Raw genomic sequence first — 56688 nt, 5'->3', positions numbered from 1 at the left:
TTTTTTGCAGCCCCTCCCGATGCTTGGGTCCCGTCTCCGCCAACGCCGGGGCGCCTGGCGCATTGGTCTATAATCGCTGCCACCGTGCCCTGCACGCTCATGTGAGACTGCCTTGACTGCCAAACGAACCGGATTTCCCTGGCCTTCCCGCCGCGCCACCGTGCGCGGCTTCATCATCGCCGGCTGCGCCGCGCTGGCCGCCGCCGTGCTGCTGGCCGCCTACCTGTTCCTGTACGTGCGTCCGCGCCTGCCCGAGCTGGACGTCATCACCGATTACCAGCCGAAGATTCCCCTGCGCGTGTACACGGCCGACAATGTGCTGATCGGCGAATTCGGCGAGGAACACCGCGATTTTATCCCCATCGCGCAAGTGCCCGACATGATGAAAAAAGCCCTGCTGGCCATCGAGGACAGCCGCTTCTACGAACACCACGGCATCGACTTCGTGCGCGCCGGCGGCGCCGTGCTGTCGAACCTGCGCCACGGCTTCGGCCACGGCGGCGGCTCCACCATCACCATGCAGGTGGCGCGCAACTTCTTCCTGACGCGCGAAAAGGTCGCCTCGCGCAAGCTCAATGAAATCATGCTGGCCCTGAAGATCGAGGCGGCCCTGTCGAAAGAGCAGATCCTCGAGCTGTACATGAACCAGATGTACCTGGGCCAGCGCTCGTTCGGCTTCGGCAGCGCGGCGCAGACGTATTTCGGCAAGCCCCTGTCCGAACTGTCGATCGCGGAAATGGCCATGCTGGCCGGCCTGCCGCAGAATCCCTCGCGCCACAACCCGATCAGCAATCCGAAAAAGGCGCACGCGCGCCAGCAACTGGTCCTGAAGCGCATGCGCGAACTCGATTACATCAGCGAAGGCCAGTACCGGCAGGCGCTGGCGCAGCCGCTGCATATCAACAGCCGCGGCAAGCAGGGTTTCGACACGCACGCCGAATACGTGGCCGAACTGGCGCGCCAGGCCGTCTACGCCCAGTACAAGGAAGACAGCTACACCAAGGGCATCAGCGTCTACACGACGATCCTGAAAGCGGACCAGGATGCGGCCTACGCCTCGACGCGCCGCAACGTCATCGCCTACGACCAGCGCCACGGCTACCGCGGCCCGGAAACCTTCATCGACCTGCCGGCGGACCCCGAGCAGCGCGACGACGCCATCGATGCTGCACTGCAAAAACGCCCGGACAGCGACGGCCTGATCGCCGCCGTCGTCACGGAAGTGTCCAGCGGCAAGGTGCTGGCCGACACGGGCGACGGCGACGCCAAGGCCATCACGGGCGACGGCCTGCGCTTCGCCGCCCCCGCGCTGTCCGCCAAGGCAGGCGCCGGCATCAGGCTGCGCCCGGGCGCCGTCATCCGCATCAGCCAGGACGCGAAGGGCAGCTGGGCCATCACGCAAGTGCCGCTGGTGGCCGCCGCCTTCGTCTCGCTGGACGCGGACACGGGCGCCTACCATGCCATGGTGGGCGGCTTCGATTACAACCTGCAAAAGTTCAACCACGTCACGCAGGCCTGGCGCCAGCCCGGTTCGGCCATGAAGCCCTTCGTGTACTCGGCGGCGCTGGAAAAAGGCTTTTCGCCGGCCACCCTGATCAATGACGTGCCCCTGGAAATGCAGGCGGGCGGCAAGGTCTGGGCGCCGCAGAATGACGATTTCAAGTTCGACGGTCCCATCACCATGCGCTATGCGCTGGCGCAGTCGAAGAACGTGGCCTCGGTGCGCATCCTGCGCGCGCTGGGCATCTCGTACACGCACGACTTCCTGGAAAAATTCGGCTTCGATCCCGCGCGCCAGCCCAGCAACCTGACCATGGCGCTGGGCACGGGTTCCGTCACGCCCGTGCAGATGGCGGGCGCCTACGCCCTGTTCGCCAATGGCGGCCACCAGGTGGAACCCTACCTGATCGACCGTATCGTCGACGCCAGGGGCGCGGTGCTTATGCAGACCAAGCCGCCCGCGCCCAACGACGACAAGACCCTGGCGCTGGACCCGCGCAACGCCTTCGTCATGGACAGCATGCTGCGCGAAGTGGCGCGCACGGGCACGGGCGCGGCGGCGACGAAGAAACTGGGACGCAGCGACATCGCAGGCAAGACGGGCACCACCAGCGACGCCGTCGACGGCTGGTTCGCCGGCTACGGCGGCGGCATCGTCGCCGTGGCGTGGATGGGCTATGACGATCCCAAGTCCCTGGGCGGACGCGAATTCGGCGCCACCCTGGCCATGCCGATCTGGATCGACTACATGCGCACCGCGCTCTCCACGCGCCCGCAGGTGACGCGCGCCGTGCCGGCAGGCTTGAGCCAGGTCGACGGGGAATGGATGTACGACGAATTCATCGACATGAACGGCGTCAAGACGCTGGACATGGAAGCGGAGACGCCGACGGATCCGGCGGCAGTACCGGAGACGGTGCCGGTGGAAACCAACTAGTGAAAAAGCCAGGAGCGATCCTGGCTTTTTTTCGACGGCGTTTTTACGGCGCCTTGACCATGCTCAGGTATCCGCGCACCGTCTGCACCACGCTGTCGGCAAAATCGTCGACATGGACCTTCGCCGCGCGGTACTTCCAGCGCTTCACGTACCAGTCCTGGAACAGGGCCAGGCAGTGAGCCGACAGCAAGGTCGGGGCGCCCTGCGGCTTCGGTTCGATTTCGGCGATGGTGGCGGCGATCAGGGTCTGCACATACAATTCCGAATTTTTCGCCATGCTGCGCTGCTCCACCTGCAGCACGCGCGAATCCATGAAGACGAAATAAAACCACGGCTGCAGCACTTCGGACAGGTAGATCGACGAGCGTATCATCGCCTCGAGGCGGTCCAGCGGCGACTTCACGTCGGCAAACAGCAGCGGCAAGGCTTGCGTGGCGTGGCGCACCACGTCCTCGATCATCTCGGCCAACTGGTCCTTGCTGGTGATGTAGCCATACAGGCCACCCATCGACAGTCCCGTCTCGCGGCACAGGTCGCGCAAGCTCATGGCGCGGAAGCCCACGTCATTGGCGAGGCGGAAGGTGGCGACGAAGATGCGTTCGAGGTTTTCCAGTGCCGGCTTGCGGCGCTTGACGCCGATGCGCTCCGCGTGGCGGTCAAGAATATATTCCCAGATATTTTCGCCATTTAAAGGCGTCATCTGCTGAAACTGTTCAAAATTAAAATGGGTCGACAAGTGCATTCCCAAGTAACGGTTATGAGCGGTGTAATTACAGCGCCTGGACGGCGCCGCAAGACGGTGGGACGGCGGATTTCGGGGCGATTATAGCGCAGGAAAACCGCTATTTTACTTTTCAACTATGCAATGGGCGTATAAGCAACGACCCATGCGCAAAGTTATTGCGCTGCATCATGCAATTCCCATGCAATTTACCTCCAGCAGTGCTACATTTCAAAAACCGAGCGCTCGCTATATTTAATGCATCGATAGAATGTACGGCAGGCGCGCGGATCATCGCTACAGCATCGACATTTCCACTATATTAAAATAACGGAGACAAAATGAAGACTCGCTTCTGGCAACTGCTTTCCACCCTGCTGCTCGCCCTCGCCATCCTGCCCGGCAGCGCCGGCGCCGCCGGCTATACGCAAACGAAGTACCCGATCGTGCTCGTGCACGGCCTGTTCGGCTTCGACAAGCTCGGTCCCGTCGAATACTTCTACGGCATCCCCGACGCCCTGCGCAGCGGCGGCGCGCAAGTCTACGTGACCACCGTCTCGGCCGCCAACAGCACGGAAGTGCGCGGCGAGCAGCTGCTGTCGCAGGTGCGGCAAATCCTCGCCGCCACGGGCGCGGCCAAGGTCAACCTGATCGGCCATAGCCATGGCGGCCCCACGGCCCGCTATGTCGCTTCCGTGCGGCCCGACCTGGTGGCTTCCGTCACCAGCGTGGCCGGCGTCAACAAGGGTTCGAAGGTCGCCGACATCCTCGTCGGCGCCGCCCCCAGCACCAGCGGCGCGCTGGGCAATGCCCTCGCCTCCCTGATCGGCATTTTGTCCGGCAACAAGGGCTTGCCGCAAAACGCGGGCGCCTCGCTGGCGTCGCTGTCCACGGCCGGCTCACTGGCCTTCAACAGCCGCCACCCGCAAGGCGTGCCGGCCAGCGCCTGCGGCGAAGGCGCCTACCAGGAGCAAGGCGTGTACTATTTTTCCTGGAGCGGCGCGCAGCCGTACACGAACGTGCTCGACGTGGGCGACCCGCTGCTGGCCACCATCAGCCTGGCCTTCGGCGGCGCGAAGAACGATGGCCTGGTGAGCAGCTGCTCCAGCCACCTGGGCAAGGTGATCCGCGACGACTACGCCATGAACCACCTCGATGAAGTCAACCAGTTCGTCGGCATCGTCAACCTGTTCGAGACGAACCCCGTCACCGTCTTCCGCCAGCAGGCCAACCGCCTGCAAGGCCTGGGACTGTAAGGAGTAGTGCATGCACGCGAAATGGAAGATGGCGGGCGGCGCGGCCGTGGCGGCGCTGGCCCTGTACCTGGCGCTGCGCCCGGGCGAGCCGCCGGCCCCGCCGCCGGAAAAGGCGGAACCTGACCTGTTCGCGTTCGTGCGCTCGATGGAAGGCACGCGGCCGGACGGCAACGTGACGGTGGCCGCCGGCGACAAGCTGGTGGTCGACGCGGAACTGGGCCACCTGTTCGACTACTACCTGGCGGGCCTGGGCGAAAAGCCGCTGGCCGCCATCCGCAGCCAGATCGAGGCGGAACTGGACAGGCGCCTGGCGCCCGCGCCAGCGCGCGAAGCGAAGCGCCTGCTGGGGGCGTATCTGGCCTACAAGCAGGCGCTGGCCGGCGCGGAACAGGCCCTGCCCCCGCAGGCCGATGCCGCCGCAGCGGCGCGCGCCCGGCTGCAAGCCATGCGCGCACTGCGCGGCAATTACTTTACGGCGGAAGAAAGCGCGGGCCTGTTCGGCGCCAGCGACGCCTACGACGACGATGCCGTGGCGCGCATGGCGATATTGGGCGACACCGCGCTCGACGAGGCGCAGCGCCAGGCCAGGCTGGCGGCGCTGGACCAGCAGCTGTCGCCGGCCCAGCGCGCCGCGCGCGACGCGCCGGTGAAAGTGGCACAGCTCGATGCCTCGGTGCGGGCGCTGCGCGCGCAGGGCGGCGGCGAGAATGAAGTCTACCGCCTGCGCGCCAGCACCTTCACGCCCGAAGCGGCGGCGCGCCTGGCGGAACTGGACCGCGAGGAATCGCGATGGCAGCAGCGCATCATCGCGTACCAGACGCAGAAAGCCGGCCTGCCCGGCGGCGCGCAGGATGCGGCGGCCCTGCGGCAGCTGCGCGACGCCAGCTTCACGCCCGAGGAGCAGCGCCGCCTGGGCGCCTACGAGTAAGGCCTACGCCAGCTGCGCCAGCAGCGCCGCCGCCGCCAGCACGTCGGCGCTGCCCTGCCCCTGTGCAAAGCCCGCATGCACGGGCGCCAGCAAGGCCCGCGCCTCGCCGCTGCGCTCCTGCGCGTGCAGCAAGGCCGCCAGGCTGGTGGCGCAGCGCAGCTCCCAGCCCGGCGCCTGCTGCGCGCGCGCCAGCGCCAGCGCTTCCTCCAGCTGCGCCTCGACTTCCCGCAGGCCCGCGCCGTCATCCACGGCCAAGGCGCGCCAGCGGCGGTGCGCGGCGCGGCGCAGCACTTCGGGCATGCTCCACGGCGCCAGGCCCGTGCGCGCGCGCTGCACCGCCTGCGTATCGGCGGCGGCGTCGTGCAGGGTCGCCATGACATCGATCTGCAGCGGCCAGTTGCGCACCGTCGGCCAGGAAAAATCGGCCATCGACTCCCCCGCGTCGAGCAGGTGCTGGTAACCGGCGCCCCAGGCGCTCCAGTACAGCAGGCCGTAGCGGGCCGCATGCTCGCGCAGCAGGCAGTTCCAGGCACTCGCCAGGCTGCGCTGGCCGCACCACAGGGCCACGGGAATGGCGCTGAAGGCCAGTGCCACGCACAGCGAGGCGCCATTGTGCTCGAAGCCCAGCATCACCGCTTCGCGCGCGATGTGCAGCGCATCGTCGGGACGTCCCAGCAGCCACAGGCAGCGTGACAGGTTGCCGCGCAAGCACACCTGGTGATCGGCCAGCAAGGCATTGTTGAAGGTCAGCTGGACCGCGCCGTCGGGATGCGCGAGCACCATGCGCGCCAGCGCCGCCGATTCCGCATGGCGCCCCTGCAGGTGCTCGCCGGCCGAGCGCATGCGCGCCTGCACCAGTTGCATCGCCGTGCTGCCGCTGGCCAGGCACAACTCGCCAAGCTGGGCCACATAGGTGCCGGCGCCGGTGAAATCGGCCAGCGCCATGCTGCAGATCCACATGCCGCAGATGGCTTCGGCGCGCCGCGCCGTATCGTCCGAGCGCATGGCCAGCCCATAGCCGTGCCGGAACGACAGCAGCATGGCGCCGCTCACGCCCTGCGTGTGCATCAGCAGGTGCGCCAGCGAGGCGTGCAGCTGCATTTCGCTGTCCGCGTCGACGATGGCATGCAGCGCCATCTGCTCCAGCGCCCGTTCCACGCGCACGCGGTACTCGTCCATCAGCGACAGCTGGTAGAACAGGGTCTGCGCCGCCAGTGTCAGGGCGATGCCCAGCGCCGCGTCGGCCGCCTCGCCAAAGGCCCAGTCGATGGCAGCGCGCAGGTCGTCCACGTGACGGCCGTAGCAGGCGCTCCAGCTGGCGAACGACATGCGCTCCCAGTCCGCGGCGATGCGTTCGGCCAGCGCCTGGCAATGGCGCGCATGGCGCAGGAACACGGCGTCGCCCTGCCCGCTGGCCTGCAGCTGCGTGGCCGCGTAGGCGCGCGTCGTTTCCAGCAGCCGGTAATACACGTGCTCGCAGCAAAACTCGATGCTGACGAGGGACTTGGCGGCCAGGTCGGCCACCGTGTCGAACACGTCATGGCCGGCGACGGCGGCGGCGGACTCCATGCGAAAGCGGCTCCTGAACACGCTCAGCACCTGCAGCACCGCGCGCTCGTCCGCGTCGAGCAGGCCGTAGCTCCAGTCCAGCGTGGCGCGCAGGGTCTGGTGGCGCAGCGGCACGTTGCGCGGGCCGCGCGTGAGCAGGCGAAAACGGTCGTCCAGCTGGCGCCGCAGTTCATGGATGCCGAAATGGCCGATGCGCCCGGCCGCCAGTTCCAGCGCCAGCGGGATGCCATCGAGACGGCGGCAGATTTCCGCCACCACGGGCACGTCGGCGTCGGCGAGCGCGAAAGCGTCGTCCACGGCCGCGCAGCGCTCGCAGAACAGCTGCACGGCGGCGAAATGGCGGGCCGCCTGCGCGTCGGGCACGACGTCGGCCGGCGGCAGGCCCAGCGCGGGCAGGCGCTGCAGGTGCTCGCTGGTGATGCGCAGCGGCTCGCGGCTGGTGGCCAGCAGGTGCAGCAGCGGCGCGCCCCTGAGCAGCGCGTCGGCCAGCGCGGCGGCCGCGCCGATCACGTGCTCGCAGTTATCCAGGACGATCAGCATGTGGCGCTGGCGCAGGTACGCCAGCAGGCCGGGCATGGAGTCGCCGGCCGGCACGGCCACGCCCAGCGCCGTGGCCAGCGCCAGCGGCACCAGGTGGCCCTCGCTCAGCGGCGCCAGGTCGACGAAGCAGACGCCGTCCGCATAGCGGCGCAGCACGCGCGTGGCCAGGGCCACGGCCACGGTGGTCTTGCCGATGCCGCCGGGGCCGACGACGCACAGCAGGCGCAATTGCAGCAGCTGGTTGGCCATCGCCTGCACCGTTTCGGCGCGGCCGATCATGCGCGTCAGCAGGACCGGCAGGTTGTGCTGCGGCTCGGGGCCGGGCGGGCCGGCGGCCGCCGCCTGGCCCGTGTACGACAGGGGCGCCAGGAAGCCATAGCCGCGCCCCGGGATGGTGGTGATGTAGCGCTGGCCGTCGCGGCCATCGCCGAGCACCTTGCGCAGCGCGGCCAGGTGCACGCGCAAGGTCGCATCGTCGACGACGGCGTTGGGCCAGACGATGGCCAGCAGCTCATTCTTGTCGACGATCTCGCCGGCCCGCTCCAGCAACGCCAGCAGCAGGTCCATGGCGCGGCTCCCCAGGCGCAGCGCGCGCTCGCCATCGAACAGCAGGCGCTCGAGCGGCAATAGGCGAAACGGGCCGAAGACAAAGGCCGGAATGGGGCTGTTCATAGTTGTTGCATGGGGAAAGTGTGAAAGCAAACGGCGTGCAGTGGCAGTATTCTACTGAGCATCGGCGCCAGCCCGCATGGCCTCATGTATGCATCCTGTTACAAAGCCCGCTCACATGGCGGGCGCCAGCGCGGGACGGGCGCCGGCCAGCAGCGCGGCGATGGCGGGCGCCGGCGCCGGGCGGTGCAGGTAAAAACCCTGCACCTGCTGGCAGCCCAGGCGGCGCAGCCGCTCCAGCTGCTCGCCGCTCTCCACGCCTTCGGCCACCACCAGCAGGCCCAGTCCGCGCGCCAGCTCGATGGTCGAGGCGACGATCATGGCGTCATTCCGGTCGATGGCGATGTCGCGGATGAAGGAGCGGTCGATCTTCAAGGTGTGGATCGGCAGCATCTTGATATGGCTCAAGCCCGAATAGCCGGTGCCGTAGTCATCGAGCGAAATGGCCACGCCCAGCGCGCGCAGGCGCATCAGCACCTCCTTGGCTTGCGATATGTCGTCGATGAAGCAGCTTTCCGTCACTTCCAGCTCCAGCAGCGCCGGCGACAGCGCGTAGGTGCGCAGGCAGCGCGTGACGGTGTCGAGCAACTGCGGGTCGCGCAGCTGCTTGGCCGAGACGTTGATCGCCACGGGCACCAGCGGCAAGCCTGCCACGCGCCACTGCGCCAGCTGGCGGCAGGCGGCGGCGATGGTCCAGTTGCCCAGCGCGAGGATGGCCTGCGTTTCCTCCGCCAGGCCGATGAATTCGTTCGGGAAGATCAGGCCGTGATGCGGGTGATCCCAGCGCAGCAGCGCCTCCAGGCCGACGATGTGCCGGCGCGCCGTGTCGAACTTGCCCTGGTAATGCAGGCAGAATTCGTCCTCCCGCATGGCCAGCTCGAAGCGCCCCTGCAGCTCCAGGCTGCGCGCCGACGACAGGTTCAGGGCCATGTCGTAGAAGCGGAAGCTGTCGCGCGCCGCCTTGGCGCCGTGCATGGCGCTGCCCGCGCTCGACAGCAAGGCGTCCACGCTTTGCCCGTCGCGCGGATACATGGCGATGCCGATGCTGGCCGTGGCCAGAATGGCCGCGCCGGCGGGCGGCGCGAATGGCTGGCGCAGCGCGTCGAGCACGCTGCCGGCGACGGCCGCCAGGCGCTCCTCGCTGGCTACTTCGCACAGCAGCAGCACGAATTCGTCGCCGCCGAAACGCGCCAGCAGGTCGCCTTCGCGCAGCGCATGGCGCAAGCGCCGTGCCGCCTCCTGCAGCAGGGCGTCGCCGGCCAGGTGGCCCAGGCGCTCGTTGACCTGCTTGAAACGGTCCATGCCGACCAGCAGCAGCGCATAGTGGTTGCGGCTGTGGCGCGCCTGCAGCAGCTTGCCGCTGGCGCCGTCGTAGAAGCGGCGCCGGTTGGCCACGCCCGTCAATTCGTCGCGGGTGGCCAGCAGGTCGGCGCGGTTCCTTTCGCGCGCCAGCTGCAGGCTCAGGGTGATGTGCGCGCCCTCCGCCTGGCGCCGCTGCGCGCGCAGCCGCCGCCGCGCCGCCCACACGACGGCGCCGCCCAGCGACAGCACGGCCAGCGACACCAGCGCCGCCTGCGACAGCAGGCGCCAGCGCAGGGCATCGAGCTGCGCCAGCACGCGCGCGCGGTCCTGGCTGACCCGCACCTGCAGGCCATGGCGCAGCAAGGTGCGCACCTCGAGCAGGCAGGCGTCGTCCGCATGCGCCTGGCCGCCGGCCGGCAAGCCGTCCTGCAGCGCGGCCAGCACGCCCTTGCCGGCGCCGGCGATCTCGATGCGGCCATGCGCCTTGCGGCTGATCTCGCGATAGGGACGCAGGAAGTACGCCAGGTCGGCGGGCAGCGCGGGCAGGGACGCGAGGGCATCGTCGAGCTGCGCGGCCAGGATCGAGGCGACGTCGCGGTTCTCGATGCGGGCGCGCTCGAGCGCCTGCTGCGCCTCGTCGTCGAGGCGCACGGCCGTATAACCCCAGATGCACAGCAGCAGGCAGGCGGCCAGCACGGCGCACAAGGCCGTGCTGGCCGCGTTGCCGTGCCAGGCAGCGTCCAGCCAGCGCCGCGCGGCAACAGGCCGGCGCTCTCCCGTGACAGGCTGCTCCACTCAGACCACTACGCGGTCAGGCGCGGCACGGCCGGCGCAGGACGGCCCGCCAGGGCCGGCGGGGCCGGATGCAGGCGGAACACGCTGACCACCTGCAGCAGGTTTTCCGCCTCGCCCTCGAGCGACTGCGAGGCGGCCGCCGCTTCTTCCACCAGCGCCGCATTCTGCTGCGTCACTTCGTCCATCTGCACCACGGCCTGGCTGATCTGGCCGATGCCCGTGCTTTGCTCGGCGCTGGCCGCCGTGATGTCGGCGACCATACGGCTGACCCGCCCCACGGCCGCCACCACTTCCTGCATGGTGGCGCCGGCTTGCGCCACCAGCGCCGCGCCCGCGTCCACCTGCTGCGTCGAGTTGGCGATCAGCGCGCGGATATCGCGCGCGGCGGCGGCGCTGCGCTGCGCCAGGCTGCGCACTTCCGTGGCCACAACGGCGAAGCCGCGCCCCTGCTCGCCCGCGCGCGCCGCTTCCACGGCCGCGTTCAGGGCCAGGATGTTGGTCTGGAAGGCCAGCATGTCGATCACGCCGATGATGTCGGCGATCTGCGCCGACGAGGCGCTGATGGCGTCCATGGTGTGGATCACCTGCCCCACGGCCTTGCCGCCGTCGCCGGCGATCCTGGCCGCCTCGATGGCCAGCGCGCTGGCGTGGCGGGCATTGTCCGCGTTCTGCTGCACGGTCGAAGTGAGTTCCTCCATGGCCGACGCCGTCTGTTCGAGGGAGCTGGCTTGTTCTTCCGTGCGCGCCGACAGGTCGACGTTGCCGGCCGCGATCTGCGTCGACGCCGTGGCGATGGTGTCCGTGCCGCTGCGCACGCGCTGCACGATATCGAGCAGGTTGCCGTTCATGATGGCCAGCGCGTCGAGCAGCCTGCCCGTCTCGTCCCGCCCGTGGCGGCCGAAGCGCGACGTCAGGTCGCCGGCGGCCACCGTCTGCGCCACCCCCAGCGCATGCTGCAGGGGCGCGACGATGCTGCGCGTGACCAGCCAGGCCGTCACCAGCGAAAAGACGATGGCCAGCGCGCTCAGCGCCAGCATCATGGTGCGCGCCGACACGTACTCCGCGCGCACCTCGGCGCCCGCCTCCTCCATGCGGTCGTGCTGGTGCGTGATCAGGGTTTCCAGCGCCGCCATGTAGCGCAGCTGGTCGTTGCGCACGGCGCCCAGCAGCAGGGCCGCCGCCTCGTCGCGCGCATCGGCGTCGAGCAGCGCCAGCACCTTGTCGCGGCCGTCGTTGAAGGTGGCGCGCGCCTGCGTCACGGCCGCCATCAGGGCGCGGCCCTGCTGCGACAGCACGATGCGTTCGAGCTGCGCCAGGCGCTGTTCCGTGTCCGCGCCCGCCCTGGCGATGGTGTCGCGCTCCTGCGCCAGCTGCTGCGGCTCCGTCATCAGCAGCAGGTTGCGCGAGGAACGCGCGATGACGTTGACATTCTTGATGATGTCGTTGGCCAGCACGGTCTTCGGATATTTATCCTCGATCACGTCGCGCATGCGCAATTCCAGGCTGGCCAGGCGCAGCATACCCAGCGCGGCAGTGCCCAGCAACAGCAGAGTCAACAAGGCAAAGGACCAGCGCAAGCGGGTCCCGATATTCATATTCGCCATCTTCATTCGCATCCTTCAGTATGGTGCATCGGTCATCGCGCCAGGCCCGCCTGCAGGGCTGACGGCAATGGCTGGCGCCGCCAGCGGCCATGGAAGGCCGGGCGCAGCGGGCGGAGGGGTCAGCCTGGACAAGGCAGAGGCGGGAGCTTGGGTTGCTACGTCAGGCAGTGTGAGTTATCTCACAGGCAATGTCGCGTTAAGTTTTGCAAAGATTTGCTTAGATGGCAAAACAGCTATTCTTATAACACTGTTTTTTTGGTAAGTAGAAACCGCAGCAGGGCACGGGGTGCCATGGGCGATGGCCGCGCAGCGGCCGGGCGGAGGGCGGCGGGGCCGCCGCCCTCGCGTCAGGACGTCAGAATACTTCCCACTCGTCTGCGCGCGGCGCACTGTTGCGCGTGGACGGCACGGCGCGCAGCACGGGCCGCGTCCTGGCAGGTGGCGCCGCGCGCACGGGCGCCGCCGCACGCGGCCGGCTGGCGGCCGCGGCATGCACCGCCGGCGCGCCATCGAGCTTGAACACGCTGACCACCTGGGCCAGCTGGCCCGATTGCTCCTGCAGGGATTCGGCCGCGGCGGCCGCCTCCTCCACCAGGGCCGCATTTTGCTGGGTCACCTGGTCCATCTGGCCGATGGCCTGGTTGATCTGGTCGATGCCCGAGCTTTGCTCCTGCGTCGCCAGGCTGATTTCCGCCATGATGTCCGTCACGCGCTGCACGCTGGCGACGATGTCGGCCATCGTGCTGCCCGCTTCCATCACCAGCTTGCTGCCCGCGTCGACGGCCAGAACGGAGTCGCCGATCAGGGTCTTGATTTCTTTCGCGGCGGCGGCGGAACGCTGCGCCAGATTGCGCACCTCCGTCGCCACGACGGCGAAGCCGCGCCCCTGTTCGCCCGCGCGCGCCGCTTCCACGGCCGCATTCAGGGCCAGGATGTTGGTCTGGAAGGCGATGCCGTCGATGACGGAAATGATGTCGACGATCTTGCGCGAGGAATCGTTGATGGCGTCCATGGTCTGCACCACCTTGTCCACCACGGCGCCGCCCTTCACGGCCACGCCCGAGGCGCTGCGCGCCAGCTGGTTCGCCTGCTGGGCGTTGTCGGCATTCTGCCGCACGGTCGACGTCAGCTCTTCCATCGACGATGCCGTCTCTTCCAGCGAGCTGGCCTGCTCTTCCGTGCGCGAGGACAGGTCCAGGTTGCCGCTGGCGATCTGCGACGACGCCGTGGCGATCGTCTCCGTGCCGCCGCGCACCTGGCCGACGATGTTCACCAGGCTGGAATTCATGTCCTTCAGCGCCTGCAGCAGCTGGCCCGTTTCTTCCGTCGTGTGCACCTCGATGTGGCTGGTCAGGTCGCCCGAGGCCACCGTCTGCGCCACTTTCACGGCCGAATTGATCGGCTGCGTGATGGCCCGCGTGATGTAGGCGGCGCAGGCGATGCCCAGGGCCGCCGCCAGCAGCGCCAGGATCAGCATCAGGCTTTCCGAGCGCACCACGGCCGCGCCGCCATCCTTCACGCTGGCCTCGGCCACGCCGTTATTGAGCTGGATGATCTCGTTGAGCGTGGCCTCGGCCTTGCCGAACAGGCTGCGCGTACCCTGGTACTGCTTGTAGAAAGCGACGAACAGCTCCTTCTGCCGCTGCTCGTCGCGGTTGTCGGCCAGCTGGCGCAGGATGGCGCGCACCTTGTCATCGTCGGCCTTCCAGGCCGTCCACTCCTCCAGGAAGCGCTTCCACAGCACGGCTTCCTCGGGGGTTTGCGGCAGCGGCTCGTACAGCTTGCGGCCCGCCTCGATATTGCTCCAGGCCTTGGTGCGCAGCTGCAGCGCCTCGGCGAACTTGTCCTGCGACTGGTAATTGTTTTCATAGATGGCCGCCGTCAGGGTGGCGGCGGCGACGGCCGTCTGGCCCTCGTTCATCATCATCAGGCCCTGGATGGACGGCAGGCGCACGACGCCGATCTCGTTGACGGCGTTGCCCACGCTGGCGATGCCCGTGTAGCCGCAGAGGCCGACCACCAGCAGGGCCGCCATCATCACGGCGACGAGCGTCGCCAGCTTCCATTTGATCAGTAAATTCTTAAACATGGCTAGGTCCCTTATAAAGTACGACGACTGCTGGCGAGGTTGAGGCTGGCATGTTCGGGTAAAACGGCAAGCACTTGCATAAAGGCGGCGGGGCTGGGGCGTACGCTTCGTTACAATTGGCGAGATTTCATATTAAGCAGCATAGAGGAAAAAGATCTTTCTGACTGATACATACTTGATACAAAACAAGATTTATTTCTTTCCCCGCGCAGCCGTTGTAAAACGGCCTGCGGCCAAGGCCCCTCGTCCCCGCATTGCACCCGTTTGGTGCAGATATTTGCCCGGCGGCCCTATTGGCTATGCAGTTAATAGTCGTATAAGATGGTCAACAAGCAAACAACAGGCACACCATGGCTTATCCTATCGAACACAAACTGGTGATCGGCGTCGCGTCCAGCGCGCTGTTCGACCTGTCCGAATCGCACCAGGTCTACCTCGACAGCGGCCCCGAGGAATACCGCAAGTACCAGGAAGCCCACATCGATACGGTGCTGCCGCGCGGCGTGGCCTTCCCCTTCATCCGCCGTTTCCTCGCCATCAACAAGCACTATCCGCGCCAGTCGCCCGTGGAAGTGGTGCTGTTTTCGCGCAATTCGCCGGAAACGGGCTTGCGCGTCATGCACTCGATCGCTCACTACGGCCTGGATATTTCCCGCGCCGCCTTCATGACGGGCAAGCCGCCCTATCCCTACCTGCCCGCCTTCAACGCCTCGCTGTTTCTCAGCGCGAACGAGGACGACGTGCGCAGCGCCCTCGCCTGCGACTATCCGGCCGGCCTCGTGCTGCCATCGCGCACGGAAGACGATGAAAGCGACGAAGAACTGCGCGTGGCCTTCGACTTCGACGGCGTGATCGCCGACGACGAGGCGGAAACCGTCTTCAAGCGCAACAACGACGTCGATGAATTCCACGCCCATGAAACCCTGAACGTGGGCACGCCCCACCGTCCCGGACCGCTGGCCGGCCTGTTCCAGAAGCTGGCCGCCATGCAGCGCCTGGAGGAAAAGGCCCAGCGGCGCGACCCCGGCTACCGCAAGATCCTGCGCATCGCCATCATCACGGCGCGCAACGCCCCCTCGCACGAGCGCGTGGTGACGACCCTGAAAAGCTGGGGCGTGGCGGCCGACGAGACGTTTTTCCTCGGCGGCATGGACAAGTCGCGCGTGCTGGCCGTGTTCAAGCCGCATATCTTCTTCGACGACCAGCTGAGCCACCTGAAATCGGCGGGCGGCACGATACCGATGGTGCATGTGCCGTTCGGTATCGCCAATGTGCGCGCGGGATAAGGCCGGCTGCGCGGCGCGCCCGCCAGCCAGCCAGCGCCGCCCGCGACGGTTTTCTCAAGCGCGGAGATAAGGGCGATGGTCTATAATCGTGCCTGTCAGCGCCGTCACCGGCGGCGCGGCGCGCACCACTGCTGTTCCACTCAACTGCCTCTGCCACTAGTGTCATCGCCTGCATGTCCTTAGACTTAACAAAAGCCCTCCCCAAGCCCGGCAACCGCTATGCGCTGCCCGCCCTGTATGGTTCATCCGACGCCTACGCCCTGGCGCTGGCCGCGCTGGCACTGAAAGCGCGGGGCCAGATGCTGGCCGTGGTGGTGGCGCAGGCCAGCGACGGCCAGCGCCTGCTCGACGAAATCCCCTGGTTCGGCGGCAAGGAACTGCGCTGCCATCTGCTGCCGGACTGGGAAACCCTGCCCTACGACGCCTTTTCGCCGCACCAGGACCTGGTCTCCGAGCGCCTGGCCACCCTGCACGAAATCCAGACGCGCCAGTGCGACGTGCTGATCGTGCCGGCCACCACGGCGCTGGTGCGCCTGGCGCCGCCGTCCTTCCTGGCTGCCTACACCTTCTTCTTCAAGAAGGGCGAAAAGCTCGACGAGGCGCGATTGAAGTCGCAGCTGACCCTGGCCGGTTACAGCCACGTTTCGCAAGTGATGTCGCCGGGCGAATACTCGGTGCGCGGCGGCCTGCTCGACCTGTTCCCCATGGGATCAAGCCTGCCCTACCGCCTCGACCTGTTCGGCGACACCATCGAGACCATCCGCACCTTCGACGCCGACACCCAGCGCTCGCTGTATCCGGTGCACGAAGTGCGGCTGCTGCCGGGGCGCGAATTCCCCATGGACGAAGCAGCGCGCACCACCTTCCGCAACCGCTGGCGCGAACAGTTCGAGGGCGACCCGTCGCGCTCCGTGGTCTACAAGGACATCAGCAGCGGCATCGCCTCGGCCGGCATCGAATATTATCTGCCCCTGTTCTTCGAGCAGACGGCCACCCTGTTCGACTACCTGCCGCCCGACGCCTCGCTGGCCCTGGTGGGCGAGATCGACGCCGCCATCGGGCGCTTCTGGACCGACACGCAGTCGCGCTACCGCTTTTTGAAAGCCGACCGCGAGCGGCCTATCCTGCCGCCCGAAACGCTGTTCCTGTCGGACGAGCAGTTCTTCGGCCTGGCCAAGCCCTACCCGCGCCTGGCGATCGCGAAATCGAACGATGCGCTGGCGTCCGAACTGTCGGCGCCGATTCCGAACATCGCCGTCAACCGCCGCGCCGACGACCCGCTGGCCAACCTGCGCAGCTACCTGCTGCAAGCGGGCCGCCGCGTGATGATCTGCGCAGAAACCAACGGCCGCCGCGAAACCCTGCAGCAGTACTTCAGCGAATACGACCTGCACCTGACGCCCGTGGAAGGTTGCGACGGCTTCCTGCAATCAAGCGCCAAGCTGATGCTGGGCGTGGCGCCGCTGCATGCGGGCTTCGAGCTGTTCACGCCGGACGGCAATTTATCCTTCATCACGGAGACGGAGCTGTATGCCGGTTCCGGCCGCAGGGTCGGCACCAAGAAACAGGAAGGCGTGACGCAGGTCGAGTCGATGGTGCGCGACCTGTCCGAGCTGAAGATCGGCGACCCCGTGGTGCACATCAACCATGGCATCGGGCGCTACATGGGCCTGACCAGCATGGACCTGGGCGAAGGCGAGACGGAATTTTTGCACCTCGAATACGCGAAGGACACGAAACTGTACGTGCCCGTGTCGCAGCTGCACGTCATTTCCCGCTATTCGGGCGCCTCGCCGGAAGACGCGCCGCTGCACTCGCTCGGCTCGGGCCAGTGGGAAAAAGCCAAGAAACGCGCGGCCGAACAGGTGCGCGACACGGCCGCCGAGCTGCTCAACCTGTACGCCCGCCGCGCCCTGCGCCAGGGCCATTCCTTCGAATTCTCCGCGCACGACTACCAGCGCTTCGCCGACAGCTTCGGCTTCGACGAGACGCCGGACCAGGCCGAGGCCATTAACAACGTCATCAAGGACATGACCTCCGGCAAACCGATGGACCGCCTCGTGTGCGGCGACGTCGGCTTCGGCAAGACGGAAGTGGCCTTGCGCGCCGCCTTCATCGCCGTCATGGGCGGCAAGCAGGTGGCCATCCTGGCGCCCACCACCCTGCTGGCCGAGCAGCACGCGCAAACCTTCGCCGACCGCTTCGCCGACTGGCCCGTGCGCATCGCGGAATTGTCGCGCTTTCGCACCGGCAAGGAGATCACGCAGGCATTCAAGGGCATGGCCGACGGCACCATCGACATCGTCATCGGCACACATAAACTGCTGTCCGACGACGTGAAGTTTACCCGCCTGGGCCTGGTCATCATTGACGAAGAACACAGGTTCGGCGTGCGGCAGAAGGAAGCCCTGAAGGCCCTGCGCGCGGAAGTGGACGTGCTGACCCTGACGGCCACGCCGATCCCGCGCACCCTGGGCATGGCGCTGGAAGGCTTGCGCGACTTTTCCATCATCGCCACGGCGCCGCAAAAGCGCCTGGCCATCAAGACGTTCGTGCGCAGCGAGGGCGAAGCCATCATCCGCGAAGCCTGCTTGCGCGAACTCAAACGAGGCGGCCAGATCTACTTCCTGCACAACGAGGTGGAAACCATCCAGAACCGCCTGGCCATGCTGACGGAACTGCTGCCCGAGGCGCGCATCGCCGTGGCGCACGGCCAGATGCACGAGCGCGACCTGGAAAAGGTCATGCGCGACTTCGTCGCCCAGCGCTTCAACATCCTGCTGTGCACGACCATCATCGAGACGGGCATCGACGTGCCGACGGCGAACACCATCATCATGCACCGCGCCGACAAGTTCGGCCTGGCGCAGCTGCACCAGCTGCGCGGCCGCGTGGGCCGCTCGCATCACCAGGCCTACGCCTACCTGCTGGTGCACGACGTGCAGGGCCTGTCCAAGCTGGCGCAGCGCCGCCTGGACGCCATCCAGCAGATGGAAGAACTGGGCAGCGGCTTCTACCTGGCCATGCACGACCTGGAAATCCGCGGCGCCGGCGAGGTGCTGGGCGAAAGCCAGTCGGGCGAGATGACGGAGATCGGCTTCCAGCTGTATTCGGACATGCTCAACGAGGCCGTGCGCTCGCTGAAGGCGGGCAAGGAGCCGGACCTGGCCGCGCCGCTGGCCTCGACGACGGAGATCAACCTGCACGTGCCGGCACTGCTGCCCGCCGATTTCTGCGGCGACGTGCACGAACGCCTGTCGATCTACAAGCGCCTGGCCAACTGCGCCACGCAGGAAAAGATCGACGACATCCAGGAAGAGCTGATCGACCGCTTCGGCAAGCTGCCCGACGCCGTCAAGGCGCTGGTCGAGACGCACCGCCTGCGCATCGCCGCCAAGACCGTGGGCATCGTCAAGATCGACGTGCACGGCGAGGCGGCCACCCTGCAATTCATGGCCAAGCCGCCCATCGACCCGATGCGCATCATCGGCCTGATCCAGAAAAACCGCCACATCAAGCTGCACGGCCAAGACAAGCTGAAGATCACGGCCGCCATGCCGGACCTGGCCGCGCGCGTGACGCAGATCAAGACCACCATCAAGCAATTGACGGTGTAGACCATTTCGATAATCCATGCAGGACTGACCCATGACCAATACCACTTCCATCACCATGAATCTGATCCTGCAGGGCCAGGACGGCGACATGGCCAGGCTCGAACGCATCGCCGCGCTGGCCGCGCCCACGTCCATCACGCGCCTGGGGCCGAACGCCGTGCGCTGCGAAAAGATCGCCTACTCGCCCGCGCTGCGCCCCACCATCGAGGTGGCGGCCCACGCGGCGCAGCTGGACGCCACCTACATGATGGGCCAGCGCGACCTCAGTGAATTCAAGCTCGTGGCGATGGACATGGATTCGACCCTGATCACCATCGAGTGCATCGATGAAATCGCCGACATGCAAGGCCTCAAACCGCAAGTGGCGGCCATCACGGAAGCGGCCATGCGCGGCGAACTCGATTTCGCGGCCAGCCTGAAGCAGCGCGTGGCCCTGCTCGAAGGCCTCGATGCATCGGCCCTGCAGCGCGTCTACGATGAACGGTTAAAACTGTCGCTCGGTGCCGAGAAGATGCTGGCGGCCGTGCAGAAGGCCGGCCTGAAGACCCTGCTGGTATCGGGCGGCTTTACCTTCTTCACGCAGCGCCTGAAGGAGCGCCTGGGCCTCGACTACACGCACGCGAACGAGCTGGAAATCGTCGACGGCAAGCTGACGGGCAAAGTGTTAGGGGGCATCGTCGACGCCGAGGAAAAGCAGCGCACCGTGGAGCGCGTGTGCGCGGAGCTGGGCATTTCGCCGTCCGAGGCCATCGTCATGGGCGACGGCGCCAACGACTTGAAGATGATGGGCATCGCCGGCCTGTCCGTGGCTTTCCGCGCCAAGCCCGTGGTGCGCTCGCAAGCCGACGTGGCGCTGAACTTTGTGGGCCTGGACGGCATCCTGAATATCCTGAACTGAAGCATGCCGGGGCATGGCCATCGGACCATGTCCCCCTGCCCTCCACCCTACAGCTGCCACAGCCGCAGCGGCAGCAAACCCCACCAGGCCAGCACGAGCAGCAGTTGCAGCGCCGCCAGCAAGGCCAGCCAATCCCATTTCGCCCACGAGCCAGCCTCGGCTGGCGTGCCGCGGCTGCGCCAGCAACGCGCCAGGCCAAAGGCCATGGCCAGCGGCAGCGCGCCCGTCGCCACTGTCAGCAGCACGCTGGCGATGGTGACGTCGCCCAGGCGCAGATACGACTGGAAGAAAAAGAACGGCAGGGGCAGCGCCAGCGCCAGCAACGACAGCAGGGGCGCGAACAGATGGTCGCCCCGCCCCAGCCTGCGCAGCGCGGCGCGCCAGATGCCCACCACCAGCACGTACAGCAAGCCGGCGGCACCCAGGGCCAGGCTGCCCCACAGGACCAGCATGCGCAGCATCGACACCCGCTCATAGCTGCGCAAGCCGTCGCTGAGGATGTGGCGCCCGTCTTCCTGCATCAACACGTGCGACGGGGCGCTGCGGTCGCTGGCGCGGAACAGCAAGCCGCCCGCCGGCTCCAGCTCCGTTGGCTCGCCCTGGAACGGGATCAGGAACAGCGAATCGCCATCCCATTTGAGGCGCGTAAAGCCGAAGACGGCATCGACCCAGGCCATGCTGGCCACGGGGCTGGGCGACGGCAGGTACACGCCCTGCCAGTTTTCCACCGTAGGCGCGGGCGTGCCGCGCGGCGCCGGGGCGCGCAGCGGCAGTTCCAGGTCGCGCAGCAGCAGGCGGTTGAAGCGTTCATAGTCGGCTGCTTCCGCATCCGTGTTGAAGGCCACGAAAAAGGCGCTGTCCTGCTCCGGATAGATGCACAGCATGGCGCGAAAGCCCACCGTGGTGCCCGGATGGCAGGCGCCGACCACGTTGTGGCGGTCGCGCACGGCCAGCGCCAGGCCGTGGCCCGTCGCCAGGCCCGCCTGCGCCGCATCCGTGCCGGCCGGCTCGGACAGGGCGCCCATCAGGGCCAGGTCGATGAACTGCGTGCCCTGCAGCTTGCCGTCGCCCATCAGGAACTGCGCCAGCTTGCCCATGTCGGCCGCCGTAGTGGTGAACTGGCTGGCCGGCCGCAGGTACTGCGGCACGGCCGCCTGCGCCACGCCACGCTCGAAGTGGCCCATGGCCAGGCGCGGGTCGGCCTGCGGGCCTGTTTGCGTGGCAAAAGCAAACGTGCTGTCCGCCATGCCCAGGGGCTGCAGCAGCTGCGCGTCCAGGTAGCGCTCGTACGGCTGGCCCGTGACCCGCTCGATCACCATGCCCAGCAAGCCATAGCCCATGTTGGAGTACGCGTAGCGGCTGCCGGGACGGGCGCGCACGCGCAGCAGGCCGCCGCCGTCAAAGGCCTCGGCCAGCGGCGTCTCCGGCGCAGGCTTCAGGCTGAATGCCTGCCAGAAACGCACGTTGTCGAGGCCCGAGGTATGCGCCAGCAGGTGGCGGATGCGCACGGGGTCGCTGGCCTGCCACGGGTTTTTCAGGGCCAGCTCGGGCAGCACCTGCAGCAGGGGCGTATCGAGCGTGAGCCGGTCTTCGCTGACCAGGCGCAGCACGCCCAGCGCCAGCGCCACCTTGGCCACGGAACCGACCTGCACGCGCGTGTCCGCCTGCATGGGCAATTGCTTGCCTGCATCACGCAAGCCGGCGGCGCCCGTGCGCACGGTGCCGTCTGGCAAGACTTCGCTCCAGACGGCGCCCGCCAGTCCCTCTTCCTTCAAGCCGGCGGCCATCTCGGCCGCCAGGGTGCCGCCGGCGGCGTGCGCCGCCGTGGCGACGCACAGCAGCAGGGCCGGCACGGCGCGCCGCAGCCAGCGTCCGGCGCGCGCGGCCAAGGTGGGATATCGATCTGCTGTTAACAATGTATTCTGCCTTTTCCAAGGACTGCGCCCCTGCGCCGCTTTGCTTGTTACAATTAAAAATTGAGCAACGACGGGAGGTTTCATGTCACAAGATATTATGTTGGATACGCCACTCCAGCAGACCAAGAACCTGGCCTGGTGGTTGTACCTCATACATGGCGCCAGCTTCGTGTTCTCGCTGGGCGCCTTTTCCTTCATCCCGCTCATCATCAATTACGTGAAGCGGGGCGAGGCGGCCGGGACCTTCGTGTACAGCCATCACGGCTGGATGATCCGTTCCTTCTGGTGGTATGTGGCCTGGATCGTCGTCGGCGCCGTGCTGTGGATCACCATCATCGGCATTCCGCTGGCCTTCCTCGTCTGGGGCGTGGCCTGGCTGTGGAAAGCCTACCGCCTGCTGCGCGGCTTCATCGACCTGAACAACAACAGTCCCGTGCCCCTGTAAACGGTGCTGCGCGGCAAGCCAACGGCTTGCCGCCTACAGCGCCGCGAACGCCCGTTCGATATCGGCGATCAAGTCCTGCGGATCTTCCAGTCCCACGTTCAGGCGCACCAGCTGGCCCGGCAGCCGCCAGCCCTTGCGCATGGCGGCGATGCGGTACGGCATCACCAGGCTGTTCGCGCCGCCCCAGCTGTAGCCTATCTTGAACAACTGCAAGGCATCGACGAAGCGGTCCGTCTGCGCCTCCGTGTAACGGGCATCGAACAGCACGGAAAACAGGCCGCCCGCGCCCGTGAAATCGCGCTGCCAGATGGCGTGGCCGGGGCAGTCGGCGAAGGCCGGATGCAGCACCGTGGCGATCTCGCTGCGCCCCTTGAGCCAGCTTGCCACCGTGCGCGCGCCCGTGTCGTGGGCGTCGAAGCGCAGCTTCATGGTGGGCAGGCCGCGCAGCACCAGGTAGGCGTCGTCCGCCCCCACGCCCAGCCCCAAGCGCATGTGCGCCTGCGCCAGGCGCTCGTGCAAGGCGCGCTCGCGCGTGATCAGGGCGCCCATCAGCACGTCGGAGCCGCCCGACTGGTATTTCGTCAGCGCCTGCATGATGATGTCCACGCCCAGGTCAAAGCCGCGCAGGGCCAGGCCCGCCGACCAGGTGTTGTCCAGGGCTACCAGCACGCCGCGCGCATGGGCGGCCGCGCAGATGGCGGGCAAGTCCGGCACTTCCATCGTCACGGAACCGGGCGCTTCCGTCCAGATGAGCTTGGTATTGTCCTGGATCAAGGCCGCGATGCCGGCGCCGATGAGCGGATCGTAATAGCGGGCCGTGATGCCGAAATCCTGCGCCAGCCAGCGTCCCAGTTCGCGGTTCGGGTTGTAGATGTTTTCGGGCAACAATACATCGTCGCCCGTTTTCAGCAGGGCAAAGTCCGCCATGGCGATGGCCGCCAGCCCTGATGGCGCCAGCAGGCAATATTTACCCCCTTCGATCTCGGCCAGTCGCGCTTCCAGGGTAAAGGTGGTAGGCGTGCCGTGCAAGCCATAGGTGTAGGCGTTCTTGTCTTTCCAGTCGCCCGAGCGCATGGCCGCCACGTCCTTGAACAGCACGGTCGAAGCGTGGTGGATGGCATTCGGAAACGCGGCAAAACCTTGCGGCGCCTGGTAATCGCTGTGGATCAGCGCGGTTTGCGGGGATTTGGGTGTGGTCATGGCGTCGTCGGCAAATAAAAAAGGCGGGCCAGCCTGTGCTGGTCCGCCTTGATTGTAAGGGCTTATGCCCTTGCCTGCCGTACGTATGACAGAGTGTTACACCTGCATAAAAAACGTTCAGGCCAAGGCGCGCTGCCGCAGACAGTACTTTACTGTACGGCAAGGCAGCGCAAGGCCGGCATGGACGTTTTTTACTCGGCAGCACCCCACAGGTCATGCGCGTCGGCCGAGGTGATGGTCACGTCGACGAACTGGCCCACGGCCAGCTTGCGGTGCGGTTCGAACGGTGGCTTGACGTAGACGACGCCGTCGATTTCCGGCGCGTCGGCGGACGAGCGGCCCACGCCGCCGGAGCGGGTGACTTCATCGATGAGCACGCGCACGGTCTTGCCCACCTTGGCTTGCAGGCGCTTGCGGGAAATTTCTTCCTGCAGCAGCATGACGCGGCCGCGGCGCTCTTCGCGCACTTCTTCCGGCACGGGGTTGGCCAGTTCGTTGGCCGTCGCGCCTTCCACCGGGGAATACGCGAAGCAGCCCAGGCGGTCGATCTGCGCTTCCTTGAGGAAGTCCAGCAGGTACTCGAATTCCGCTTCCGTCTCGCCCGGGAAACCGGCGATGAAGGTCGAGCGGATGGTCAGGTCCGGGTTGATGGCGCGCCAGGCCTGGATGCGGTCCAGGTTTTTCTCGCCGCTGGCCGGGCGCTTCATGCGCTTCAGCACGTCCGGATGCGCGTGCTGCATCGGAATGTCCAGGTAAGGCAGGATGTGGCCGCCGCTCATCATCGGGATGATCTGGTCCACGTGCGGGTACGGGTACACATAGTGCAGGCGCACCCAGGCACCGTAGGACTTGGCCAGTTCGCCCAGCGCTTCCGTCAGCTGCGTCATGTGGGTTTTCACGGGACGGCCGTTCCAGAAGCCGGAACGGAATTTCACATCCACGCCATACGCCGAGGTATCTTGCGAAATGACGAGCAATTCCTTGACGCCGGACTTGAACAGGTTTTCCGCTTCCATCATCAGCTCGCCGATCGGGCGCGAGACCAGGTCGCCGCGCATGGACGGGATGATGCAGAAGCTGCAACGGTGGTTGCAGCCTTCGGAAATCTTCAGGTAGGCATAGTGCTTCGGCGTCAGCTTGATGCCTTGCGGCGGCACCAGGTCGAGGAACGGCGCATGCGGCTTGGGCAGGTGCAAGTGGACGGAATCCATCACTTCGGCCAGCGCGTGCGGACCCGTAACGGACAGCACTTTCGGGTGCACCTTCATGATGATGTCGTCGCCGGCAGCATCCTTCTTGGCGCCCAGGCAGCCCGTGACGATGACCTTGCCGTTTTCAGCCAGCGCTTCGCCGATGGCGTCGAGCGACTCTTGCACGGCAGCATCGATAAAACCGCAGGTATTGACGATCACCAAATCGGCGCCAGCGTAGGATTTCGCCGTTTCGTAACCTTCGGCGCGCAGCTGGGTGAGGATTTGTTCGGAATCGACCAGCGCTTTCGGGCAGCCGAGCGAGACGAAGCCCACTTTCGGCGCCGCACCTGGCATGGCCTGCATGGCCTCTGGCTGGGCGGAAGGAACGGGAATACGGTGAATTTCAGACATAGTTGGCAGCTAGGAAAATGGTGAGGCGAATCGGCTATTGTACCCCGAGCCGCCCCTTGCTGTCAGTGGCGGTCTGGTTTTGCTGCGGGATATGCACGGTGGGAGCCACGGGCGACCTGCCCTGAGCATATTCTTTCACGCATTCCATATCTGGCTGCAGCCCATACTTGACTAATATACTTGTTATTTCATACACAGTCTCGCTATAATAAGATTTTATTGCACTGTGGAAATAAAATGTTCATCAAAAATCTCGTTGCCAACGTTTTTGCAGGAGCCGTCTCTGCGCTGATGCTCGGTGGCTGTGTCACAACGCATGTGCAGCGCCCTCTCAGCGTCGGCGTGCCCTCCGAAGGTACAGCCGTTACTGTCAGCATTACTGCCAACACTGATGAGGTGAACGGATTGGGCCAGATCACTTTGGGCCGCCTGAGTAGCGGAGACGCAGTATCCAGCCTGGTCCTGCAGCGATATATCCTGAACCAGGTTGCCAAGGATATGGCGCGCGACACGACTCTTTTCATGGGGACCCTGCCACCGGGGAAATACTACTTCAGTCAACTGGCCGACGCCGGCAAATCAAACCGCTACATCAAAATGGGCGGCGGCCTGGGCTTATTTACTGTGGAGGAAGGCAAGCCGGTCGATCTGGGCCGCCTGATCGTCACTCCTCTTTATGGCGAGCGTGTACTGGTCGGCCGCAGCGTGCGGGTGCGAGACAACCGCACCCTGCTCGAACGCTATTCTCCCGAGCACCTGAAGCTGTTTGCACCCGAAAAGACAGTCAGCTGGTCCGGATCGCGCAGTGATACGGATCGCGCTGAGGAACTCGCCATGGCCCGCCCCACCGGCGCCGAATGCGTGACGGAGCTACCAGACGGCAGCGTGGCGGCCGCAACCCGCATGGGCACAGTGCTGTGGCGCAGCCCTGAGGGAACATGGAAACAACTGGCCAGCGACAAAATAGAGACGCTGAACTGCGTGCAGCCGGTGCAAATGCCGGATGCAGACTTGCTGGCCTTCGGCGAGTTCGGCACCCTGCTGCGCCATGCGCCGGGACAGAACAAGCTTGAACCGATTGACACTGGCAACCTTCCCTATGGCAATCTGGTCGGACTGGCTGGCAATATGGACGCTGGCTGGTATGTCGCCGTCCAGCGTAACAATGAAGTCACGATTTATCATTCCGCCCGTCTCGAGCGCGGCGAGTGGCATCAGGTACGCAGTGAGAAGCTGGGGAAGTGGCTCCTGAACCAGGACACCTGGTTCTGGCTGCGCGATATCGGCACAGGCTTTGCCTACACGTCGACGAAAGGAACGCTGCACCTCTACGACTACGCCAGTGGCCAGTGGTCAGAGCGGGCAATGCCCGATCGCCGTGCGGATGCGATGCGCATCAGCGGCAGCGGCATGTGGAGCCTCATAACACAAGGTTACGGGCCATTTGCGATCACCTCCAGAGATGCTTTCGTTTCAGTGAATCAAGGTCAAACCTGGCAAGAGGTCACCGCTAGCCACATTCCGCTGATTCAGCGTACCGATGGAACCCTGCTGCGTTTTGAAAGCAGTCTGATGAGCGATACGACCTTACATGCCAGTAGCGACATGGGCAAAACGTGGACACTGGTGGACGCCAAACCGAAATCACGCGAGTTGACCCCGCTTAAATCAGGTGCGATTCTGGGAAAAATAACGCGCTGGAGCGTGCCGGCGCAATTTGAAATATCGAACGACGGCGGTAAAAGCTGGACTGCCGAAAGCATGAAGTGAAAGTTCTGACCGTCAGTCGACAATGCCATGCCCACCCGATGTGAACGATGACTACCAGGCGGCATCCGTGCCGTCTGCCTGGATCGACTTGCAGAGCAAGAGCCGGATGGCGGACGCGCCTGAATATATGGTGGAAGGCACGTCGATTGAAACCCTGATTGAGCAGATCTTTGGCAATCAGGAAGTCAGCTATATCCACGTCCACAACGCCAGACGCGGTTGCTACGCTGTCCGGGTTGACCGGGCATAGGTAGCAATGGATTGCATGTGCGATTCTCAGGCTCCTGCATCGCCTATCATCAAATGCAGGCTATGAGCTTGCTCAGTCCGGTTCCAAAGCACGGCTGGAAGCGGCACCTGGGAATTCAATACGTAGCTTGGGCCAGGTACCTTGCCAATTCTTGCCACGCACGCGGCCTGCGTAGACCGATTGCTTCGCTGTCAGAAATCGCTCTGTCGGCCGGACCACCAGATCGAAAAGATCATGCAGGCCGAAAGGAGCCGCTATATCGATGTCTGCAAGGTCATTGAGTCGCACACCCACGGCAGTGGCGGTTTCCGGCCAGTATCTCATGGCATCGGAAGCGGTCAGGTAAGGCAGGTCCGCATTGCGTTCATGCATACGCGCCTGATTCTTGACCGACCAGCCCAGCGTGCCGTCCCGTGCCCTTAAACTCGACTCAAGCATGGCGTCATGCGCCTGTGTCGCCTTGCTTGGGTCGTACCAGATGACGTCGACATCGTGAGGCAGTGGCGAAGGCGAACGTTGGTGCAAATGATCCCAGACACAGCATCGCACAAATCCCGCAGTAACCCAGCAATCGGGCAGATCAAGTTCCCTGACAAGACGAAGGACATGCATACGCTCATTATCGGCTGCAATCATTGCCTGCAATTGCTCAAGCAGCGCCATATATACTCCTTGTGGACCTGCAGTTGCATATCAAACGAACGCTGCGATGTCATCCTTGCCGGACAGCGTCTGCCCATCAAAGAAAAATGGTTGTACCATGCTCCGATCAAAACCCGGCACACCGAGGCGATATGGCGCCTGAATGCACAACGGCACAGGAATTCCTGTGCCGTCGCGTGACCCGCATCGCTTGCGGCCTACTTCTTGTCCGTTGGCGGGACCGGCGGCACGAAGGGGAAAGTGCCGAACAGATTCTTGCTCTGGCTCTGCATCTGCTCCTGCATCTGCACGAACAGGCTCTTGCTCTGGTCGATATAGTTGTTCATCATGCCCTGCATCATCGGACCTTGGACATTCATGAACTGGGTCCACATTTCCGGGCTGAATGGCTTGCCTTCGAAGCTGCCGGCCGACGTGCCCGTAAACTTGTGCTGGATGTCGGTGAACGCCTGCACGTTCTTTTCCAGGTAGGATCCCATCATGCCCTGCATGGCGTGGCCATAGTAGCGGATGATCTGCGACAGCACGCTGCTCGAGAACATGGGCGCGCCGTTGGCTTCCTCTTCCAGGATGATCTGCAGCAAGATGCTGCGCGTCAAATCTTCGCTGGATTTGGCATCGACGACCGTGAACACCTCATTATCCAACACCAGCTGCTTGACGTCCGTCAAGGTGATGTAGGAACTGGTTTGCGTGTCATACAGACGGCGGTTGGGATATTTTTTAATCAGGCGGTCTATATTTTTTTTTGCACTACTCATCACAAGTTCCACTTATTGCGCCGCAGCGCATACTGAGTTAATCCGAAAAAAAAGCGAACGTGGGTCCGCTTTCGCACCTGCCTACTTTTTGCATTATAGAGTGGAAAACGGCTCCATTGCACATCAGGGTAGTCGATTCCCACATTTATTGCAACGCAACTAAAAGTAGATTCCTGACAAGACCGGTGATTACCCCGGCCCTGCCCGGCGGATCGCTTTGCGGCCTAGTCTGCCCTGACTTTAACATACCGGCCCGGCGCCGCCTCGATGGGCGCATGGCGTTTGTTGCCCGGCTTGCCTGGCGCCTTCACGTCGGCGCCGCCGTGTTCGGCCAGGAAGGCCGCCCATTCGGGCCACCAGCTGCCCACGTGCTCCGTCGCGCCTTCCATCCATTGCTCGGCGCTTTGCGGCTTGGCCTTGGCCGTGCGTGGCTTGTCGTTGCTCCAGTAGCTGCGCTTTTTCTTCGACGCGGGATTGATCACGCCGGCGATATGGCCCGAGGCACCGAGGATGAAGCGGTTGGCTTTCGGCTTTTTCGGGTTCAGCACGGCCATGCTGGCATAGGCGGCGCCCCAGGGCACGATATGGTCTTCGCGCGAACCGTAGATGAAGGCGGGCGCGTCGATGCTGCCCAGGTCCACCTGCTCGCCGGCCACCGTCAGCTTGCCCGGCACCTTCAGGCTGTTTTCCAGGTAAGTGTTGCGCAGATACCAGCAGAACATGGGACCGGGCAAGCCCGTGCCGTCGCCATTCCAGTACAGCAAGTCAAACGCGGGCGGCTCCTTGCCCTTCAGGTAGTTCGACTGCACGTAGTTCCACACGAGGTCATTCGGCCGCAGGCTGGAAAACGTGCTGCCCAGGTCGCGGCCCGTCATCAGGCCGCCCTTGGCCAGGGTTTGCTCGCGCAGCGCCACCTGCGGCTCGTCGATGAAGACGTCGAGCGCGCCCGTGTCGCAAAAATCGAGGAAGGTGGTCAAGAGGGTCAGGCTGGCGGCAGGATTCTCGCCGCGCGCCTTGAGCACGGCCAGGGCCGTCGAGACGATGGTGCCGCCCACGCAAAAGCCGAACAGATTGAGCTTGTCCTGGCCGGAAATGTCCTGCGTCACCTTGATGGCTTCGATCACACCTTGCTCCACGTAATCGTCCCACGTCAGGTGCTGCATGCTCATGTCCGGATTGCGCCAGGACATCAAGAAGACCGTGTTGCCCTGTTCCACCGCATAGCGCACGAGCGAGTTTTCTGGCTGCAAGTCAAGGATATAGAATTTATTGATGCACGGCGGCACCATCAGCAGGGGCCGCTGATGTACCGTGGGGGTGCTTGGCGTGTACTGGATCAGCTGGAACAGGGCATTTTCAAACACCACCGTGCCCGGCGTGGTGGCCACGTTGCGGCCCACTTCGAAGGCCGATTCGTCGGACTGCGAGATGCGGCCCTTGCCCATGTCGGCCAGCATATTGCTCAAGCCCTTGGCCAGGCTTTCGCCCTTGGTCTCGATCAGGGTCTGCTGCGCGTCCGGGTTGGTGGCGAGGAAATTGGCGGGCGACATGGCGTCGACGATTTGCTGCACGGCAAAGGCAATCTTCTGTTTCTGGTGCGGCGTCGCTTCCACGGCGTCGGCCATGGCGGTGAGAAATTCGGCGTTCAGCAGGTAGGCGGCCGCGTTGAAGGCCGACAGGGGGCTCGCGTGCCAGGCGGGCGCGGCGAAGCGGCGGTCCTTCAGCTCCGGCGTCTTGCCGGCCATGAAGTCCGTCCACAAGCCCGTCAGCTTGGCCACATAGGCATTTTTCAGTTGCTCGATCACGTCCGGCTTGATGCTGGCACCCGCATCCTGCAAAATGCCGGCAATCGGATTGGCTGCCGGCTGCGGTACCATGTTGAACCACGTTTTCCACTGCTCAGGATTGCTGATCTGCGCCATCCATTCCTTGGTCATCATTTGAGGATCGGGCATATTCATAGATAGTTAAGTCCATTCAAGATTGAGGGACGCCGAACAAAACCTGCTGCGCGTCGGCTTTGTCAGGCGTCGCAAACGTAGTCAAAAATAAATATTTCTGGAGCACCTGCATGCACACTCTTACTTACTGCCAATACCAATGATGCTCATGACCGCTGTTGCCTGGATCTACGTCGTCGGCCTCATGGCGCTGACGGAAGCGTCCATCGTCGCCGGGGTGATGACCTTCGTGCTGTACTGCGTCATCCCGCTGTCCATCCTATTCTATCTGACGGGCTCGCGGCGACGCAAACGCAAGGCGGCGCGCATCGCCGAAATGAACGCGCGTGCGCTCGCCTCAGCAGACGATAAAACAAAAACGGCAGACACATAAGTGCCTGCCGTGCAGATTATTTGCGCCAGATCAAACTGGCCTGTCTTCCCGTCACGCCATCGCGCCGGTACGAGTAAAACCGCGCCGCATCGCTGACGGTGCAGTACTCGCCGCCCGCCACCTGCGCCACGCCATCGCGCAGCAGCATGGTGCGCGCCAGCGCATAGATGTCGGCCAGGTACTTGCCCGGCTTGCCATCGATGGCGGTGAACGCAGCGGAGAGCACTTGCCGTTCGGCAGCGTCGCGCGCGCCGTCGCGGAAGGCCTGCAGCACGTCCTGCCCCACCTCGAATTGCTGCGGACCGATCGCCGGCCCCAGCCAGGCGAGGATCTCCGTCGCGCCATGCGCGCGCATGATGTCCACTGTACGCTGCAAGACGCCGTTGGCCAGGCCGCGCCAGCCCGCATGGGCCGCGCCGACGACGAGGCCATCCGTCGAGCAAAACAATACCGGCAGGCAGTCGGCCGTCATCACCACGCACACGGCGCCCGCCTGCGTGGCGGTGCTGGCATCGGCATCGGGCACGCAAGCGCCCAGCGTAGCGGCATCGGCAACGGCTACGCCGTGCACCTGCGACAGCCAGGCCGGCTCGGCAGGCAAGACTGCCGCCAGCCGCGCGCGGTTGGCCGCCACATGCGCGGGATCGTCGCCCACGTGCGTGCCCAGGTTCAAGCCACCGCCCCCCTGCCCGTCACCATATGGCCCCTGGCTGACGCCGCCCGCGCGCACGGTCGCCAGCGCGCCCACATTGGCCGGCAAGCCGGGCCAGTGCGGCTTGATATAAGGCAAGGCTGCCGTCATCAGACCTGTTCCGGCTCGGGAATGCCGGCCGTGGCGATCAGTTGCGCGAAATCATCGGCCAGCGGCACGATCCACTCGCACGCTTCCAGGGTGCCCGGATGCACGAGGCCCAGGCGGCGCGCCTGCAGCGCCTGGCGCGAAAAGACCGTCACCAGATGCTGCTTGCCGTACACATGGTCACCGACCAGCGCAAAGCCCAGGTGCTGCATGTGGACGCGGATCTGGTGCGTGCGGCCTGTTTCCAGGCGGCATTGCATCAGGCTCACGGGACGGCGGTCGAGTTCGCCGCTGCCGATCAGCTCATAGTGCGTGATGGCGGGCTTGGCGGTGAAGTTTTCCGAGACGGCCATCTTGACCCGGTCGCGCGGGTGGCGCGCAATCGACGCATCGATGGTGCCCGCCATTTTCGGCGTGCCCCACACGAGCGCGAAATACTCGCGCTTGACGGTGCGCGCCTGCAGCTGGCGCACCAGGTCCGTCTGCGAGGCCAGGGTCTTGCCGACGACCATCAGGCCGCTCGTATCCTTGTCCAGGCGGTGCACGATGCCGGCGCGCGGCACGCCGGCCAGTTGCGGGCAGTGGTGCAGCAGGCCGTTGAGCAGGGTGCCCGACCAGTTGCCTGGCCCCGGATGCACGACCAGTCCGGCCGGTTTGTTGATGACGATGATATGCTCATCTTCGTGCACGATGTTCAATTCCATCGCTTCCGGCTTAAAAGCCTCGTCTTCCGGCGCGCTTTGCGGCAGAATGACGATCTTCTCATCGCCATAGGCGGTCATGTTGCGTTTGGCAACTTTTCCGTCCACGGTCACGAAACCGGCTTCCAGCCACAATTGCAAGCGGCTGCGCGAGTATTGCGGCACCAGCTTGGAGATGACTTTATCGAGGCGGTGGCCGCAGGCGTCCGGCGTCAGTTCCAGTGTAATCGGGGCCATTTCCTCGAAGACGTCGTCGGCGGCAAATTCGCCGTCAAACGCTGCTTCGGCGTCATGGTCAGAAAGGGAGTCAAACGCGGGGTCAGCCAAATTAGGCTTCGGAGTTAATATCACAGCATTCCCATCGGCTATAATCAGCCTATTGTAAAATCTTGGTTAAAACCTTCTTGCAAAACGTCATGCAAAAAAAATTATCGTTGGTAGTCGCTTCAGTCGTTCTGCTCGGCATGTCCGCTTGCAGCTTGTTGCCTGAAAAAGTGGATGAGACCAAAAACTGGTCCGTTACGAAATTATACTCGGAGGCGCGTGAAGAAATGGCCGGGCAGCACTATGAAGCTGCAATCGGCCTGTTCCAGAAGCTGGAGGCTAACTATCCTTTTGGCAACTATGCTCTGCAAGCGCAGATGGAGATCGCTTACGCGTATTATAAGTCGGGAGACCAGGCTCAGGCACTGGCCGCCGTCGAACGCTTCATCAAGTTGCATCCGAACCACGCCAATGTGGATTATATGTACTACCTGCGGGGCCTGATCAGCTTTAACGACCAGATCAGCTTCCTGAACTTCCTGTACGAGCAAGATCCGACCGAACGCGACCCGAAAGCCACGCGCGAAGCGTTTGCGGCCTTCAAACAGCTGGTCGACAAGTTTCCAAATAGCAAATATGCACCCGATTCGCTGGCGCGCATGAACTACCTGGTCGATGCCATGGCGAAGTACGAAGTGCACGTGGCGCGCTATTACTACCGCCGCGGCGCCTACCTGGCCGCCGCCAACCGCGCGCAAACGACGGTGAGCGACTTTTCCGCCTCGCCCGCCATCGAGGAAGCGCTGTTCATCATGTACCGCTCGTACGACAAGCTGGGCCTGACGGACCTGCGCGACGATACCTTGCGCGTGCTGACCAAGAACTACCCGAACACGGCCTTCCTCAGCCCGGAAGGGGTGAACAAGGAACGCAAGTGGTGGAAATTCTGGCAGTAAAATGAAAAAACCGGAGCTTGCTCCGGTTTTTTACTTATTCGCCGACCTTGCGCCGGAACACCCAGCTGGTGTCGTTCGACGCTTCCGGCACGAAACCGTAACCGTCGACGTCGAACTGCTTGAGTTGCTCGGGATCGCGGATGGCGTTGACGGCCGCGTAGCGTGCCAGCATGCCGCGCGCGCGCTTGGCGTAGAACGAGATGATTTTATACTTGCCGTTCTTCCAGTCCTCGAACACGGGCGCGATGACGGGCACGTCCAGCTGGCGCGGCTTGACGGATTTGAAATATTCCTCCGAAGCAAGATTGACCAGCACCTTGGCGCCCTGCTCCCTGGCCGTGCGGTTCAGGCCTTCGGTGATGGTGTCGCCCCAGAAGGCGTATAAATCCTTGCCGCGCGTGGTCGACAGGCGCGTGCCCATTTCCAGGCGGTGCGGGTGGATCAGGTCCAGCGGGCGCAGCAAGCCGTACAGCCCGGATAAAATGCGCACGCGCGACTGGGCATAGTCGAGCTGGGCCGGCTGCAGGCTGCGCGCCTCGAAACCGGCATACACATCGCCATTGAAGGCCATGATGGCCTGGCGCGCATCAGTCAGTTGCGGCGTCCACGACGCATAGCGGGCCACGTTGAGGGCCGACAAGGCGTCGGAAATACCCATCAGGCTGCCCACTTCGGCGGGCGAAAACTGGCGCATGCGCTCTATCAGCTGGGCGGAATGGTCGAGAAAATCGGGGGTGCTGTGCAACGTGGTTGTTGGCGGCGTCTCCAGGTCGAGACTCTTGGCGGGCGAAAGCACGATCAACATAAATTATCACTACAGAATAGAATTGCCGACATGATACCTGCTCCACAAAAACTCGTCCTCGACACCAACGTCTGCCTCGACCTGTTCGTCTTCAACGACCCCCGCTGGGCGGGCCTGCTGGCGGCCATGGAAAGCGGCGCCGTGCACGCCATCACGCGCGAAGATTGCCGCGCGGAATATCTGGTCGTGCTGCATTACAAGCATTTGCCGCTCGATGAAGCCAGCCGCGCCGTCGCCGCCGCCCGTTTCGACGCCCACATCACGGTGGTGGCACCGCCCATCTCCGGCGTGCGCCTGCCCGTCTGCACGGACAAGGATGACCAGAAATTCCTCGAACTGGCGCGCGACGCCAATGCCGACATCCTCATCACCAAGGACAAGGCCCTGCTGAAACTGGCCCGCAAGACGGCCAAGGCCGGCATGTTCAAGATCATGGTGCCGGAAGGCTGGGCCTTGCCGGGCTGAGCCATCGAGGGCTGCACGGAACGCCACGCGCTGCGCTAGAATGGGAAACGATTCCACTTTCCGCACCGCGCTCCTACCGTTCATGAACAGCCCGTCCCTGCCCCACCTGACTCCCACCCTGACCAGCCGCTTGCCTCTCGTGGGCACCACCGTGTTTACCCGCATGTCCAGCCTGGCGGCCCAGCACGGCGCCGTCAACCTGGGCCAGGGCTTTCCCGACTTCGATTGCGACCCGGCCCTGGTCGAGCTCGTCAGCGGCGCCATGCGCGCCGGCCACAACCAGTATCCGATGATGACGGGCGCCGCGCCCCTGCGCGAAGCCATCGCCGCGAAGATCGCCAGCCTGTACGGCCACGCCTACGATGCGGGCACGGAAATCACCGTCACGGCCGGCGCCACGCAGGCGCTCACCACGGCAATCCTGTGCTGCGTGCACCCGGGCGACGAAGTCATCGTCATCGAACCGGCCTACGACAGCTACCTGCCCGCCATCGCGCTGGCCGGCGGCGTACCCGTGCTGGTGTCCATGGAGGTAACGGAGTCCGGCTACAGCGTGCCGTGGGACAAGCTGGCCGCCGCCGTCAGCAGCAAGACGCGCTTGATCATCATCAATACGCCGCACAATCCGACGGGCACCATCCTGCGCCCGGCCGACATCGCCGCGCTGGCCGATATCGTGCGCGGCACGCAAATCCTCATCCTGTCCGACGAAGTCTACGAACACATGGTGTACGACGGCGTGCGCCATGAATCGCTCGCGCGCAATGCGGAACTGGCGGCGCGCAGCTTCATCGTCTCCAGTTTCGGCAAGACCTATCACGTGACAGGCTGGAAAGTGGGCTATGTGGCGGCACCGGCACCCCTGACGGCCGAATTTCGCAAGGTGCACCAGTACAACGTATTTACCGTCAACACGCCCATGCAGCACGGCATCGCCGGCTACATGGCCGAGCCGCAGCCCTACCTGGACTTGCCCGCGTTTTACCAGCGCAAGCGCGACCTGTTCCGCGACGGCCTGGCGGGCAGCCGCTTTACCCTGCTGCCGGCCGACGGCACGTATTTCCAGTGCGTGCGCTACGATGCCATTTCGCACCAGACCGAAGCGCAGTTCGCCGAATGGCTGACGGCGGAAATCAAGGTGGCCGCCATTCCCGTCTCCGCGTTCTATGCGCAGGGCAAGGAATCGGGCATCGTGCGCTTCTGCTTTGCCAAGCAGGATGACACCTTGCGCCTGGCGCTGGAGCGCCTGCGCAGCATTTAACCGAACACCGAGCATGGCTCCGCCCCGGCGGGGCAAAGGATGACAGCATGGTACAGCGTCGCATCGGCCCGGCCGACCTGGTTCCCGGCGAACCCCTGCCCTGGGATCTGTTCCTGGCGGACCATAGTGCCGGCCCGCAACTACGCAAGGGCCAGATCATCACGGACGGCGCCCAGCTGGGACGGCTCATGCAGCTGGGCCTGTACGTGGGCGCGCCAGACCAGCCGTCCGTCCTGCGCCTGCTCAATGAGGCGGCGCAGCGCCTGGACCGGCTGCTGCTGGACTTGCGCAGCGAAAGCAATGCCGAGCGCGACGTGCGCGACATCGCCCGCGAACTGCTGCGCGCGCTCGAACACGATGCCGACATCGCCCTGGCCAGCATCCTGCTCAACCAGATCGCCGGCAGCTATGCCGTGCGCCACTGCATCGAAACGGCGCTGCTGGCCATGCTCGTGGGCCGCAGCATGCACAAGCCCCACGACGAGCTGCTGCTGATCGGCGCCGCCGCACTGACCATGAACGTGGGTATGCTGCGCCACCACGACAGCTTCCAGGACCGCCGCGGCCCCCTGAACGACGAGGAAATGCGCATCGTGCGCCAGCATCCGCAGGAAAGCGAGGAGCTCTTGCGCTGCGCCGGCGTCGACGACGAGGAATGGCTCAGCTGCGTGCTGCTGCACCATGAAAACGACGACGGCAGCGGCTATCCGCAGGGGCGCACGGCCGATGAAATCCTGCAAAACGCCAAGCTGATCGGCCTTGCCGACCGCTATTGCGCGCGCGTCTCGGCGCGCAACTACCGCCGCTCCATCCTGCCCGACCAGGCGCTGCAGCACATCTTCCTCGACCAGGGCGTGCCCATCGATCCGCTGCTGGGCGAACAATTCGTCAAGCTGCTGGGCAAGTATCCACCCGGCACCCTGGTCCGCCTGCGCAGCGGCGAGCTGGGCGTCGTCACGCAACGGGGCGCCGCCCACGTGCACCCGCTGAGCGACCCGCTGGGCGCCCCGCTGGCCGCCGCCGAGCTGGCCCAGCTGGCCCCGCGCGACACGGCCGACAGCCGCTTCGCCATTGTTTCGTCACTGCACGAGGATGATGCGGGCCTGCATTTCAGCATGCGGCACGTGTGGGGCGACGAGGCGCGGCTGTAGGCGCAGGCGCGGGGAAACGCAGCAATGACCGCCTCCAGACGCGAACGCCGCACTGCACCGGCACCCTTGCCACCCGCCCTGTCCCTGCGCCTTGACGGATATCAATGGGCGCGCGACACCGTCGGCGAATCGGGCGCGGCCGTCTACCGCCTGCATGGCCGGCCCGGCGCGCCGGAGCTGTTCCTGAAACATGGCCGGAATGACGTCGCCGGCATGCTGGCGGACGAAATGGCGCGGCTGCGTTGGCTGCGGCATCACCTGCCCGTGCCGGCCGTCGAACAGTTCACCCGGACAGCGGACCAGGCATGGCTGCTGATGACGGCCATGCCGGGAAAAACGGCGTACCAGGTGCTGCAGGCGGACCCGGGGCAAGGTCCCGCCGTCGTCGATGCGCTCGCGGCCTTCTTGCGCCGCCTGCATGCCATCCCCGCGAGCGCCTGCCCCTTCGACAGCGGGCATGACTCCAGGCTACGTCTGGCGCGCCAGCGCATCGACGCGGGCCTCGTCGATACCGATGATTTTGATGCGGAACGCGAGGGCTGGACGGCGGAACGGGTATGGCAGGCGATGCAGGACTGCCTGCCCCTCGCGCCCGACCCCGTGGTCACGCATGGGGATTTTTCTCTGGATAACCTGCTCCTGCATGCAGGCCAGGTCGTCGGCTGCATCGATGTCGGCCGCGCCGGCGTGGCCGACCGCTACCAGGACCTGGCCATCCTGTGGAACTGCCTGGGCGAATTTGGCGCCGGGCTGCAGGACAGGCTTTTCGCGCGCTATGGCCTGCCCGCGCCGGACCGGCGCAGGCAGCGCTTTCACTTGCTGCTCGACGAGCTGTTCTGACGCCAGGCCGTTGCTCAGTAGGACTGCACGGGGGCCGCCGATTGCCGGTGCTGCTGCACCAGGATCTTCGTCGTCAGCAGGGTCACGCCATACGCCACCTTTCCCTGCTCCACGGCTTGCCAGTGCTGCCCCTCCTGGCGAAACGCCACCGTGTCGATGCCCCTGGCGCGGCCGCCGTGCTCGATGGCCACGATGGTTTCGCCGTTGCCCACGGCACCGATCACGAAGCGCCTGGACGGCACGTCGGAGCCGATCACGCAGCTGTCATTGAACAAGCCGCCCTGGTCCGACAGCGCCGTCTTGTCGACCAAATATTTACTGATCTCCAAAGGCAAGCCCGCCAGCGAGGAGGCCAGGCTCCAGACGGGCGGCGCCTCGGACGCCGCACCCGCCGGCCCGGCGAACGCCAGCCCCGCGACACACCCTACCCACAATCGTTGCCATTTCGCCATGCCCTGCCTCCAGGAGTGAATGTCCAGTGTAGCACTTCAGCGCCCGTGATTGCAGGCGCGGCACGCCGGGAGGGCTGGCGCGCGTGCGGCCTTGCGGCAAGTCAAACGCGTCCATTGGCCGCAGGGCGGGCCGCTTCCCGCTGCGGCGCGGGCGCCATGACGGCCAGGTTCTGCGCAAGCGAGGACAGCCCCATGCCGTAGCGGCGCGCATCGACATGGGCCGCGTCCTCGATCGGCCGGGGCACTATCGTCGCCGCGGGCCGCGACCGCGCGTTCGCCGCACTGACGATCTTGCCGGAAAAATGCACCGGCGCCACGCCATTCGCCGCCGCGGCGGCACAGGCGGATGCCAGCAGCGTGGCACCCAGCAGTTGAAGTTTCATCATCGTCCCCTGTCGGGATGGAGCGTCCGCACCCGGCCGCCGCTTACTTGACCGCCGCCAGCTGCACCAGCTTGCGCTCGACAAACGCCTGCAATTGGGGCGACAGGGTCTGCAAGCCCTTGGCCCGCTCATAGGCCTGGCGCGCCTGGGCCGGGTGGTTGTCGGCTTGCAAGGCGATGCCCAGCCCCATCCACCAGACGCTGTTGTCGGGCGCCGCCTGCAGGGCCAGCTGGTATTGCTCGGCCGCTTCGCGGTAGCGCTGTTCGCGCTGCAGCACGCCGGCCAGGAAGGCGCGGTAATCGCCATTGTCGGCGGCATAGGGCAGGCTGCGCATCAGGGTATCGAGCGCCGCCGGGCCGCCGTTGGTCTTGTCCAGCTGCAAGCGGGCCAGCATCATGGCTTGCGCCGGCTGTTTCGGGTCCAGTGCCAGGCTCAGTTGCAACTGGCGGGCCGCCTCGTCCGGGCGCTGCGCTTCCAGCAGCAGGCGCACCAGGGTTTCGCGCGCGCCCTGGTGGCGCGGGTCGAGCTGCAGGGTCTGCTGCAAGCCGGCCAGGGCCTCGGACACGCGGCCGTCTTCCAGCTGGCCCAGCGCCCGCCGATAGGCATTTTCCACGCGCTGCTGGGGCGTGACCTGCTTGCCGTCCACGACGCGTTCGCTGGCGGCGGGCGCCGTCTTCGGCACGGGGGCGGCGGCAGGCTGGGCGGCGGGTGTCGTGATGCGGCGCAATTCGGCAGGCCGCGCCCTGGCGGCAGCGGGCGCCGCTACGGCCTGGAACACGGGTTCCGCTTCCGGCACGGGCGCGGGAACGGCGGGTGCCACCACCGCAGGTGCAGGCACAGGTGCCGGGACAGGTGCGGCGGGCGCCGGCGTGCTGGCCACGCTCACGAGCACGGGCGGCACGGCCGGACGCTTCAGGTAGACCCAGCCCAAGGCGATGGCCGCCGCCGTCAGGCCGGCCGCGCCGCCGAAGACGAGCGCGCGGGACACGCCCCGCTCGCGCTCGGGCACGGAGCGGATGCCGTCCGCGTCCGCGCGCCCCTCGGGGGTACCGCGCGCATCGAGGTCTTGCAACATCTTGTTAATCAGGCTCATCTACAGGCTCATCATTCGTCATCGGTTCAATAAAGTCCAGCCTGCGCCGCAGGCGGCGGCCAGCACGCCGGCGCCCGCCAGCCACGGCCAGGGGCGGCGCCAGAAGCTGGCCTGGCTGGCCACGGTATCGCTGGCCGCCAGGGCCACGTGGCGGGCGCTGACCTGCTGCCGGCCTTCGCCGTACGCCACCATCAGCGCCTTGTGCGCCATGATGTTGATCAGACGGGGGATGCCGCCGGAAGCCGTGTACAGGCGGGCCACGCCGCCGCGGCTGAACAGGCGCGCGCCGTCGAAGCCGGCCACGCGCAGGCGGTGGGCCACATAGAAATCCACGTCGTCGCGCGACAGCGGCCCCAGGTGATAGTGAAAGGTGATGCGCTGCGCCAGCTGGCGGATTTCCGGCAGGGCCAGCTTGACGTCCAGCTCCGGCTGGCCGAACAGCACGATCTGCAGCAGCTTGCGCTTTTCCGTTTCCAGGTTCGTCAGCAGGCGCAGCGCTTCGAGGCTCTCGACGGGCATGGCCTGGGCTTCATCCAGGCACAGCAGCACGCGCTTGCCCTGCGCCGCCAGGTTGAGCAGGCGCAGGTTGAGGGACTTGAGCAATTGATGCTGCTCAATATCCTTTTCCAGCAGCACATCGAGATCCTCGGCCAGGGCGAGGATCAGCGAACGGGGCGACAGGTTCGGATTCGGGATGTAGGCCGTGACGAAATCCGGCCCCAGCGACTGCATGAACTTGCGGCAAAGAAAAGTTTTCCCGGTGCCCACTTCGCCGGTGATCTTGATGAAGCCCTCGCCATTGCGCGCCGCCACCAGCAGGGTGTTGAGCGCCTTCTGCGACTGCGGGCCGTTGAAGAAGAAACTGGTATCGGGCGTGAGGCCGAACGGCGCCTCGCGCAAGCCGAAATGGGCCTGGTACATTTAGCGCCGCTCCGACGGACGGCGCGGGTCGAGCGCCTCGATGCGCTTGCCCGAATCGAGCAAGTCCTCGTTCCAGCTGTTGGCGCCATCGACGATGGTGGGCTTGATCAGCACCACCAGCTCGCGCTTCTGGATCACCTGCCCCGTGTTGCGGAACAGCGCGCCCAGCACGGGGATGTCGCCCGCGCCCGGCACCTGCGAGCGGTCCGACGTCGTCGCCTGGCGCATCAGGCCGCCGATGGCGACGATGCGCCCGTCCTGGCTGCGCACCATGCTGTCCATCTCGGACGTGCTGGAAGCGGCCAGCGGCAGCTTGAGCGAACCGGCGCTGCCCAGGTCCACTTCCTTGTTGACGGTGGTGACCTGGCTGACGGAAGGATGCACGTGCAGGATGATGTTGCCGTCGGCATCGATCTGCGGCGTCACGTCCAGCACCACGCCGGAAAAGAAGGGCTGCAGGGTCACGTTGGGGCTGGTGGTGGCGCCGCTGGAAGTGGTGTTGGTGGTGGTCGACACGCCCGTCACGTAAAACTCGTCCGTGCCGATCTTCAGCACGGCCTTCTGGTTGTTCATGGTGGCGATGCGCGGACTCGACAGCACGTGCACGGTGCCCTGCGATTCCAGGAAGGAAATCATGGCGGCGAAGTTGGCCGTCTGGAAAGCCAGGCCGAACATGGAGCCGGCCGACGTGGCCGCCGAACTGAGGCCAAAGCCGCTGCTGGCCGTCAGGCCGCTGCCGTTCGTCATGTTGGGCGGCTGGCCGCCGTTGAAGGGCAGCGGCGCCAGGGTGCCGCCCGGCTGGATGAAGCCCGTCGAGATGCGGTTCGTGTGGCCGCTCTTGATGGAGGCGAACGATGCCCAGTTGATGCCCGTCTGGAAGTTGTCGTTGAGCTGCACTTCGAGGATTTTCGCTTCCAGGATGACTTGCCGGTCGACGGACAATTGCGTGGCCTTCAGGTACATGTCGACATTGCGCAGCTCTTCCGGCATGGCGCGGATGACGATCACGCCCGACTGTGGGCTGAGCACCACCTGCCGCCCGCCTTCGGTGCTGCCGACGATGGCTTCGAGCGACAGCTTCAGTTCGCGCCAGAAATCCGCGTTCGAGGTGGTGGTGAGGTTGCTGCTGTCTTCGCCCGGCACGAGGCCGCCCGCGTTCTGCATGCTGTTGCTATTGCTGTTGCTGCCGTTGCTGCCCGTGCCGCCCGACACGGTCGGTCCCACGGACGCGACCGAGGTCGACGACACGCGCAGGTTGGAACTGCCCTTGCGCGCGCCCGTCAGGTAGTTGACGTGGAACAAGCGCGTCTGCATGGTCAGGGGCTTGATGTAGATCTGCGTGCCTTCGACCTTGTAGTCGTAGCCATACAGTTCGCGCACGGCATCGAGCGCCTGGAACAAGGTGACATCCTTCAGATTGGCGGAAATCGTGCCGCCGATGTCGGGGTGGACGAGCATGTTGTAGCGCGTGCCGGCCACGATGGAGGTGAAGAACTGGCGCGCCGGCACGTTGTTGAAGGCCACGTTGAAGCGTTCGTCGAGCGCGGCGCGGGCCTTCGGCAGCTGCTGCGCCAGGGCCGCCACGGGCGGCAGCAGGGCCGCTTCCACGGCATCGGGCTGGGACGCCGGCGTGGTGGTGGCCGCCGCGCCCTTGACGGCATCGGTGATCGCATTGTAGGTATCGCGCTTGACGGGGGCGACGTTGCAGGCGCCCAGGCCCACGCTGACGCCGATGATGGCCGCCATCTTGCTGATACGAATCATTGCAGCTCCGCCGTTCGACTTGTCTTTGTTCATAAGCATGTTTTCATTTCCGTTCCGTCTTGCTGCTCGGATAGAGCTTGACTGTTTCCAGTGACTTACCTTTTCGTAATATCACGGCCGTGTCCCGGATCTCCACCACCACGGCATTGCCTACCTTGCTGCCGGGACGCACGATCTGCCCGTCGATGACGGCGATGCGGCGGCCGCCCGGTTTGCGGGAAATCAAGACCGACTCCAGCCGGGGTCGCGCCGGCGCCGCCGGCACGCCAGCCTGCGGCGCGTGCAGCGCGGCCGGCGGACGCGTGGGATCGTCGAGAGCTTGCGCCCGGGCGCCGCCCACCGTCAAGCCCAGCAGGAGCAGCGCGGCGGCATGGCGCAGCGCGGGCATCACAGGGCCATCCATGTATCGTCCAGGCCCAGGGTGTACAGGGTCAGGGTCAGGCGCGCCACGGGATAGGCATCGGCCTCCAGCCGCGCCTTGCCCCAGAAGACCTGGGTCGGCATCGTTTGCAGCGCTTGCATATAGTTCACCATATCGGGATAAGAACCTTCCACCACCACTTCCACGCCATGGCGGTGCAGGACCTGGGCGGCAGGCTGGGGCTTGGCGGCGGGCGCGCCGGCCGCCGCCGTGGGGGATGCGGGCGCGGGGGCGGATGCAGGTGCGGCGGCAGGCGCCTCGCCCACCACGCCGGCAGGCAGGGTCTTCATCGACACCAGGCGCAGGCGCGCATGCTGGCGCAGCAGGCTTTCCAGCAGCTGCAGCATGCGCTCGGGCGCCACCAGGCCGCTTTGCATGTGCCGCAGCCCGTCCTTCAGCTTTGCCGTTTCCGCCAGCAGCACCTGCAGGCGGGCGCGGGCGGCCTGGTCCGGGTCGTTCTGGCTCGCCTCGACGAGCAGGACGATTTCCCTGTCCACGCCGGTCGCCAGGCCCCGGTGTTGCGCAATGCTGGCCGTGAGCAGGGCATGCCGGCTGAGCAGCGGTTCGAGCACCATGAAATAGCCGCAGAACACGAGCGCCAGCGCGCAGGCGGCAAACACCATGACGCGCTCGCGCAGGGTCAGGGCGTCGAACTTGTCGGCCCATTGCTTCCACTGCTGTTTCATCGGCGCGCTCCTTCCGCTGCCGCGGCTGCCGCGACGGCCGAGGACTGCAGGCTGAAGCGCACGTACGGGGGCGGCGCGGCCGCTTTTCCGGGCTCGGCCGGGGGCGTGTCGGGCTGGCCGATATCGAGGCTGGCGAAAGTCTTGCCCTTGAGTACTTCCTGCCGTCCCAGGCTGGCGATGTAGGCAGGCACCTGGGACGGGTGCAGGGCATTGCCCTGCAAGCCCATCTCATTGCCCGCACCGACGATGCTGACGCCCGTCAGCCACACGCCATCGACCTTCGCCTGCGCAAAGGCGCGGAAATAGGCGGCATAGCCGCGCGTATTGCCCAGGTTGCCGCTGGCCAGCACGTCGGCCGCATGGCGCAGCGAGGCGCGGTCCGCCTCGGCGCCGGCCAGCCGGCCTTCCAGCGCGGGGTCCTTGCGGCGCGGCGGAAAATCCTGCAGCACCTTGTCGCGGCGCGCTTCACGCTGCTTCAGCTGCGCCTTCACGGCCGCCTCTTCACCCTGCAGGCCGGCGACCTGGCGCTGGCCGAACCAGGCGAGCGCCGCCAGGCCCACGGCCAGCAGGCCCAGCGCCTGGGCCGAGGTGGCGGCGGAGACGCGGTGCGCCTTCTTTTCAAACTTGGGATTGAACAGGTTGATTTGCTGGCTCATGCGCCCTTCCCTTCTTCGCGCAAGGCCGCGCCCAGCACCTGGAAGTAGCGCGCCTGCGCGCCCGCGTCCAGCAATTCCGGCACGGCCGAGAAATCGAAGACGGTGGCCAGGTCCAGCAATTCCACCGGCATGTACAGGTTGTCAGCCAGGTAGCCGTGCAAGCCGTCGGCGCCGCCGGCCGCCAGCAGCAGGCGCGCCACGGAAATATAGTGGAACTGGCGGTCGAAGTGGTCGAACGAGCGCTGCAGTTCCAGGGTGATGCGGTCATGGAAGGCGCTGGCGTCCGCTTCGCGCAGCTGCGCCAGGGTGACGTCGATGCGGCGCGCCTGGTACAGCTCGCCGTTATGGCTCATTGTCAGCAAGCCTCCGTCGGCGTCAAAGCTGAGCATGGCCAGGCCCCGTCCCGGGGTTTCCAGCAAGGTGGCGATATTGCGCTGCGCCATCTCCGGTATATCGATGGCCGCCAGGGCGATCTTGCAGTCGGCATACAGCGCCTGGCGCCGCGACACGGCGCTGTCGCGCGCGGCGACGGCGAAGACGCTGCCGCCGCGCGCCACGCCATTCGGGTCGCCGGGAATATCGATCACGTCTATGGTGGCTTCGGCCAGGGGAAAGTCCAGCATGTCCTTCAGGCGCCAGCCCACGGCCGTCTTGCGCTCCTCGGGCGGCACGGCCGGCGCTTCCAGCGCCAGCAACTGGTATTCGCCCGCCGCCAGCAGGCTGGTGCAGCGCCAGGACGGCGCCTGCAGCTGCTTGCCCAGCTTTTCCAGCACATCGGCGCCCGCGGGCCGCGGCGCGGGCTGGAAAGCCACGCCACGGACGACCGGCTTGCCGTCGGCCACGCGCGTGACGGTGGCCGCGCTCACGCCATCGCTGGCAAATGCCGTCGCCAGCCATCCATCATATTTTTTTGCTCTAGCGAATAAACCCATGCGACCAATCCATGTAAGTGCCTGTCACGATCTTGTCGCGCAGATAATGCATCAGACCAATTTTAATTCATCACGTCAACTTTTCCGTGTAAAAACAGCGGTTTGCCGATTTATTTTTGCGCCGCTTGACCGGCTCCGTTCAATCCGACAACACCGCCTGTATGCGCCGCTGCACATAGTCGGCATTATTCTGCGGATTCGGGCAGGCGCCGCCGCCCGGCTGGTTGCAGGCAGTGGCCGTCAGGGTCCAGGTCCGCAGGCTGCCCGGCCCGGTCGCCAGCTGGCATTGCACGGTGACGGTAAACGGTGACAGCGAAGTGCCGGCAGGCAAGGCAAACGACTGGGCGGCGGCGCATTGCCCGTTGATCAGGCGCTGGTAGACGGCCCACTCGATGCCCGCGCGCGCGGCCTGGTCGGCCCGCGCGCCCTGCACGTCGAGCGCCGACTCCACCTGCTGCATGGTAAATACGCTGGTCATGGCCACGCCGAGGCCCGCCAGCACCACCAGCAGGAAGATGGCCGTGACCAGGCTGAAGCCGCGCGCGCGGCGCGGGGACGGAGGCAATGCTTTCATGGCGTGTTATTCACCTGTACTTGTTGCACCAGGGTCACAGTGCCCGTATTGCTGCCCGTCGCCCCCAGCTGCAGCATGACGGAGACGAGCCCCCGCTGCTGGTTCGCCAGCGCGCTGTAGCTGAACAGGCAGGACTGCACCTGGTCCGCCAGCAGGGCTTGCACGCCGGCACCCGCGAGGGGCGTGGCAGCGGTATCGGCCGGCTGCAGCGCCGCGATCGCATAGCGGGAATAGCGGCGCAAGGTGCGGCTGGCCGGGTCGCAGACATAGGTGACGGGCGTGGTGACGACCTGGAAGCGGCGCGTCGGCGAAGGCTGGGGCACCGCCTGCGCCAGGAAGGGATTGCTCTCCAGGGTGACCGTGCTGCCATTGACGGCCGCGACCCTGGCCAGGTTGCAGCCTTGCGGGCCGCTGGCGCAGCTGTAGGCGTCGGGCAGATTGATGCCCAGGTTGTAGACGGCGATGAAGTCGCCCGCCGCGACGGCTTGCACGGTGCCGCCGCTGTTGGCCGGCGGCGCGCCGACGATGGTAAATTGCAGCGGATTGGCCACCGGCGTGCCCGGGTCGAAGGCCAGCACGGGGCCCAGGCCGGGCGGATCGTCCTCGGCCAGGTAGCGGCCGCCCGACTTGGTCAGAAGCAATTCCAGGTAGCGGCCGTTGCCCGTCACGCGCACGCTGTTGGGCAGGGCCAGGCGGATGTCGCGCGCCATGCGGCGCGTGGCCGTGTCCGCCAGGTCAGCCAGCGCGGCGCGCGCATTCGCGTCGATATAACCCTGCACGGGCAGGCGGATGAACATGGCCACCATGGCGCCGACGATGCCCGTGATGACGATCACGATCACCAGTTCGACGAGAGTAAAGCCGCGCGCGCGGCGCCGGGAAAGCGTCGCCATCATGGAATGCTGTTCGGCGCGTAGCGCGTGCGGTAGCCGTCGAGCACCACCTGCGGCTGGCCGCGGAAGGCGACGGCGACGCGGATCTGCAGCGATTCGCTGGCGGCAATGCCATTCAGGGCGGCAGGCGTGACCGTCACGACGGCGCCATAGCCGGCCGGAAAGGCATTGCCGGCCGCGTCCGTCGTGTAGGCGGCCGCCTGGGCATAATCGCTGACCTGGTCGTAGGGCCGCGTGCCGCGCGCCGCCGGCCCCGTGGTGCAGCCGGCCGGACTCGTTGCCGTGGCCGCCGCCGGGTCGTTCAGCGCGCAAAAGGTGAAGCGGGCCGCCTCGATTTCATCGAGCATGCCTTCGGCGATGACCAGCGCCTGCTTGCGCAATTGCGGATCGGCACTGTTGTTGCTGGTCCAGGACAGCACGCCCAGGATGCCGATCACGGCCACGGAGACGATGACGATGAAGATCACCACCTCGACCAGGGTCACGCCGGCCTGCGCGCGCCGGGCCGCAAGGCGCCTAGCGGTGCACATAGCCGGTCTCCGCTTCGACAAGGATCGTGTATTGCTGGCCGCCGCCGCCCACGTTGAGGGCCAGCGCGGCGGCAAAGTCGCCAAAGGCCGTGTAATAGGGACGGCCCAGCGGGTCGAAGAAAAACCCGGCCGCTCCGCTGGTCAGCGTGAGCGCATCGGGACGCCCCACGCACAGCCAGTTGCTCTGCCCGGCGCAATACTGCAGCGTGTACTTGCCGCCCCCGTTGCCGCCGGCCGGCGGCACGACGCGGCTGGCGGGCGTGTCGCAGGCGGCCGTGAAGCACACGGCGACGCTCTTGCCATCGAGGCGCACGTACACGGGGCGGTTTTGCGCGATAGCCAGCTTTTGCGCATAGCGCAGCATGCCGACGGCCTGGTCGGCCAGGCTGCGCGCATCAAATGTTTCGCGCTGGAAAAACCTCGCGCCTGCCACTGCGGCAAGGATGGCGGCCAGCACCAGCACGGTGATCAGTTCGATGATGGTGAAGCCGCGCGCCCGCCTGCGCAGGGCGGCGGGGCGGCGCAATTCGGGAGACACGATGGAAAACGATGGTCGCAGCAATGGAAGGCCCGTAAAAAAGCCCAACCGGCGCATGCCTGGCGTTGGGCTGGATTGACGCATCTGCCATCCGGCCTGGAGCGCGCCATGCTGCCGGCGCGCCGCAGGCGATGTCGGCATCAGCGGCAGTTTGCCTGCGTCAAGGCATCCGCGTTGATAACGGGCGGCGTGGCAGCCGTGGCGGGCGCAACGGCGGCCACGGCCTGGGTGTAGGTCAGCACGCAGGCAGCGTGACCGGCGTCCGGGGTGATCGTCACGACGCCGCCGGCTGGCACGGCGACATAGTCGTTCAGGCCGCCCGCAGCCACGACGATGCCGTCCGTCGTGCCGGCCGGATAGCCGGCCACGCCGCGCACGCCCACGCCTTCCATGTTCACGGTGGTGCCGTCGGCGGGCGAGCCGCTGACCAGCCACTGCGCATGGTACATGGCCGAGCCGGCACGCACGGCACCGGCAGCGGCCTGCATCTTGGCGACGCGCGCGTCAGCCGACAGATCGGTAAAACGCGGGATCGCCGTTGCCGCCAGAATGCCCAGGATGACGATGACGACCACCAGTTCGATCAGGGTGAAACCGCCCTGCGCGCCGCTCTTCAGATTACGTAAGGATTTGTTCATACCAGCTCTCCAAAATCAATATAAAAACATGAAACCAACACATCAAACCATCGCTGCGCGGCACTCAGTTGGCGACCGAGTCCGGCATTTTCCACACCACAATATCTGGTTCCTGGGCGAGCTTTTCCACATCGGCGTCTGCACCCGGCAAGATTACCTTAAATTTCACTGCATCAACCCTCGTCCTGGAAAAAATATTGCCATTACTTAACAAATAGATGACTTTTTGTTCTTTTCTGTCATACAGCCAATTGCCTGCCGGGAGTTTTTCCAGCTCCGGGCCGTAAAATTCTCCCAGGTAATTGGGCGGTGTTTCCGCCAGCCAGCCGAAGGGGTTTTGCCGCGCCAGCGCGGGCAGTTGCGCGCGCCGGCCTTCCAGGTGCAGCTGCAGGGCCTTGACGCGCAATCCCGTGCGCAGGCTGCCCAGGGTCTGTGCCACGGTCACGCGCTCCGCCTCGTGCTGATAATACGCAACCCGGGTGAGGAACACCGTCACCAGGATGGCGAACACGCACGCCACCACCGCCAGCTCGAACAGGGTATAGCCGTGCTGGCGGCGGCGGGGCGGCATCAATGCAGGGCCGCCTTGCCCAGGTCCCAGATCGGCAGGAAGATGCCCAGCGCCAGCACCAGCACCATGACGCCGAGGAAGACGATGAGTATCGGCTCGATCTGCGCCGACAGCGTCTTCAGCTCATAATCGACTTCGCGCTCGTACATCTGCGCGATCTCGTCCATCAGGTCGTCGAGCGAGCCCGATTCCTCGCCCACGGCGATCATCTGCAGCACCACGGGCGTAAACACGTTCGCCGCCACCGAGGTGCGCAAGATGCTCTCGCCCCGCTCGACGCCGTCGCGCATCTGTTCCACGCGCGAGCACAGGTAAGTGTTGTCGACCGTCTGCGACACCACCGTCAGCGCCTGCACGATGGGCACGCCGCTGCTGCTCGACAGGGCGAAGCTGCGCGCGAAACGGGCCATCGTGCCCTTCAGGACGATCTTGCCGGCGATGGGCATGCGCAGCTTGGCGCGGTCCCACTTGAAGCGGCCATCCTTCGTGCCCAGCCAGGCGCGCCAGCCGAAGAAGGCGCCCGCGGCCAGCATCAGCATCAGCGGCCAGTAGTCGATGGTGAAGCGCGACGTGCCGATCAGGATGCGCGTCATCAGGGGCAGTTCGGCGTGGAAGCTGGCAAACACCTTCTCGAACTGGGGAATGACGAAGATATTGACGACCACCATGGCCGCGATCATGGCGAACAGGACGAAGGTGGGGTAGCGCGTGGCCGATTTCACGCGGGCGCGCATGTCGCGGTCGAATTCCAGGTGGTCGAACAGGCGCAGGAAGACGTCGTCGAGGCGCCCCGTCATCTCGCCCACGCGCACCATCGACAGGTAGAACGGCGTAAACACCGTGGGATGGCGCGCCATGGCGGCCGACAGTTCGCGCCCCGCATCGAGCGACTCGCGCACGTCCTTGATGATGCGGCCAAAGGCGGGGCTGATGGCGGACTCCTGCAGGCCGGCCAGGCCGCGCATGATGGGCACGCCCGCCTTGAGCAGGGTGTACAGCTGGCGGCTGAACAGCTGCACGTCCATGGGCGTGACCTTCTTCTCCGTCAGCTTGTCCCACCAGCTCAGCTGGCTGGCGCCGGCGCCCGTCACCGTCTGCCGGGTGGCGCTGATGTCGACGGGCGTGATGCCGCCCGCCATCAGCTGGTCGGCCACGGCGCCGCTGTCGGCCCCTTCCATCACGCCGGTCAGCAGCTCGCCATTGGCGTTGCGCGCCTTGTAAGCGAAGAACGGCACCTCAATCCTCGCTCTGGTTGCTGATGCGCATCGCTTCCATCACCGTCGTGCGGCCCTGGACCACCAGTTGCACGGCGTGGCGGCGCAAGGTTTCGCCCGCCATCTGCGCTGACGCCACCTTCATGAAGTGGGACGGATCGGCATGGTTGGCCGCGTCGGCCACGGCGCGCGTAATTTCCAGCAATTCGTACACGCCCGTGCGGCCCCGGTAGCCCATGCCGTTGCAGTGCGAGCAGCCCTTGCCGTGGAAATACTGGTTGCGCTCGACCAGCTCGCCCAGTTCCAGGCGCAGCCATTCGTATTCGTTCGGCGTGGGCGCGTACGGCGTGCTGCAGCTTTCGCAGATGACGCGCACGAGGCGCTGCGCCAGCACGGCCTGCAGCGAGCTGCCCACCATGTAGCGGGGCACGCCCATGTCCATCAGGCGCAGCGGCGTGCTGATGGCGTCGTTCGTGTGCAGGGTCGACAGCACCAGATGGCCCGTCATGGCGGCGCGCAGGCCGATCTGCGCCGTTTCCTGGTCGCGCATCTCGCCCACCAGCACGATGTCCGGGTCTTGCCGCAGGGCCGAGCGCAGCACGCGGGCAAAATTGAGCTCGATCTTGTCATTGACTTGCACCTGGTTAATGCCGGGCAAGCGGTACTCGACGGGGTCTTCCACCGTGATGAGCTTTTTTTCCACGGAATTGAGTTCGGACAAGGCGCAGTACAGGGTCGTCGTCTTGCCGCTGCCGGTCGGTCCCGTCACCAGCACGAGGCCGTTCGGCCGGCTGACGATGGCGCGGAACTGCGCCACCAGCGCGGGCGGCATGCCGATGGCATCCAGGCGCAGGGTCGTGCCGCCCTGGTTCAGCAGCCGCATCACCACCGATTCGCCGTACTGCGTCGGCATGGTGGAAATACGCACGTCGATGCGCTGGTTTTTCACGCGGATGGCGAAGCGGCCATCCTGCGGCAGGCGCTTCTCGGAAATGTCCAGGTCCGACATCAGTTTTAAACGCAGCGCCAGCGAGCTGGCGATCTTGATGTCGGCCTCGGTCTGCAGGTGCAGCACGCCGTCGATGCGGAAGCGGATCTGCAGCCGGCCTTCCTGCGGCTCGATGTGGAGGTCGGAGGCGCGCACCTGCGTGGCATCCTCGAACACGGATTGCAGCAGCTTGACGATGGGCGCCTCTTCCAGGCCCGGATTGACGGCCAGCGCGCCGAAATCGACGGAAACGTCGCCCAGGTCCTGTTCCAGCTCGCGCGTCAGGGTGGAAATGTCTTCCGTGCGGCGGTAGATGCGGTCGATGGCGGCCAACACTTCCGTCTCGTTGACGACGGCCAGTTCCACCTGGCGCCTGACCAGGCGCGAGATTTCATCGTACGCGAACAGGTCGGTGGGATCGGACATGCCGACCAGCAAGCCTTCGCGCCGGTCTTCCAGCACCAGCGCGCGGAAGCGCCGCGCCTGGGTTTCCGGCAGCAGCCGCACCAGCTCGGGATTGATGTTGAAAAACTTCAGGTTGATGTAGGGAATGTCGAGCTGGCGCGCCAGCGCGCCCGAAATCTGCTCTTCCGTGACAAAACCGTGCTCGACGAAAACCCGTCCCAGCTTGCGTCCCGAACGCTTCTGCTCCGTCAAGGCCTGGCCCAACTGTTCTTCCGTCAGCAGTTTCTGCTGCACCAAAATTTCACCGAGCCGGACTTTCTCTGGCCTTGCCATGCTTACTCCTCGACAAATTCGACAGACGACGCACGCCAGCGGCGCGCGTGAGTATTTTATTCCAGAACCTGTTGTTTCTTAAAGAAAATATATTCCATTGCTTGATTTTTGTGCATTTCGACACTGTACAAGGAAACACTTGCCGCGCACCAGTACGCATGACAATAATGGCAGTCGTCCACCGCCCATTTCGCCCCTGCCTGCCACCATGAACGCCTGCGCCATCGAGTTTCACAACGTGCACAAACAGCTGGATGGCATCGCCGTCCTGCGCGGCGTCGACCTGCAGGTGCGGGCGGGGGAACTGTTCGGCCTGGTGGGCGTGAATGGCGCGGGCAAGACCACCCTGCTCAAGTGCCTGTTCGATTTCTGCACGCCGGAACGGGGCGGCATCGCCATCTTCGGCCAGCCGCACCGGCACGCCGGGGCGCGCCAGCCTCTGTCGTTCCTGCCGGAACGTTTCCAGGCGCCGTACTACCTGACGGGCGATGATTTCCTGCGCTATCTGTTGAGCTTGCACAATGTGCGCCACGATGACCAGGCCGTGCAGCACATCCTGGCGGCGCTGGAACTGGCGCCGGCAGCCCTGCGCCGTCCCGCGCGCACGTATTCCAAGGGCATGATGCAGAAACTGGGCCTGGCCGCCTGCTGGCTGTCGGGCAAGCGCCAGTTGGTGCTGGACGAACCGATGAGCGGACTCGACCCGAAGGCGCGCGCGCAATTCAAGCAGGTGCTGCGCCAGGCGCAGGCGCAGGGCCGCGGCGCCTTGTTCACCTCGCATGCGCTGGCCGACGTGGACGAGCTGTGCGACCGCATGGCCATCCTGCACCAGGGCCGCCTGCTGTTTACAGGCACGCCCGCCGAATGCCGCGCGCGCCACGGCGGCGCGGCCGATGCCAGCCTGGAGCAGGCATTCTTGAATTGCATCGCGACATGAACAGCGCCACCCAGACCCGCGCACGCCCCGCATCGGACACGCCCCATGCGCCTTCCCCGCACGGCATGTACTTGCGCCACTTCGGCTTGCGCGCGGCGCCTTTCGGCATCACGCCGGACCCGGCTTTCTTTTATCCCGGCAACACGCGCGGCGACCTGCTCGACGCGCTGCTGTACGCCGTCACTGAGGGCGAAGGCATCGTCAAGCTGACGGGCGAAGTGGGCAGCGGCAAGACCATGCTGTGCCGCATGCTGGCCGAGCGGCTGCCGCCCCGCGTCGACGTGCTGTACCTGCTCAATCCCGTCCTCGCGCCGGAAGACGTGCCGTATGCCATCGCGGCCGAACTGGGCCTGCAAGCCGACGGGATGCGCGCCGACGCCGTGCTGCGCGCCGTGCATGCCGAACTCATCAACCGGCATGCGGCGGGCCGCCAGGTGCTGCTGCTGGCCGAGGAAGCGCAAGCCATGCCGGCGCAGACCCTGGAAGCGCTGCGCCTGCTGACGAACCTGGAAACGGCCCGCCACAAGCTGCTGCAGATCGTGCTGTTCGGCCAGCCGGAACTGCAGCACACGCTGGACCTGCCCCGGCTGCGGCAACTGAAGGAGCGCATCACGCACAGCCTGACGGTGCCGCGCCTGCCGCCGGCATTGCTGAACGACTATCTGGCCTGCCGCTTGGCTGCGGCGGGCCGCGCGACGCCCCTCGTCTTCACGCCGGCGGCGCTGCGCCTGCTGGCCCGCGCCTCGCAGGGCATCGTGCGGCGGATCAATATCCTCGCCGACAAGGCCCTGCTGGCCGCCTACGCTGAGGACGCCGGGCAGGTCGCGGCGCGCCATTTGCGCCTGGCCATCGCCGACAGCCCCTTCCGCCCTGCACCATGGCATGCGGGCAAGCCGCTGGCCGCCGCCCTCGTCACACTGATGCTGCTCCTGGCGGCCGCCCTGCTGTGGCAATGGCTGGCACCGGGCCGGGCCGCCGCGACGCCGCCGCCCTCCATGGACATGGCGGCGCCTGCCGCAGGAACGGCCCCGGCGCCGGCATTGGCCGCTGGGGCCAAGCGGGCCAGCGCTGCCGCCGCCATGCAGGTGCCGCCCGCGCCGCCCAAGCCACGCCCCGCCGCGCCCACGCCGCTGCTCGACAGCAGCCTGGCCGCCTCGCGCAGCTGGCTGGCGCAGCAAGGGGCACGGCAGCTGACCCTGCACGTCGCCAGCCTGCCGGCCGGCGAAACGGCCGCCGCCGAAGCATTCCTGCAGCAGGCGCAGCAAGCCATTGGCCTGCGCGAGCTGCACGTCTTTCGCCTGCCCGGCTCCGTGCCCGCCGGCCTGACTGCCGCTGCGCCCGGCGCAACGCAGCCAGAGGCAGCCAGCACGGGCGCGGCCAGCCAGCTGGTCTTCGTGTATGGCAGCTTTGCCGACCGGGCCAGCGCCGAGGCCGTGCAGGCGCGGCTGGCCAGCGCGTCGCCGCAGAAAATATTGCTGAGCAACATAGACAATATCCGCACGGAAATGAAATCCCTCGTCGGGGAAAAACCCTGACGTGGCCAGCCCCGATTTTATTTCTCCTTATTCCCTTCCGGGCCTGCACAGACGATTGCTTTTAGAGGATCATGGTGGTTAAAATTGCAAAAGCACAACACGACTCCAAGGGCGAACTTTTCATGACTCAACACCCTATTCCTGTGCTGGCCTCTTGCGTCACCCTTGCCTGCGGCGCCCTGCTCGCGGGCTGTGCTTCGCATCAAATGCCCCTGTCGCCCGGTCACCTGAATGAAGCGCCGCGCCCGGCCGGCGCCATCCCCGAGCCGGTGCAGCAAAGCAGCGTGCTGGCCGCGCCTGTGCCCGCCGCCAAGGCCGAAACCTACAGCGTCACCGTGCACAAGGTGCCCGTGCAGTCGCTGCTGTTCGCACTGGCCCGCGACGCGGGCATGAACGTGGACATCCACCCGCAGGTCGAAGGCAGCGTGACCCTGAATGCGCTGAACCAGACCCTGCCGCAACTGCTGGCGCGTATCAGCAAGCAAGTCGATATGCGCTACGAAATCGATGGCAAGAACCTGCTCGTGCTGCCGGATGCGCCCGTGTGGCGCAATTACAAGGTCGATTACGTCAACATGGCGCGCAGCACCAACAGCAGCGTCAATATCGCCACGCAGATTTCCACGGCGGGCGGCGGCAGCAACGCCATCAACCCGAACGGGAGCAGCCAGGGCAGCGGCAGCAATGGCAATAACAATTCGACCACCCTGGTGGTGAATCGTTCGGAAAATAATTTCTGGTACAGCCTGGAAAAAAATATCCGCGACCTGCTGCGCGAAACCACGCTCAACGATCCCCAGGTGGACCCGCTGGCGCAGCTGAACCAGCAACTGACGAACGCGCAGGGCAATGCGCAGGGACAACCAGGGCAGGCGCAGAACCCGGGCAGCTATGCGCAGGCGCCGGCCGGTGCGGGGCAATATGGCGGCCAGAACAGCCAGTACGGCAGCCAATACGGCAGCCAGCCGCCCATGCAGACGGGCGGCCAGGCCGGCGGCCAGTACGCGCCGGGCCAGCAGCAGGGCAGCGCGACACCGGCCCAGCCGCTGGACGCAAACGGCATGCCGCTGCTGAAACTGGCCAACAAGGGCAGTCCCTCCTCGGTGGTGGTCAACGTCGAAGGCGGCCTGATCGCCGTGCGCGCCACGGGGCGCCAGCATGAAAAGATCGCCGAATTCCTCGACGTCGTGCTGCACAGCGCCAAGCGGCAAGTGCTGATCGAGGCGACCATCATCGAAGTACGCCTGAGCAACGAATACCAGCAGGGCATCAACTGGTCGCGCCTGACGGGCAGCCTGAGCCTGACGCAGAAGCAGGTGGGCACGTCACCGCTCAGCAGCGGCGTCACGCCCGGCGCCACGCCCGGCATCTTCGTGCTCAATTACCTCAAGGACAGTTTCAGCACCACCATCCAGCTGCTCGAATCGTTCGGCAAGGTGAAAGTGCTGTCCAGTCCGAAGATCAGCGTGCTCAACAATCAGACGGCCATGCTGAAGGTGGTCGACAACAATGTCTTCTTTACCATCAAGGTCACGCCCGCCGTGATCAGCTCGACGGGCACCATCACCACGCCCGCCACCTACGAGTCGAAGCTGGAAACGGTGCCCGTCGGCTTCGTCATGAGCGTCACGCCGCAGATTTCCGACAGCGACGAAGTCACGCTCAACGTGCGCCCCACCATCACGCGCATCGTCGGCTACGTGCAGGATCCGAATCCCGCCCTGGCCACGGCCAGCGTGGTCAGCCGCGTGCCCGTGATCCAGGCGCGCGAGCTGGAATCGATCATGAAGGTGGGCAATGGCCAGATTGCCGTGATGGGCGGCCTCATGCAAGACTCCATCGACAATGCCAAGGATGGCGTGCCCGGCCTGTCCAGCCTGCCTCTGGTGGGCAATTTATTTACTTATCGCAACGAAACCAACAGCAAGACGGAACTGGTGATCTTCATGCGCCCCGTGGTGGTCAAGGATGCCAGCATCGACGGCGACTACCGCGACTACCGCTACCTGCTGCCGGGCCAGGCGCCGCTCAACAGCCAGCCCTACACGGAAGGCGCGCCTGCCGCCGTGCAGCCGCAGGCGCGCGTACAGGGAGATTTCCCATGAGCTTGCTGATGCAGGCGCTCAAGAAAGCCGAGCGCGCCAAGCAGAACAGCCTGCCCGACGAGGAGCTGGAAAAGCCGTCCGAAGCCTACGACCAGGTGCTGGCACTGGCACCGGCCGACGCCATGCCGCCCCGCCCCGCGCCAGCGGCCGCGCCGCCCGTGCAGGCGGCCAGCACGCTGAGCCTGGAGCCGCTGGGCGAGCCGCTCGCGCCGCCCCCGACACC

General features: G+C 65.6%; 49 protein-coding genes and 1 pseudogene. 19 read left to right on the top strand and 31 right to left on the bottom strand.

Annotation, left to right across the window (positions count from 1 at the left end; all coding sequences use genetic code 11):
- Positions 1-112: 112 nt before the first annotated feature.
- The gene (locus AC07VL_RS26350; RefSeq protein WP_494808471.1) at positions 113-2437 is read left to right on the top strand and encodes a penicillin-binding protein 1A; all 2325 of its coding nucleotides are present in this window, start codon (positions 113-115) and stop codon (positions 2435-2437) included.
- A gap of 43 nt (positions 2438-2480) precedes the next feature.
- Here AC07VL_RS26350 and AC07VL_RS26345 read toward each other — a convergent pair whose 3' ends face one another.
- Positions 2481-3137 (bottom strand): TetR/AcrR family transcriptional regulator, encoded by a 657-nt coding sequence (locus AC07VL_RS26345; protein ID WP_494808470.1) that lies wholly within the window; start codon positions 3135-3137, stop codon positions 2481-2483.
- 362 nt (positions 3138-3499) lie between these two features.
- Here AC07VL_RS26345 and AC07VL_RS26340 point away from each other — a divergent pair, with 362 nt between their 5' ends.
- Both AC07VL_RS26340 and AC07VL_RS26335 read left to right on the top strand, forming a co-directional pair.
- A complete protein-coding gene (locus AC07VL_RS26340) occupies positions 3500-4414 on the top strand; it encodes a lipase family alpha/beta hydrolase (protein WP_494808469.1) in 915 nt (304 codons plus the stop codon).
- Between the two features lie 10 nt (positions 4415-4424).
- A complete protein-coding gene (locus AC07VL_RS26335) occupies positions 4425-5342 on the top strand; it encodes a lipase secretion chaperone (protein WP_494808468.1) in 918 nt (305 codons plus the stop codon).
- A 3-nt stretch (positions 5343-5345) separates the two neighbouring features.
- On the opposite strand, the gene AC07VL_RS26330 is transcribed toward AC07VL_RS26335, so the two are convergent.
- The 4 genes from AC07VL_RS26330 to AC07VL_RS26315 form a co-directional block, all read right to left on the bottom strand.
- The gene (locus tag AC07VL_RS26330) at positions 5346-8123 is read right to left on the bottom strand and encodes an ATP-binding protein (protein WP_494808467.1); all 2778 of its coding nucleotides are present in this window, start codon (positions 8121-8123) and stop codon (positions 5346-5348) included.
- 111 nt (positions 8124-8234) lie between these two features.
- Positions 8235-10217, bottom strand: a complete 1983-nt coding sequence (locus AC07VL_RS26325) for a putative bifunctional diguanylate cyclase/phosphodiesterase (RefSeq protein WP_494808466.1) — start codon at positions 10215-10217, stop codon at positions 8235-8237.
- A gap of 8 nt (positions 10218-10225) precedes the next feature.
- The gene (locus tag AC07VL_RS26320; protein WP_494808465.1) at positions 10226-11812 is read right to left on the bottom strand and encodes a methyl-accepting chemotaxis protein; all 1587 of its coding nucleotides are present in this window, start codon (positions 11810-11812) and stop codon (positions 10226-10228) included.
- A 364-nt stretch (positions 11813-12176) separates the two neighbouring features.
- Complete coding sequence (locus AC07VL_RS26315; protein WP_494808464.1) at positions 12177-13910, bottom strand: methyl-accepting chemotaxis protein; 1734 nt, start codon at positions 13908-13910, stop codon at positions 12177-12179.
- Positions 13911-14260: 350 nt separating this feature from the next.
- Between AC07VL_RS26315 and AC07VL_RS26310 the strand changes: the two genes are divergently transcribed.
- The 3 genes from AC07VL_RS26310 (at position 14261) to serB (ending at position 19711) form a co-directional block, all read left to right on the top strand.
- Positions 14261-15196: a 5'-nucleotidase gene (locus tag AC07VL_RS26310; protein ID WP_290607446.1), complete on the top strand. Its 936-nt coding sequence runs from the start codon at positions 14261-14263 to the stop codon at positions 15194-15196.
- A gap of 173 nt (positions 15197-15369) precedes the next feature.
- Entirely contained in the window at positions 15370-18813 is a 3444-nt protein-coding gene (gene mfd / locus AC07VL_RS26305) for a transcription-repair coupling factor (RefSeq protein ID WP_494808463.1), read from the top strand.
- Between the two features lie 55 nt (positions 18814-18868).
- Complete coding sequence (gene serB, locus AC07VL_RS26300) at positions 18869-19711, top strand: phosphoserine phosphatase SerB (protein ID WP_494808482.1); 843 nt, start codon at positions 18869-18871, stop codon at positions 19709-19711.
- A 47-nt stretch (positions 19712-19758) separates the two neighbouring features.
- Here the strand turns inward: serB and AC07VL_RS26295 are convergent, their stop codons facing one another.
- Positions 19759-21600, bottom strand: coding sequence for a serine hydrolase domain-containing protein (locus AC07VL_RS26295; protein WP_494808462.1), 1842 nt, complete (start codon positions 21598-21600; stop codon positions 19759-19761).
- Between the two features lie 109 nt (positions 21601-21709).
- Here AC07VL_RS26295 and AC07VL_RS26290 point away from each other — a divergent pair, with 109 nt between their 5' ends.
- Entirely contained in the window at positions 21710-22072 is a 363-nt protein-coding gene (locus AC07VL_RS26290; RefSeq protein ID WP_494808461.1) for a DUF4870 family protein, read from the top strand.
- 33 nt (positions 22073-22105) lie between these two features.
- Here AC07VL_RS26290 and AC07VL_RS26285 read toward each other — a convergent pair whose 3' ends face one another.
- Positions 22106-23272 (bottom strand): cystathionine beta-lyase, encoded by a 1167-nt coding sequence (locus AC07VL_RS26285; RefSeq protein ID WP_494808460.1) that lies wholly within the window; start codon positions 23270-23272, stop codon positions 22106-22108.
- Between the two features lie 191 nt (positions 23273-23463).
- Complete coding sequence (rimO, locus tag AC07VL_RS26280) at positions 23464-24819, bottom strand: 30S ribosomal protein S12 methylthiotransferase RimO (RefSeq protein WP_494808481.1); 1356 nt, start codon at positions 24817-24819, stop codon at positions 23464-23466.
- 294 nt (positions 24820-25113) lie between these two features.
- Between rimO and AC07VL_RS26275 the strand changes: the two genes are divergently transcribed.
- Positions 25114-26646: a beta propeller repeat protein gene (locus tag AC07VL_RS26275; protein WP_494808459.1), complete on the top strand. Its 1533-nt coding sequence runs from the start codon at positions 25114-25116 to the stop codon at positions 26644-26646.
- Between the two features lie 40 nt (positions 26647-26686).
- Complete coding sequence (locus tag AC07VL_RS26270) at positions 26687-26896, top strand: DUF1203 domain-containing protein (protein ID WP_494808458.1); 210 nt, start codon at positions 26687-26689, stop codon at positions 26894-26896.
- Between the two features lie 72 nt (positions 26897-26968).
- On the opposite strand, the gene AC07VL_RS26265 is transcribed toward AC07VL_RS26270, so the two are convergent.
- From AC07VL_RS26265 to phaC, 3 genes are all read right to left on the bottom strand, one after another.
- Positions 26969-27559, bottom strand: coding sequence for a nucleotidyltransferase family protein (locus tag AC07VL_RS26265; RefSeq protein ID WP_494808457.1), 591 nt, complete (start codon positions 27557-27559; stop codon positions 26969-26971).
- 197 nt (positions 27560-27756) lie between these two features.
- On the bottom strand, positions 27757-28320 hold the full coding sequence (gene phaR / locus AC07VL_RS26260) for a polyhydroxyalkanoate synthesis repressor PhaR (RefSeq protein WP_092800050.1): 564 nt from the start codon (positions 28318-28320) through the stop codon (positions 27757-27759).
- Positions 28321-28544: 224 nt separating this feature from the next.
- On the bottom strand, positions 28545-30260 hold the full coding sequence (phaC, locus tag AC07VL_RS26255) for a class I poly(R)-hydroxyalkanoic acid synthase (RefSeq protein ID WP_494808456.1): 1716 nt from the start codon (positions 30258-30260) through the stop codon (positions 28545-28547).
- 169 nt (positions 30261-30429) lie between these two features.
- Here phaC and AC07VL_RS26250 point away from each other — a divergent pair, with 169 nt between their 5' ends.
- The gene (locus AC07VL_RS26250) at positions 30430-30654 is read left to right on the top strand and encodes a hypothetical protein (RefSeq protein ID WP_494808455.1); all 225 of its coding nucleotides are present in this window, start codon (positions 30430-30432) and stop codon (positions 30652-30654) included.
- Between the two features lie 16 nt (positions 30655-30670).
- On the opposite strand, the gene pgeF is transcribed toward AC07VL_RS26250, so the two are convergent.
- Positions 30671-31456, bottom strand: coding sequence for a peptidoglycan editing factor PgeF (gene pgeF / locus AC07VL_RS26245; protein ID WP_494808454.1), 786 nt, complete (start codon positions 31454-31456; stop codon positions 30671-30673).
- A complete protein-coding gene (locus AC07VL_RS26240) occupies positions 31456-32481 on the bottom strand; it encodes an RluA family pseudouridine synthase (protein ID WP_494808453.1) in 1026 nt (341 codons plus the stop codon). Before AC07VL_RS26240 ends, pgeF begins: the two co-directional genes overlap by 1 nt.
- An 89-nt stretch (positions 32482-32570) precedes the next feature.
- Here AC07VL_RS26240 and AC07VL_RS26235 point away from each other — a divergent pair, with 89 nt between their 5' ends.
- Positions 32571-33374: an outer membrane protein assembly factor BamD gene (locus AC07VL_RS26235; RefSeq protein ID WP_494808452.1), complete on the top strand. Its 804-nt coding sequence runs from the start codon at positions 32571-32573 to the stop codon at positions 33372-33374.
- A gap of 34 nt (positions 33375-33408) precedes the next feature.
- On the opposite strand, the gene yaaA is transcribed toward AC07VL_RS26235, so the two are convergent.
- Positions 33409-34179: a peroxide stress protein YaaA gene (gene yaaA, locus AC07VL_RS26230; protein ID WP_494808451.1), complete on the bottom strand. Its 771-nt coding sequence runs from the start codon at positions 34177-34179 to the stop codon at positions 33409-33411.
- A 30-nt stretch (positions 34180-34209) separates the two neighbouring features.
- Between yaaA and AC07VL_RS26225 the strand changes: the two genes are divergently transcribed.
- The 4 genes from AC07VL_RS26225 to AC07VL_RS26210 all read left to right on the top strand — a co-directional run bounded on the left by AC07VL_RS26225 (position 34210) and on the right by AC07VL_RS26210 (position 37896).
- A complete protein-coding gene (locus tag AC07VL_RS26225; protein ID WP_494808450.1) occupies positions 34210-34644 on the top strand; it encodes a putative toxin-antitoxin system toxin component, PIN family in 435 nt (144 codons plus the stop codon).
- A gap of 82 nt (positions 34645-34726) precedes the next feature.
- A complete protein-coding gene (locus AC07VL_RS26220) occupies positions 34727-35905 on the top strand; it encodes a pyridoxal phosphate-dependent aminotransferase (RefSeq protein ID WP_494808480.1) in 1179 nt (392 codons plus the stop codon).
- Between the two features lie 47 nt (positions 35906-35952).
- Positions 35953-37056, top strand: a complete 1104-nt coding sequence (locus AC07VL_RS26215) for an HD-GYP domain-containing protein (protein ID WP_494808449.1) — start codon at positions 35953-35955, stop codon at positions 37054-37056.
- A 24-nt stretch (positions 37057-37080) separates the two neighbouring features.
- The gene (locus AC07VL_RS26210) at positions 37081-37896 is read left to right on the top strand and encodes an APH(3')-I family aminoglycoside O-phosphotransferase (RefSeq protein ID WP_494808448.1); all 816 of its coding nucleotides are present in this window, start codon (positions 37081-37083) and stop codon (positions 37894-37896) included.
- A 14-nt stretch (positions 37897-37910) separates the two neighbouring features.
- Here the strand turns inward: AC07VL_RS26210 and AC07VL_RS26205 are convergent, their stop codons facing one another.
- The 17 genes from AC07VL_RS26205 to AC07VL_RS26125 all read right to left on the bottom strand — a co-directional run bounded on the left by AC07VL_RS26205 (position 37911) and on the right by AC07VL_RS26125 (position 51888).
- Positions 37911-38348, bottom strand: coding sequence for a hypothetical protein (locus tag AC07VL_RS26205; protein WP_494808447.1), 438 nt, complete (start codon positions 38346-38348; stop codon positions 37911-37913).
- Between the two features lie 101 nt (positions 38349-38449).
- A complete protein-coding gene (locus AC07VL_RS26200) occupies positions 38450-38734 on the bottom strand; it encodes a hypothetical protein (protein WP_494808446.1) in 285 nt (94 codons plus the stop codon).
- A 40-nt stretch (positions 38735-38774) separates the two neighbouring features.
- Entirely contained in the window at positions 38775-39824 is a 1050-nt protein-coding gene (locus AC07VL_RS26195) for a tetratricopeptide repeat protein (RefSeq protein ID WP_494808445.1), read from the bottom strand.
- An 18-nt stretch (positions 39825-39842) separates the two neighbouring features.
- Positions 39843-40745: an ExeA family protein gene (locus AC07VL_RS26190; RefSeq protein WP_494808444.1), complete on the bottom strand. Its 903-nt coding sequence runs from the start codon at positions 40743-40745 to the stop codon at positions 39843-39845.
- A complete protein-coding gene (gene mshL / locus AC07VL_RS26185; protein ID WP_494808443.1) occupies positions 40746-42548 on the bottom strand; it encodes a pilus (MSHA type) biogenesis protein MshL in 1803 nt (600 codons plus the stop codon).
- Between the two features lie 4 nt (positions 42549-42552).
- Entirely contained in the window at positions 42553-42912 is a 360-nt protein-coding gene (locus AC07VL_RS26180) for an MSHA biogenesis protein MshK (protein WP_494808442.1), read from the bottom strand.
- Positions 42897-43616 carry a type II secretion system protein M gene (locus AC07VL_RS26175; RefSeq protein ID WP_494808441.1) on the bottom strand — a complete coding sequence of 240 codons (720 nt, stop codon included), beginning with the start codon at positions 43614-43616 and terminating at the stop codon, positions 42897-42899. Before AC07VL_RS26175 ends, AC07VL_RS26180 begins: the two co-directional genes overlap by 16 nt.
- Positions 43613-44272, bottom strand: a complete 660-nt coding sequence (locus tag AC07VL_RS26170; protein ID WP_494808440.1) for a PilN domain-containing protein — start codon at positions 44270-44272, stop codon at positions 43613-43615. Before AC07VL_RS26170 ends, AC07VL_RS26175 begins: the two co-directional genes overlap by 4 nt.
- Complete coding sequence (gene pilM, locus AC07VL_RS26165; RefSeq protein ID WP_494808439.1) at positions 44269-45204, bottom strand: type IV pilus biogenesis protein PilM; 936 nt, start codon at positions 45202-45204, stop codon at positions 44269-44271. Before pilM ends, AC07VL_RS26170 begins: the two co-directional genes overlap by 4 nt.
- Positions 45205-45343: 139 nt before the next feature.
- The gene (locus AC07VL_RS26160; RefSeq protein ID WP_494808438.1) at positions 45344-45778 is read right to left on the bottom strand and encodes a pilus assembly PilX family protein; all 435 of its coding nucleotides are present in this window, start codon (positions 45776-45778) and stop codon (positions 45344-45346) included.
- Positions 45775-46674: a prepilin-type N-terminal cleavage/methylation domain-containing protein gene (locus AC07VL_RS26155; protein WP_494808437.1), complete on the bottom strand. Its 900-nt coding sequence runs from the start codon at positions 46672-46674 to the stop codon at positions 45775-45777. Before AC07VL_RS26155 ends, AC07VL_RS26160 begins: the two co-directional genes overlap by 4 nt.
- On the bottom strand, positions 46671-47201 hold the full coding sequence (locus AC07VL_RS26150) for a prepilin-type N-terminal cleavage/methylation domain-containing protein (RefSeq protein WP_492964133.1): 531 nt from the start codon (positions 47199-47201) through the stop codon (positions 46671-46673). Before AC07VL_RS26150 ends, AC07VL_RS26155 begins: the two co-directional genes overlap by 4 nt.
- Positions 47188-47823, bottom strand: a complete 636-nt coding sequence (locus AC07VL_RS26145; RefSeq protein ID WP_494808436.1) for a prepilin-type N-terminal cleavage/methylation domain-containing protein — start codon at positions 47821-47823, stop codon at positions 47188-47190. The genes AC07VL_RS26150 and AC07VL_RS26145 overlap by 14 nt, the downstream gene beginning before the upstream one ends.
- Positions 47824-47879: 56 nt before the next feature.
- Positions 47880-48377, bottom strand: coding sequence for a pilin (locus tag AC07VL_RS26140; RefSeq protein WP_494808435.1), 498 nt, complete (start codon positions 48375-48377; stop codon positions 47880-47882).
- A 64-nt stretch (positions 48378-48441) separates the two neighbouring features.
- Positions 48442-48951 carry a type II secretion system protein gene (locus tag AC07VL_RS26135; RefSeq protein WP_494808434.1) on the bottom strand — a complete coding sequence of 170 codons (510 nt, stop codon included), beginning with the start codon at positions 48949-48951 and terminating at the stop codon, positions 48442-48444.
- Positions 48948-50183: a type II secretion system F family protein gene (locus AC07VL_RS26130; protein WP_494808433.1), complete on the bottom strand. Its 1236-nt coding sequence runs from the start codon at positions 50181-50183 to the stop codon at positions 48948-48950. The genes AC07VL_RS26135 and AC07VL_RS26130 overlap by 4 nt, the downstream gene beginning before the upstream one ends.
- 1 nt (position 50184) lies before the next feature.
- Positions 50185-51888, bottom strand: a complete 1704-nt coding sequence (locus tag AC07VL_RS26125; RefSeq protein ID WP_494808432.1) for a GspE/PulE family protein — start codon at positions 51886-51888, stop codon at positions 50185-50187.
- Positions 51889-52027: 139 nt separating this feature from the next.
- Here AC07VL_RS26125 and AC07VL_RS26120 point away from each other — a divergent pair, with 139 nt between their 5' ends.
- From AC07VL_RS26120 to AC07VL_RS26105, 4 genes and pseudogenes are all read left to right on the top strand, one after another.
- Positions 52028-52825: an ABC transporter ATP-binding protein gene (locus AC07VL_RS26120; protein ID WP_494808431.1), complete on the top strand. Its 798-nt coding sequence runs from the start codon at positions 52028-52030 to the stop codon at positions 52823-52825.
- Entirely contained in the window at positions 52822-54360 is a 1539-nt protein-coding gene (locus AC07VL_RS26115) for an ExeA family protein (RefSeq protein WP_494808430.1), read from the top strand. Before AC07VL_RS26120 ends, AC07VL_RS26115 begins: the two co-directional genes overlap by 4 nt.
- A gap of 122 nt (positions 54361-54482) precedes the next feature.
- Positions 54483-56465: a type II secretion system protein GspD gene (locus AC07VL_RS26110; protein WP_494808429.1), complete on the top strand. Its 1983-nt coding sequence runs from the start codon at positions 54483-54485 to the stop codon at positions 56463-56465.
- A pseudogene (locus tag AC07VL_RS26105) lies at positions 56462-56688 on the top strand (tetratricopeptide repeat protein); the annotation flags it as partial. The gene AC07VL_RS26110 and the pseudogene AC07VL_RS26105, both read left to right, overlap by 4 nt.

The organism is Janthinobacterium sp. GW821-FHT03C08, assembly GCF_059420905.1.
This window is presented reverse-complemented; position numbering and strand designations above follow the sequence as displayed.

Excerpts from the sequence above, each read along its gene's own strand:
- AC07VL_RS26345 (WP_494808470.1), bottom strand. The coding sequence starts at position 3,137 with ATGACGCCTTTAAATGGCGAAAATATCTGGGAATATATTCTTGACCGC.
- AC07VL_RS26340 (WP_494808469.1), top strand. The coding sequence starts at position 3,500 with ATGAAGACTCGCTTCTGGCAACTGCTTTCCACCCTGCTGCTCGCCCTC.
- AC07VL_RS26335 (WP_494808468.1), top strand. The coding sequence starts at position 4,425 with ATGCACGCGAAATGGAAGATGGCGGGCGGCGCGGCCGTGGCGGCGCTG.
- AC07VL_RS26330 (WP_494808467.1), bottom strand. The coding sequence starts at position 8,123 with ATGAACAGCCCCATTCCGGCCTTTGTCTTCGGCCCGTTTCGCCTATTG.
- AC07VL_RS26320 (WP_494808465.1), bottom strand. The coding sequence starts at position 11,812 with ATGAATATCGGGACCCGCTTGCGCTGGTCCTTTGCCTTGTTGACTCTG.
- AC07VL_RS26315 (WP_494808464.1), bottom strand. The coding sequence starts at position 13,910 with ATGTTTAAGAATTTACTGATCAAATGGAAGCTGGCGACGCTCGTCGCC.
- AC07VL_RS26310 (WP_290607446.1), top strand. The coding sequence starts at position 14,261 with ATGGCTTATCCTATCGAACACAAACTGGTGATCGGCGTCGCGTCCAGC.
- mfd (WP_494808463.1), top strand. The coding sequence starts at position 15,370 with ATGTCCTTAGACTTAACAAAAGCCCTCCCCAAGCCCGGCAACCGCTAT.
- serB (WP_494808482.1), top strand. The coding sequence starts at position 18,869 with ATGAATCTGATCCTGCAGGGCCAGGACGGCGACATGGCCAGGCTCGAA.
- AC07VL_RS26290 (WP_494808461.1), top strand. The coding sequence starts at position 21,710 with ATGTCACAAGATATTATGTTGGATACGCCACTCCAGCAGACCAAGAAC.
- AC07VL_RS26285 (WP_494808460.1), bottom strand. The coding sequence starts at position 23,272 with ATGACCACACCCAAATCCCCGCAAACCGCGCTGATCCACAGCGATTAC.
- rimO (WP_494808481.1), bottom strand. The coding sequence starts at position 24,819 with ATGCCAGGTGCGGCGCCGAAAGTGGGCTTCGTCTCGCTCGGCTGCCCG.
- AC07VL_RS26275 (WP_494808459.1), top strand. The coding sequence starts at position 25,114 with ATGTTCATCAAAAATCTCGTTGCCAACGTTTTTGCAGGAGCCGTCTCT.
- AC07VL_RS26265 (WP_494808457.1), bottom strand. The coding sequence starts at position 27,559 with ATGGCGCTGCTTGAGCAATTGCAGGCAATGATTGCAGCCGATAATGAG.
- phaR (WP_092800050.1), bottom strand. The coding sequence starts at position 28,320 with ATGAGTAGTGCAAAAAAAAATATAGACCGCCTGATTAAAAAATATCCC.
- phaC (WP_494808456.1), bottom strand. The coding sequence starts at position 30,260 with ATGATGACCAAGGAATGGATGGCGCAGATCAGCAATCCTGAGCAGTGG.
- AC07VL_RS26250 (WP_494808455.1), top strand. The coding sequence starts at position 30,430 with ATGACCGCTGTTGCCTGGATCTACGTCGTCGGCCTCATGGCGCTGACG.
- pgeF (WP_494808454.1), bottom strand. The coding sequence starts at position 31,456 with ATGACGGCAGCCTTGCCTTATATCAAGCCGCACTGGCCCGGCTTGCCG.
- AC07VL_RS26235 (WP_494808452.1), top strand. The coding sequence starts at position 32,571 with ATGCAAAAAAAATTATCGTTGGTAGTCGCTTCAGTCGTTCTGCTCGGC.
- yaaA (WP_494808451.1), bottom strand. The coding sequence starts at position 34,179 with ATGTTGATCGTGCTTTCGCCCGCCAAGAGTCTCGACCTGGAGACGCCG.
- AC07VL_RS26225 (WP_494808450.1), top strand. The coding sequence starts at position 34,210 with ATGATACCTGCTCCACAAAAACTCGTCCTCGACACCAACGTCTGCCTC.
- AC07VL_RS26220 (WP_494808480.1), top strand. The coding sequence starts at position 34,727 with ATGAACAGCCCGTCCCTGCCCCACCTGACTCCCACCCTGACCAGCCGC.
- AC07VL_RS26215 (WP_494808449.1), top strand. The coding sequence starts at position 35,953 with ATGGTACAGCGTCGCATCGGCCCGGCCGACCTGGTTCCCGGCGAACCC.
- AC07VL_RS26210 (WP_494808448.1), top strand. The coding sequence starts at position 37,081 with ATGACCGCCTCCAGACGCGAACGCCGCACTGCACCGGCACCCTTGCCA.
- AC07VL_RS26205 (WP_494808447.1), bottom strand. The coding sequence starts at position 38,348 with ATGGCGAAATGGCAACGATTGTGGGTAGGGTGTGTCGCGGGGCTGGCG.
- AC07VL_RS26200 (WP_494808446.1), bottom strand. The coding sequence starts at position 38,734 with ATGATGAAACTTCAACTGCTGGGTGCCACGCTGCTGGCATCCGCCTGT.
- AC07VL_RS26195 (WP_494808445.1), bottom strand. The coding sequence starts at position 39,824 with ATGAGCCTGATTAACAAGATGTTGCAAGACCTCGATGCGCGCGGTACC.
- AC07VL_RS26190 (WP_494808444.1), bottom strand. The coding sequence starts at position 40,745 with ATGTACCAGGCCCATTTCGGCTTGCGCGAGGCGCCGTTCGGCCTCACG.
- mshL (WP_494808443.1), bottom strand. The coding sequence starts at position 42,548 with ATGCTTATGAACAAAGACAAGTCGAACGGCGGAGCTGCAATGATTCGT.
- AC07VL_RS26180 (WP_494808442.1), bottom strand. The coding sequence starts at position 42,912 with ATGGATGGCCCTGTGATGCCCGCGCTGCGCCATGCCGCCGCGCTGCTC.
- AC07VL_RS26175 (WP_494808441.1), bottom strand. The coding sequence starts at position 43,616 with ATGAAACAGCAGTGGAAGCAATGGGCCGACAAGTTCGACGCCCTGACC.
- AC07VL_RS26170 (WP_494808440.1), bottom strand. The coding sequence starts at position 44,272 with ATGAGCCAGCAAATCAACCTGTTCAATCCCAAGTTTGAAAAGAAGGCG.
- pilM (WP_494808439.1), bottom strand. The coding sequence starts at position 45,204 with ATGGGTTTATTCGCTAGAGCAAAAAAATATGATGGATGGCTGGCGACG.
- AC07VL_RS26160 (WP_494808438.1), bottom strand. The coding sequence starts at position 45,778 with ATGAAAGCATTGCCTCCGTCCCCGCGCCGCGCGCGCGGCTTCAGCCTG.
- AC07VL_RS26155 (WP_494808437.1), bottom strand. The coding sequence starts at position 46,674 with ATGATGGCGACGCTTTCCCGGCGCCGCGCGCGCGGCTTTACTCTCGTC.
- AC07VL_RS26150 (WP_492964133.1), bottom strand. The coding sequence starts at position 47,201 with ATGTGCACCGCTAGGCGCCTTGCGGCCCGGCGCGCGCAGGCCGGCGTG.
- AC07VL_RS26145 (WP_494808436.1), bottom strand. The coding sequence starts at position 47,823 with ATGCGTCAATCCAGCCCAACGCCAGGCATGCGCCGGTTGGGCTTTTTT.
- AC07VL_RS26140 (WP_494808435.1), bottom strand. The coding sequence starts at position 48,377 with ATGAACAAATCCTTACGTAATCTGAAGAGCGGCGCGCAGGGCGGTTTC.
- AC07VL_RS26125 (WP_494808432.1), bottom strand. The coding sequence starts at position 51,888 with ATGGCAAGGCCAGAGAAAGTCCGGCTCGGTGAAATTTTGGTGCAGCAG.
- AC07VL_RS26115 (WP_494808430.1), top strand. The coding sequence starts at position 52,822 with ATGAACAGCGCCACCCAGACCCGCGCACGCCCCGCATCGGACACGCCC.
- AC07VL_RS26110 (WP_494808429.1), top strand. The coding sequence starts at position 54,483 with ATGACTCAACACCCTATTCCTGTGCTGGCCTCTTGCGTCACCCTTGCC.